The organism is Natronohydrobacter thiooxidans, assembly GCF_001884735.1.
In the GTDB taxonomy this organism is placed as follows: domain Bacteria; phylum Pseudomonadota; class Alphaproteobacteria; order Rhodobacterales; family Rhodobacteraceae; genus Roseinatronobacter; species Roseinatronobacter thiooxidans_A.
This window is the reverse complement of sequence record NZ_MJAP01000003.1, coordinates 629,303-677,368: the sequence shown is the minus strand read 5'-3', so window position 1 is coordinate 677,368 and position 48,066 is coordinate 629,303. Positions and strand designations below refer to the sequence as shown.

The 48,066-nt window shown below is 63.3% G+C and carries 43 protein-coding genes and 1 pseudogene (1 of these 44 running past the window's edge); 22 read left to right on the top strand and 22 right to left on the bottom strand.

What is annotated here, in order from left to right:
* Positions 1-26: 26 nt before the first annotated feature.
* The 4 genes and pseudogenes from BG457_RS19845 to hemC all read right to left on the bottom strand — a co-directional run.
* Positions 27-238, bottom strand: a pseudogene (locus BG457_RS19845) (TIGR01620 family protein); the annotation flags it as partial.
* Between the two features lie 47 nt (positions 239-285).
* On the bottom strand, positions 286-1,272 hold the full coding sequence (locus BG457_RS05740) for a YcjF family protein (protein WP_071796009.1): 987 nt from the start codon (positions 1,270-1,272) through the stop codon (positions 286-288).
* Positions 1,269-2,693, bottom strand: a complete 1,425-nt coding sequence (locus BG457_RS05735; protein WP_071796008.1) for a YcjX family GTP-binding protein — start codon at positions 2,691-2,693, stop codon at positions 1,269-1,271. The genes BG457_RS05740 and BG457_RS05735 overlap by 4 nt, the downstream gene beginning before the upstream one ends.
* A 236-nt stretch (positions 2,694-2,929) precedes the next feature.
* Positions 2,930-3,886 carry a hydroxymethylbilane synthase gene (gene hemC, locus BG457_RS05730; protein WP_071796007.1) on the bottom strand — a complete coding sequence of 319 codons (957 nt, stop codon included), beginning with the start codon at positions 3,884-3,886 and terminating at the stop codon, positions 2,930-2,932.
* An 850-nt stretch (positions 3,887-4,736) separates the two neighbouring features.
* Here hemC and BG457_RS05725 point away from each other — a divergent pair.
* Both BG457_RS05725 and hemE read left to right on the top strand, forming a co-directional pair.
* Positions 4,737-5,003 (top strand): hypothetical protein, encoded by a 267-nt coding sequence (locus BG457_RS05725; RefSeq protein WP_071796006.1) that lies wholly within the window; start codon positions 4,737-4,739, stop codon positions 5,001-5,003.
* 197 nt (positions 5,004-5,200) lie between these two features.
* Complete coding sequence (hemE, locus tag BG457_RS05720) at positions 5,201-6,238, top strand: uroporphyrinogen decarboxylase (protein WP_071796005.1); 1,038 nt, start codon at positions 5,201-5,203, stop codon at positions 6,236-6,238.
* 103 nt (positions 6,239-6,341) lie between these two features.
* Here hemE and kdsA read toward each other — a convergent pair whose 3' ends face one another.
* The 4 genes from kdsA to BG457_RS05700 are packed head-to-tail and all read right to left on the bottom strand — an operon-like array spanning position 6,342 to position 10,346.
* Positions 6,342-7,160: a 3-deoxy-8-phosphooctulonate synthase gene (gene kdsA, locus BG457_RS05715; RefSeq protein WP_084657478.1), complete on the bottom strand. Its 819-nt coding sequence runs from the start codon at positions 7,158-7,160 to the stop codon at positions 6,342-6,344.
* Positions 7,157-7,951, bottom strand: coding sequence for a 3-deoxy-manno-octulosonate cytidylyltransferase family protein (locus tag BG457_RS05710; protein WP_071796003.1), 795 nt, complete (start codon positions 7,949-7,951; stop codon positions 7,157-7,159). The genes kdsA and BG457_RS05710 overlap by 4 nt, the downstream gene beginning before the upstream one ends.
* Positions 7,951-8,904 (bottom strand): KpsF/GutQ family sugar-phosphate isomerase, encoded by a 954-nt coding sequence (locus BG457_RS05705; protein ID WP_245770934.1) that lies wholly within the window; start codon positions 8,902-8,904, stop codon positions 7,951-7,953. The genes BG457_RS05710 and BG457_RS05705 overlap by 1 nt, the downstream gene beginning before the upstream one ends.
* 59 nt (positions 8,905-8,963) lie before the next feature.
* The gene (locus BG457_RS05700; RefSeq protein WP_071796001.1) at positions 8,964-10,346 is read right to left on the bottom strand and encodes an aminotransferase family protein; all 1,383 of its coding nucleotides are present in this window, start codon (positions 10,344-10,346) and stop codon (positions 8,964-8,966) included.
* Positions 10,347-10,482: 136 nt separating this feature from the next.
* On the opposite strand from BG457_RS05700, the gene pdxR reads away from it, so the two are divergent.
* The 6 genes from pdxR to BG457_RS05670 all read left to right on the top strand — a co-directional run bounded on the left by pdxR (position 10,483) and on the right by BG457_RS05670 (position 16,366).
* Positions 10,483-11,955: a MocR-like pyridoxine biosynthesis transcription factor PdxR gene (gene pdxR / locus BG457_RS05695; protein WP_071796000.1), complete on the top strand. Its 1,473-nt coding sequence runs from the start codon at positions 10,483-10,485 to the stop codon at positions 11,953-11,955.
* Positions 11,956-12,054: 99 nt separating this feature from the next.
* Positions 12,055-13,830, top strand: a complete 1,776-nt coding sequence (gene xsc, locus BG457_RS05690; protein ID WP_071795999.1) for a sulfoacetaldehyde acetyltransferase — start codon at positions 12,055-12,057, stop codon at positions 13,828-13,830.
* A 7-nt stretch (positions 13,831-13,837) separates the two neighbouring features.
* Positions 13,838-14,017 carry a hypothetical protein gene (locus BG457_RS05685; RefSeq protein ID WP_071795998.1) on the top strand — a complete coding sequence of 60 codons (180 nt, stop codon included), beginning with the start codon at positions 13,838-13,840 and terminating at the stop codon, positions 14,015-14,017.
* A complete protein-coding gene (locus BG457_RS05680) occupies positions 13,999-15,135 on the top strand; it encodes an acetate/propionate family kinase (protein ID WP_071795997.1) in 1,137 nt (378 codons plus the stop codon). Before BG457_RS05685 ends, BG457_RS05680 begins: the two co-directional genes overlap by 19 nt.
* A gap of 578 nt (positions 15,136-15,713) precedes the next feature.
* On the top strand, positions 15,714-15,956 hold the full coding sequence (locus BG457_RS05675; RefSeq protein WP_071795996.1) for a type II toxin-antitoxin system Phd/YefM family antitoxin: 243 nt from the start codon (positions 15,714-15,716) through the stop codon (positions 15,954-15,956).
* Positions 15,956-16,366, top strand: a complete 411-nt coding sequence (locus BG457_RS05670; protein ID WP_071795995.1) for a type II toxin-antitoxin system VapC family toxin — start codon at positions 15,956-15,958, stop codon at positions 16,364-16,366. The genes BG457_RS05675 and BG457_RS05670 overlap by 1 nt, the downstream gene beginning before the upstream one ends.
* A 9-nt stretch (positions 16,367-16,375) precedes the next feature.
* On the opposite strand, the gene BG457_RS05665 is transcribed toward BG457_RS05670, so the two are convergent.
* A complete protein-coding gene (locus tag BG457_RS05665) occupies positions 16,376-17,488 on the bottom strand; it encodes a tyrosine-type recombinase/integrase (RefSeq protein ID WP_071795994.1) in 1,113 nt (370 codons plus the stop codon).
* A 338-nt stretch (positions 17,489-17,826) separates the two neighbouring features.
* Positions 17,827-18,855 (bottom strand): LacI family DNA-binding transcriptional regulator, encoded by a 1,029-nt coding sequence (locus tag BG457_RS05660; RefSeq protein WP_071795993.1) that lies wholly within the window; start codon positions 18,853-18,855, stop codon positions 17,827-17,829.
* 119 nt (positions 18,856-18,974) lie between these two features.
* Here BG457_RS05660 and BG457_RS05655 point away from each other — a divergent pair, with 119 nt between their 5' ends.
* From BG457_RS05655 to BG457_RS05635, 4 genes are all read left to right on the top strand, one after another.
* Complete coding sequence (locus BG457_RS05655; RefSeq protein WP_071795992.1) at positions 18,975-20,504, top strand: sugar ABC transporter ATP-binding protein; 1,530 nt, start codon at positions 18,975-18,977, stop codon at positions 20,502-20,504.
* Positions 20,491-21,513: an ABC transporter permease gene (locus tag BG457_RS05650; RefSeq protein WP_071795991.1), complete on the top strand. Its 1,023-nt coding sequence runs from the start codon at positions 20,491-20,493 to the stop codon at positions 21,511-21,513. The genes BG457_RS05655 and BG457_RS05650 overlap by 14 nt, the downstream gene beginning before the upstream one ends.
* A 53-nt stretch (positions 21,514-21,566) precedes the next feature.
* The gene (locus BG457_RS05645; protein ID WP_071796084.1) at positions 21,567-22,604 is read left to right on the top strand and encodes a substrate-binding domain-containing protein; all 1,038 of its coding nucleotides are present in this window, start codon (positions 21,567-21,569) and stop codon (positions 22,602-22,604) included.
* Between the two features lie 349 nt (positions 22,605-22,953).
* The gene (locus BG457_RS05635; protein WP_071795989.1) at positions 22,954-23,877 is read left to right on the top strand and encodes an SMP-30/gluconolactonase/LRE family protein; all 924 of its coding nucleotides are present in this window, start codon (positions 22,954-22,956) and stop codon (positions 23,875-23,877) included.
* Positions 23,878-24,558: 681 nt separating this feature from the next.
* Here the strand turns inward: BG457_RS05635 and BG457_RS05630 are convergent.
* The 10 genes from BG457_RS05630 to BG457_RS05585 all read right to left on the bottom strand — a co-directional run bounded on the left by BG457_RS05630 (position 24,559) and on the right by BG457_RS05585 (position 35,283).
* Entirely contained in the window at positions 24,559-25,608 is a 1,050-nt protein-coding gene (locus BG457_RS05630) for a cupin domain-containing protein (RefSeq protein WP_071795988.1), read from the bottom strand.
* Between the two features lie 23 nt (positions 25,609-25,631).
* On the bottom strand, positions 25,632-26,621 hold the full coding sequence (locus tag BG457_RS05625; protein ID WP_071795987.1) for a PDR/VanB family oxidoreductase: 990 nt from the start codon (positions 26,619-26,621) through the stop codon (positions 25,632-25,634).
* A 30-nt stretch (positions 26,622-26,651) separates the two neighbouring features.
* Positions 26,652-27,701: an aromatic ring-hydroxylating dioxygenase subunit alpha gene (locus tag BG457_RS05620; protein ID WP_071795986.1), complete on the bottom strand. Its 1,050-nt coding sequence runs from the start codon at positions 27,699-27,701 to the stop codon at positions 26,652-26,654.
* A 28-nt stretch (positions 27,702-27,729) separates the two neighbouring features.
* Positions 27,730-29,022 (bottom strand): TRAP transporter large permease, encoded by a 1,293-nt coding sequence (locus BG457_RS05615; protein ID WP_071795985.1) that lies wholly within the window; start codon positions 29,020-29,022, stop codon positions 27,730-27,732.
* Complete coding sequence (locus BG457_RS05610) at positions 29,019-29,492, bottom strand: TRAP transporter small permease (protein ID WP_175546726.1); 474 nt, start codon at positions 29,490-29,492, stop codon at positions 29,019-29,021. Before BG457_RS05610 ends, BG457_RS05615 begins: the two co-directional genes overlap by 4 nt.
* Positions 29,493-29,518: 26 nt before the next feature.
* A complete protein-coding gene (locus BG457_RS05605) occupies positions 29,519-30,529 on the bottom strand; it encodes a TRAP transporter substrate-binding protein (protein ID WP_071795983.1) in 1,011 nt (336 codons plus the stop codon).
* Positions 30,530-30,575: 46 nt separating this feature from the next.
* Positions 30,576-31,814, bottom strand: a complete 1,239-nt coding sequence (locus BG457_RS05600; RefSeq protein WP_071795982.1) for a 3-hydroxybenzoate 6-monooxygenase — start codon at positions 31,812-31,814, stop codon at positions 30,576-30,578.
* A 17-nt stretch (positions 31,815-31,831) separates the two neighbouring features.
* A complete protein-coding gene (locus BG457_RS05595; RefSeq protein ID WP_245770933.1) occupies positions 31,832-32,638 on the bottom strand; it encodes a fumarylacetoacetate hydrolase family protein in 807 nt (268 codons plus the stop codon).
* 547 nt (positions 32,639-33,185) lie between these two features.
* On the bottom strand, positions 33,186-33,860 hold the full coding sequence (locus BG457_RS05590; RefSeq protein WP_071795980.1) for a TetR/AcrR family transcriptional regulator: 675 nt from the start codon (positions 33,858-33,860) through the stop codon (positions 33,186-33,188).
* 7 nt (positions 33,861-33,867) lie between these two features.
* Positions 33,868-35,283, bottom strand: a complete 1,416-nt coding sequence (locus tag BG457_RS05585) for an amidase (RefSeq protein WP_139257556.1) — start codon at positions 35,281-35,283, stop codon at positions 33,868-33,870.
* A 148-nt stretch (positions 35,284-35,431) separates the two neighbouring features.
* Here BG457_RS05585 and BG457_RS05580 point away from each other — a divergent pair, with 148 nt between their 5' ends.
* The 10 genes from BG457_RS05580 to ligM all read left to right on the top strand — a co-directional run bounded on the left by BG457_RS05580 (position 35,432) and on the right by ligM (position 46,286).
* Positions 35,432-36,760 (top strand): ABC transporter substrate-binding protein, encoded by a 1,329-nt coding sequence (locus BG457_RS05580; RefSeq protein WP_071795978.1) that lies wholly within the window; start codon positions 35,432-35,434, stop codon positions 36,758-36,760.
* Positions 36,761-36,775: 15 nt separating this feature from the next.
* Positions 36,776-37,504, top strand: coding sequence for an ABC transporter ATP-binding protein (locus tag BG457_RS05575; protein WP_071795977.1), 729 nt, complete (start codon positions 36,776-36,778; stop codon positions 37,502-37,504).
* On the top strand, positions 37,485-38,192 hold the full coding sequence (locus tag BG457_RS05570) for an ABC transporter ATP-binding protein (protein ID WP_071795976.1): 708 nt from the start codon (positions 37,485-37,487) through the stop codon (positions 38,190-38,192). Before BG457_RS05575 ends, BG457_RS05570 begins: the two co-directional genes overlap by 20 nt.
* On the top strand, positions 38,189-39,061 hold the full coding sequence (locus BG457_RS05565; protein WP_071795975.1) for a branched-chain amino acid ABC transporter permease: 873 nt from the start codon (positions 38,189-38,191) through the stop codon (positions 39,059-39,061). Before BG457_RS05570 ends, BG457_RS05565 begins: the two co-directional genes overlap by 4 nt.
* Complete coding sequence (locus BG457_RS05560; protein WP_071795974.1) at positions 39,058-40,005, top strand: branched-chain amino acid ABC transporter permease; 948 nt, start codon at positions 39,058-39,060, stop codon at positions 40,003-40,005. Before BG457_RS05565 ends, BG457_RS05560 begins: the two co-directional genes overlap by 4 nt.
* 461 nt (positions 40,006-40,466) lie before the next feature.
* A complete protein-coding gene (locus tag BG457_RS05555; protein WP_071796083.1) occupies positions 40,467-41,000 on the top strand; it encodes a MarR family winged helix-turn-helix transcriptional regulator in 534 nt (177 codons plus the stop codon).
* Between the two features lie 185 nt (positions 41,001-41,185).
* Complete coding sequence (locus BG457_RS05550) at positions 41,186-42,151, top strand: oxygenase MpaB family protein (protein WP_071795973.1); 966 nt, start codon at positions 41,186-41,188, stop codon at positions 42,149-42,151.
* A 36-nt stretch (positions 42,152-42,187) separates the two neighbouring features.
* Positions 42,188-43,672 (top strand): aldehyde dehydrogenase family protein, encoded by a 1,485-nt coding sequence (locus BG457_RS05545; RefSeq protein ID WP_217649488.1) that lies wholly within the window; start codon positions 42,188-42,190, stop codon positions 43,670-43,672.
* A 145-nt stretch (positions 43,673-43,817) separates the two neighbouring features.
* Positions 43,818-44,747, top strand: a complete 930-nt coding sequence (locus BG457_RS05540) for a SphA family protein (RefSeq protein ID WP_139257555.1) — start codon at positions 43,818-43,820, stop codon at positions 44,745-44,747.
* A 135-nt stretch (positions 44,748-44,882) separates the two neighbouring features.
* Positions 44,883-46,286 carry a vanillate/3-O-methylgallate O-demethylase gene (ligM, locus tag BG457_RS05535; RefSeq protein ID WP_071795971.1) on the top strand — a complete coding sequence of 468 codons (1,404 nt, stop codon included), beginning with the start codon at positions 44,883-44,885 and terminating at the stop codon, positions 46,284-46,286.
* Positions 46,287-46,401: 115 nt separating this feature from the next.
* On the opposite strand, the gene BG457_RS05530 is transcribed toward ligM, so the two are convergent.
* On the bottom strand, positions 46,402-47,256 hold the full coding sequence (locus tag BG457_RS05530; protein WP_071795970.1) for a fumarylacetoacetate hydrolase family protein: 855 nt from the start codon (positions 47,254-47,256) through the stop codon (positions 46,402-46,404).
* 11 nt (positions 47,257-47,267) lie between these two features.
* Positions 47,268-48,066 carry the 3' portion of a VOC family protein gene (locus tag BG457_RS05525; protein WP_071795968.1) on the bottom strand. The gene runs 38 nt beyond the window's last position, so only the last 799 of its 837 coding nucleotides appear in the window; its start codon lies beyond the right edge, outside the window — the gene reads right to left on this strand; the stop codon is at positions 47,268-47,270.

Here is a 48,066-nt window from a genome sequence, read left to right as displayed (position 1 = left end):
CCGTGAGTATTTCGGGCAAGAAAATCTCAGCCCCTGTCGAACAGCCCGGTCAGGGCGCGGGTCATGATATTGCCGGTGCGCGGGCGGGGCAGCGCGTGGAAGGGCAGCGGGCGGCAGACCTCGATCGCGGCGATGCCAAGCCGCGCGGGAGTTTCGAGACGATCCCGCCCGAGGCGACCGAGCCGATCATATCCTCGCCCACCGCCACCGCGCCCGTGGCGAGAGGATGCGCGATCAATGGCGCGCTGCGGATACCCCCCGTTGAGTATTTGTGGCAAGATGACGTCAGCCCTTGTCGAAGAGCCCGGTCAGGGCGCGGGACATGATATTGCCGGTGCGCGGGCAGGGCAGAGCGTGGAAGGGCAGCGGGCGGCAGATCTCGATTGCGGCGATGCCAAGCCGCGCGGTCAGCGCGCCGTTGACGATCCCCTCGCCGAAGCGGCGCGAGAGTTTCGAGACGATCCCGCCCGAGGCGACCGAGCCGATCATATCCTCGCCCACCGCCACCGCGCCCGTGGCCAGAAGATGCGCGATCACCCCGCGCATCAGCCGCAATGATCCCAGCGTGCCCGCGCGACCGCCATAGATTTCGGCCACACGCCGGATCATGCGCAGATTGGTCACGAGGGCGGCCAGCACATCGACCAGCGCCAAGGGCAGCATCGCGGTCAGAAGCGCCACTTGCCGCGCCGCTGCTTCGACCTCGCGTCGGGCCAGATCATCGAGGGGCGTCATCAGCGTGACCTCGGTCAGATCCAGCAGACCCGCGCCGTCAAGCTGGTCGGGGGCGTGCTCGTCCAGCGATGCGCGCGCCCAGCGCATGTCGGGGCGCTGGGCATAGAGGGTGCTCAGATGCGCCATGACGCGGGCGCTGGACGCGCGCTCGGGATGCAGGCGGGCGGCATCGGCCTCGGCCCGCAGGCTGTCGATGCGCGCCAGCCGCCGGAAGCCCGCCCATTCGCGCAGCGCGAAGATCAGCGCGGCCAGCGTGACGAGCGCCAGCAGCCCCAGCGCCAGCCAGCCAAGGGCGGCGTTGCGCGCCACCAGCCCGGTGACGAAATCCCATGCCGCGACCGAGGCCGCGAGCGTCACGAAACCCGCCAGCGCCGCCCAGCCGAGCCGCGCCCAGAGCGGCAGACGCGCGCGGCCCAGCACCAGCGCTGTCTGCATGGCCTGCCCTTGGGGCATGTCTTCGGGCGGGGGCAGGGCGCTGCCGGGATCGGCGGGGCGCTGGTCGTCGAGTTCGAACAGGGTCGGTTTGCGCGCGCTCATTCCAGCCAGTCCCCCAACAGAAACTCCGCCGCCGCATCCAGCCTTATATGCGGCAGCCCGTCGCCGGGTTTGCGGGCGAGCGCGGCAGGGGCGAAGCGCATGATCTGATAATCCGCATCCAGCCAGCGCGCCGCGCCGTCGCGGGCCGGGCCGATCAGATGCATCGGATCCTCGGGCAATTCCCCTGCATAGAACGCCGCCTGCCGCCCTGTGTCCAGAAGCCGCCCGCGCACGCAATCAAGCGTCTCGCCATGGCGCTCATGCTGTTCCTCGACCGTCGCGCGGAGTGCCGCCAGCGCCATGGCCTGGGTGCGGGCCCCGGCGAAATCAGCGCGGTCTTTGGATTGGCGTAAGAGCGCGGTCATCAGCGCGGTCAGCCGCGCATGCTGGCTGTGATGCAGATGATCGGCCTTGGTCGCGGCGAAGAGAAGCCGCTCCACCCGTTTGCCGCCCAAAAGCCGGGTCAGCCAGGCATTGCGCCCCGGACGGAAGGCGGCGAGAAGCTCGGTCAGCGTGGCCCCCAGCCGGTCCACGGCCTCGGGCCCGGCATGGATCGCGCCCAAAAGATCCGCCAGCACCACCTGCCGGTCGATCCGCGCGAAATGGTCGCGGAAGAAGGGTTGGATCACCTGACGCTTATAGGCGTCATAGCGCCGCGCCATTTCGCGCGCCAGCGAGCCGCGACCGCCCATCTGCGGCAGCGGCACGAAACTCAGCACTGGCGAGCCTGCCAGATCGCCCGGCAGCAGGAAGCGCCCCGGCGTGATATCGGGCAGACCGGCGGCGCGGGCGGCAACCAGATAGGCGGTGAAACTCTCGGTCAGGTGGCGCGCAAGGGCTTCATCATGCGGGGCGCCGGGGTCAGCCGCCATGATCTGGGCCAGCGCCTCGCTCGCGAAAGCGCGCTGTTCCATCCGCGCCAGCACCTCGCGCGACCAGTCCGCGTAGCTTTTGTCCAGCAGCACCAGATCGAGCAGCCATTCGCCGGGATAGTCGATGATATCGACATGCAGGATCCGCGCCGCGCGCAGCCCCGCGAGCAGCCCGCCGGGGCGGATGCGGAAGGAGAGCCGCAATTGCGAGATTTGCCGCGTGCCCTCGGGCCAATGCGGGTCGGGGCCGGTGAGTGCCGCGAGATGGCGCTCATAATCGAAGCGCGGCAAGGTGTCATCGGGCTGGGGTTGCAGAAAGGCGGCTTCGATCCGGCCAGAGGCGACCGCGCCCATCCGCCCCATGCGGCCCCGGTCCAGGAGATTGGCCACCAGCGAGGTGATGAAGACGGTCTTGCCCGCGCCCGAGAGGCCGGTGACGCCCAGCCGCAGGGAAGGTTCAAAGAAGGTTTCGGAAATCCTGCCGGTCACGCCCGATGTCACGCGGTCCACGCCCCGCAACATGCCATCTGCCAGCCTGCCGATCACCATTCGCGCACTCCTTGCCGTCCTCCAAGATAGGGGGTGCCGGGCCGGGTGGGAAGGCTTGGGGATGATTTTGCGTCGGGCAGGGGGCTGCTGTGCCGCGTTGTGCGCGCCTGCACTGGCGAGAGCGCCCGCTCATGGCCCGCCCACCCGCCCCGATGCCATTCGCGGGCGCTGTCCGGCTGCGCCGGACGGGTCATCCGCTGAGGTTTGCAGGGAGCGCCAAGGCGTCGGTCCCGGCCTCAGCCCCAGGAAAAGAAACCGGCAGGCGCGCGGGCGCGCAGGCGCGCGGCCAGATCGCGGCCCAGAGCAGCCCCTTCGGCAATCGCGGCGCGGCCTTCGTCATAGAGCCGCTCCGATCCGTCCGGGCGCAGGATTTCACCGCGCAGCCAGATCTGCCCCCCCTCGATCACCGCAAGCCCGGCAATCGGGGTTTCGCAAGACCCGTCCAGCGCGGCCAGAAAGGCGCGTTCCGCCGCAAGGCGCTGCGTGGTGGGAGTGTCGTTCAGGGGCGCAAGCAGGGCGGCGCAACGGTCATCTGCCGTGCGCCGCTCGATCCCGATGGCGCCTTGGGCGATGGCGGGCAGCATATCCTCTGGTTCAATCGCGGATGAGGCCACATCGGCCATGTTCATCCGCCGCAACCCGGCCATGGCAAGGAAAGTGCAATCGGCGACGCCCTCGTCAAGTTTCTTCAGCCGGGTCTGCACATTGCCGCGAAATTCCACCACTTTCAGGTCGGGGCGACGCGCCAGCAATTGCGCGCGGCGGCGCAGGCTGGAGGTGCCCACCACCTGACCGGGGGCCAGATCGGCCAGGGTTTTCACATGGCGCGAAACGAAAGCATCGCGCGTATCCTCGCGTGGCAGGTAGCAATCGAGCACCAGCCCTTCGGGCTGCAGCGTCGGCATGTCCTTCATGGAATGGACCGCGATGTCGATGCGGCCTTCCAGCATCGCCTCTTCGATTTCCTTGGTGAAGAGACCCTTGTTGCCGATCTCTTTCAGCGGTCGGTCGGCGTCGATCAGGCTGCGGTCATCGCCGGTGGTTTTGATCACGCAGATCTCGAAAGCCGCCTCGGGCAGGTCATGGGCTTGCATCAGCCGCGCACGGGTCTCATGCGCCTGCGCCAGCGCCAACGGCGATCCGCGCGTGCCGATCTTGAGGGGGGAGGCGGGGGAGGGATGCAGGGTGCTCATGACCAATCTGATAGTCGTGGCACCGGGGCATGACAACAGCTGAGTTCGGCCTGCGCCGGATCGCCGCTGGGCGCCGCTCTGCGGCGCATTGGAGCAGGGGAAGCGGCAGAGGGTGTGTCGCGCTTTCGCGGGGACGAACGCTCTCGCCCTTGCGTGGCAGAGCGGGCCGGATGTGTCGCTGCGCGATCTCGCTCCGGCGAAGCGTCGCATGCTGGACGCGCAGGGTTCCGAGACGGGGGGGCGTGGGGCCAGTGATTGTGTCGCGTGTGGACGCATGGGCGACGACCGGGGGGGCGGTGTGCGTGGGGTGCGATCCGGCTGACAAGACGCCGCCCTGCAGTTTGCGCGGCCCAGCGGGGCGGGAGGTGTCGCGGCGCGATCTTGCCCGCTTTGAAACGCCGCGCTCTGGACGCGCAGGGATTCGAGACGGCGGTTTTCTTGCGGGGCAGTAACTGTGCCGGATGTGGGTGCATGGGCGACGGCCGGAGCGCCGCGCGGCGGGAAGGGGATGCGCTCGAATCGGGGCGCGGAGACTGTGCATGTTCCGGGCGGGCACGGGAATGTCTGTATGCCACAGCCGCCACAACGCCCCAGAGCATGCGCGCGGGGGGGATCCCCGATTGCTGACAACACGCGACAATCGGTAACGCGTTTGCCCTTCGTGTGCGCGGGGATGCCGCCGCTTGCGGAAAGGGTAATCTGCGCCAGCCAGAATTTCCTGCGCGCGCTGGGGGGGTCTGCTATGCTTTGCCGGACCTCCCCGCCTGCCCTGAATACCCTGCACGCGCGCGGGGATGCCATAGGCCGTGCCATCTCGGCATTCTTGCCTTGCCCGCGCGGTTGACCGGCCATGCCGAGGCATGCCGGTCCCGCCCTTCCCGTGGTCGAGGGCCTGTCGATGCGGGGCGGGGATGTGCGCGGCCCGCCGCTGGCCGAGGCGTCCGCAGTCGCGCAGGATGGCCGGGCGCGGCCCATGGCATTCCCGTTGCGTTCAGTTCCGACGCGCTTTCGGCCCGCGGCGCGCAACCAGAGTGCCGGACCTGGCGCGGTGATGCGCGGCAATCCCGCGCTGGAGGTGGTGATGATGGCGCATATCCGAGTCGCCCAGCGGGTATGACCATAATCCGGGTCTGTCGCTGCGCCGCGTGCGGACCGGACGCGCGCCGCCGGGGGCCGGGCTGGATCGCCCCTGCGGCAACGCACCGCAGCGACGCGGGCCGCGCGGGGCGTGCTGCGGGCCCTCCGCGCTGTCAGCTTTCCTTGACAACCCGCTCAAGGCTTGGGACGAGGGCGTGATCTGAAGGAGACAGCCGCATGACCGCCAAACCCATCCTGCGTGCCCTCGCGGGCGAGACCCTGCCGACCCCGCCGATCTGGATGATGCGGCAGGCCGGGCGCTATCTGCCGGAATATCGCGCGACGCGGGCGCAGGCCGGGGATTTCCTGTCGCTGTGCTACAATCCCGAACTGGCCGCCGAAGTGACCCTGCAGCCGATCCGGCGCTACGGGTTTGATGCGGCGATCCTGTTTGCCGATATCCTGCTGGTGCCGCAGGCGCTGGGGGCGGATCTGTGGTTTGTCACCGGCGAGGGGCCGCGGCTGTCGACCCTCACGGATATGCCGGGCGTGCAGGCGCTGAAACCCAGTGATGCGATCCATGACACGCTGGCGCCGGTCTATGAGACCGTGAAGATCCTGTCGCGGGAACTGCCCGCCGAGACGACGCTGATCGGTTTCGCCGGTGCCCCCTGGACCGTGGCCACCTATATGGTGGCCGGGCGCGGGACGCCCGATCAGGCCCCTGCCCATAAGATGCGGGTCGAGGCGCCCGAGGCGTTTGACGCGCTGATCGCGCGGATCACGGAGGCAACCATCGAATATCTGTCGATGCAGATCGCGGCAGGGGCCGAGGTCGTCAAGATTTTCGACAGCTGGGCCGGGTCGCTGAAGGGCGCGGCCTTCACGCGCTATGCGCTGGAGCCCGCGAAAGCGATCACGGCGGCACTCAAGGCGCGGCATCCCGGCATTCCCGTCATCGCTTTCCCGCGCGAGGCGGGCGAGGGCTATATCGGTTTCGGGCCTGCGACCGGGGCGGATTGCGTGGCGCTGGACAATTCGGTCAGCCCGGAATGGGCGGCAGAGCATGTGCAGAAAGATGGCTGCGTGCAGGGCAATCTGGCAGCCAGCCATATGGTGACGGGCGGGCAGGCGCTGGTCGATGAGACGGAGCGCGTGGTGCGGGCGTTCAGGAACGGGCCGCATATCTTCAATCTGGGCCATGGGATCACGCCGGATGCTGACCCCGAGAATGTGGCGCTGATGATCGAGACGGTGCGGAACTTTCGCGGCTGATATAGGGTGCGTGGGGACCACGCACCTTACCTGATCCTCGGGCGACAACATAATGTCGAGCGTCGCGGGCGTAGGGTGCGTGCTCTCGCACGCACCCTACCATTCACGCCCCTTTGGTCAGATCATCCAGCCGTTTCAGCCGCGCCAGAAGCGCCGCCATCTGCGCCAGCGGCACCATATTCGGCCCGTCCGATGGCGCGTTGTCCGGGTCTTCATGCGTCTCGATGAAGAGCCCCGCGCAGCCCACGGCCAGCGCTGCACGCGCAAGCGGTTCGACAAATTCCCGCTGCCCGCCCGAGCTTGTCCCCTGTCCGCCCGGTTGCTGCACCGAATGGGTGGCGTCAAAGATCACCGGATAGCCGGTCGCGGCCATCACCGGCAGGCCGCGGAAATCCGACACCAGCGTGTTATAGCCGAATGACGTGCCGCGCTCGCAGAGCATGATCTTCTCATTGCCGGTCGAGGCCACTTTCGCCGCCACATTGCCCATATCCCAGGGCGCCAGAAACTGGCCCTTCTTGACATTGATCACCCGCCCCGTGGCCCCTGCCGCCAGCAGAAGATCGGTCTGGCGGCACAGGAAGGCCGGGATCTGCAGCACATCGCAGACTTCCGCTGCCGGGGCGCAATGGCCCGGCTCATGCACATCGGTCAGCACCGGGCAGCCGAATTCCGCGCGGATCGCACCCAGCACAGCGAGCCCCTTTTCCATGCCCAGACCCCGCTGGCCCGAGAGGCTGGAGCGGTTGGCCTTGTCATAGCTCGCCTTGAAGATGAAGGGGATGTCCAGCCCCGCGCAGATCTCCATCAGCGCCCCGGCGATCCGGCGCGCATGGTCCAGCGATTCCATCTGGCAGGGGCCGGAGATCAGCGCGAAGGGCCGGTCATTGCCGATCTCGAAATTTCCAAGCGTGACAGTCATTCCCATCCCTCGCGCTGCAAGACGGCCTCGATCCGGGCCACATCTTCGGGGTTGTTGAGTTCCCAGAACTCGCGCCCTTCCGCCTCGACCTCGACGCAGGTCACGGGCAGGCCGTTATAGAGAAAGCGCAACTGTTCCAGCCCTTCCAGGTTCTCCAGCGCGCAGGGGCCAGCCGCCATATAGGCCGCCAGCGCATCCGGCGTATAGGCATAGACGCCGACATGGTGAAAGGCGGGCACCTGTTCCTCGGCACCATAGACGCGGCCGGTATAGGGCAGCACTTCCTTCGAGAAATAAAGCGCGCGGCCGCCCGCATCCATCACCGCCGTGGTGCCGCCGACGCGGCCCGCGCGGCGGTCTTCCATGAACCGCGCATGGGTGTCCGGGGTCAGCCGCAGCACCGGCGTTGCCATCTGCGCGCCGTTTTCCACCGCTTCGATCAGCGCGCTGACGAACCATGCGGGCGTCAGCGGCGCGTCGCCCTGCAGGTTCACCACCACCTTGGGCGCGATCCCCAGCCGGGCGATGGCATCGGCGCAGCGCTCGGTGCCATTGGCGCAGCTCTCCGAGGTCATCACCACCTGCGCCCCGAAGCCTTCCGCCGCCTCTGCGATCCGCGCGTCATCGGTCGCGACATAGACCGCATCGACCCCTTCAACCCCGCAGGCCGCGCGCCAGCTGCGCTCGATCAGCGAGCGCGTGACGCCGGAAGCCCCGCGCAGCCCCACCAGCGGCTTGCCCGGATAGCGTGTGGACGCATAGCGCGCCGGAATGAGGATCACCCGCTCCATCAGATCACCCCCGCGCGCAGGCAGTCATGCAGCCGGATCAGCCCGGTCAGCCTGTCACCCTCGACCACGCAAAGCGCGGTCACTTTCATTGTGTTCATCACCTGCACCGCTTCCGAAACCAGCGCCTCGCCTGCAATCGACTTGGGCGCGCGCGTCGCCACATCGCCCGCGCGCCGCGTCATCAGCCCGTCCATATGGCGGCGCAGATCGCCATCGGTGACGATCCCGCGCAGGGCGCCGCCTTCGGTCAGGATCGCCACACCATAGCCCGATCCGGTCATGCGCATCAGCACCTCGGGCATGGCGGTGTCCTCGGCCACCAGCGGCAGCGCATCGCCTGTGACCATCACTTCCTTCACCCGCAGGAATTGCGCGCCCAGCTTGCCGCCGGGGTGGAACTGGTGAAACCGCGCCGGGTCGAACCCTTTGGCGCGCATCACCGCCACGGCCAGCGCATCGCCCAGCGCCATGCTCATGGTGGTCGAGGTGGTCGGCGCCATGCCGATGGCGCAGACCTCGGGCACATCGGGCAGGATCAGCGCCATGTCAGAGGCGCGGGCAAGCGTGCTTTCCGCATTGGCGGAAATCGAGATCAGCGTGACGCCAAAGCGGCGCGTGTAGGAAATCAGATCGCCCAGTTCCTGTGTCTCGCCCGAGCGCGACAGCAGGAGGCAGATATCATCGGGCGTGATCATGCCCAGATCGCCGTGGCTGGCCTCGGCGGCATGGACGAAATGCGCGGGCGTGCCGGTCGAGGCGAAAGTGGCGGCGATCTTGCGGCCCACATGGCCGGATTTGCCGATGCCCGCGACGATCAGCCGACCCTTTGTGGTCAGGATCAGATCGACCGCGCGGGCGAAATCGCCGTCCAGCCTGTCGGCCAGCACTTCCAGCGCCCCGGCCTCGGCGCGCAGCACGTCCTGACCATAGCCTATGGCCTCTAAATCCGTCACCCGCGCCCCCATCCTTCTGCCTTGGCAGCTACAGGATGGGGGTGCGCAAAGTCAACTGATCAGGCGGCTGCCACCTCGGTCAGCGCGCCGTCAATCGCCGCTGTGATCGCGTCGATATCGGCTGCGGTCGCGATCAGCGCCGGGCTCAGGCAAAGCGTGTTGTTGAAGCCCGGCAGCGAGCGATTGGTGACACCGATCATCACGCCCCGCGCCAATGCGCCCGCCACCACGGCCCGCGCGGTCGCTTCCGGCACCGGGTCGCGGCTGTCGCGGTCTGCCACCAGTTCCACCCCCCAGAACAGCCCCTTGCCCCGCACATCGCCGATCATCGGGTGCTTCTCTTTCAGCGCCTCCAGATTGGCCTGCAGCCGCGCGCCCATCGCAAGGGTGTTTTCCAGCAGCCCCTCTTCCTCGATGATCCGCATATTCTCGATGGCCGCAGCAGGCCCCGCCGTGCAGCCGCCGAAGGTCGAGATATCGCGGAAATAGCCCAAGGGATCGGCGGCATCATCCTTGAACATCTCGAAGACGGCCTCGGACGTGACGGTGCAGGAAATCGCGGCATAGCCAGAGGCTACGCCCTTGGCCATGGTGACAATATCCGGCTGAATGTCGAAATTCTGATAGCCAAACCACGTGCCCGTGCGGCCCAGACCACAGACCACCTCGTCAATATGCAAGAGCACGTCATATTTGCGACAGATCTCCTGCACGCGCGGCCAGTAGCCTTCGGGGGGTACAATCACCCCGCCGCCTGCGGTGATCGGCTCCAGCACGATGGCGCCCACGGTTTCCGGGCCTTCGCGCAGGATCACTTCCTCAATCGCGTCGGCGGCGCGGCGGCCATAGTCCGGGCCGGGCCATTGCGCGCGATATTCCAGACAATGCGGGACGGGCACGAACCCGTCAGGGAAGGGGCCATATTGCGCTGCGCGTTCGGGCTGGCCACCCGAGGCGAGAGCCGCAATCGTGGTGCCGTGATAGTCGCGCTCGCGGAACAGGATCTTCCACTTGCCGCCGCCATGCCTGCGCTGGGCGATCTGGCGGACCATCTTATAGGCTTTCTCATTCGCTTCCGACCCCGAATTCGAGTAATAGACGCGGCTCATGCCCGGCATTTTCTCGATCAGCATCTGCGCGAAGACCGCACCGGGGACCGTGCCCATGGCGCCTGCAAAGAAGTTCAGTTTCACCAACTGGTCGCGCACCGCATTGGCGATGCTCTCGCGCCCATAGCCTATATTCACCGTCCAGACGCCCCCCGACACAGCGTCGATGAACTCGCGCCCCGTCGCATCCCAGACGCGCAGACCGCGGCCCTCGACGATCACGCGCGGATCGGTGGTTTCAAACGCTTTGTGCTGGGTCAGGTGGTGCCAGACATGTGCGCGGTCTGCCGCGACAATGGCGCTCAGATCATTCTGGAAGGACAGGTCATTCATGGGAGACTCCGCGAAACTGAGGGGATGCTCCCTTGTCGCTGAACCGGAGTGCCGGGGATAGGGCCAGAACGGCATTTCATTAAGGCCAGATTTCGCCTATGCTGCACGCCAATCTCAGGGTGAACAGGCGCAACGCATGGCCATTGCTGTCGAATCCTTCCTGCTCGATCCGCTCTCCGAGGGGTCGTTGCAGCACCGAATCCGGCAGATGGTGGCCGAAGGCATCCTGTCGGGGCGGTTGCGCGCGGGCGAGCGCATGCCGTCGAGCCGCAAGCTGGCCGCGTATCTGGGCGTCAGTCGAATCACTGTGACGCTGGCCTATTCCGAACTCGTGGCCGATGATTTTCTTTATGCCGAGGGGCGTTCGGGCTATTTCGTCTCGCCCACAGCCCCCCGGCCTGTCGCGCCGCAGCCCCGGTCGGGCCAGCCCGAAATCGACTGGCCGCGCATTCTGGGGCATCGCCCGGCAGCCGAGGATCTGAACCGGGGCAAGCCGCGCAACTGGCGCGATTACCGCTTTCCTTTCATCTACGGGCAGGCGGATCCGGCGCTGTTTGACCATGCCAATTGGCGGCTGTGCATGATCCAGTCGCTGGGGTTGCGCGATTTCGACCGCATGACCGATGACCAGTTTGAACAGGATGATCCGGGGCTGGTGGAATATATCGCCCGCCATTCGCTGCCGCGTCGGGGGATACTGGCGCGGCCCGAGGAAATCCTTGTCACGCTGGGCGCGCAGAATGCGCTCTGGCTGGCGGCGCAACTGCTGCTGAACCAGCGCCGCGCGGCGGTGATCGAAGAACCGGGCTATCCCGGCCTGCGCGCGATCCTGACCCAGACGCGCTGTCGGCTGGTGCCGGTGCCGGTGGGGGCGCAGGGGCTGGCGGCGGGCGATCTGCCGCGCGATCTGGATGTGCTCTTCTGCACGCCAAGCCATCATTGCCCGACCGGGGCCACCATGCCGCTGGAGGAACGTCAGGCGCTTCTGGATGCGGCACAGGCGCAGGATTTCCTGATCGTCGAGGATGATTACGAATTTGAAATCGCGCAAGGGCGCGCGCCCTTGCCCGCGCTGAAGTCACTGGACCGCTCGGGCCGCGTGATCCATATCGGCAGTTTCTCGAAATCGCTGTTTCCGGGGTTGCGGCTGGGCTTCATGGTGGGGCCTGCGCCCTTTATCGCCGAGGCGCGGGGCCTGCGCGGCACGATCCTGCGCCATCCGCCGGGGCTGTTGCAGCGCGCGGCGGCGCGGTTTCTCTCGCTCGGGCATTATGATGTGATGCTGCGCCGCCTTGCGCGCAGTTTTGCCGCCCGGCGCGAGGTGATGCTGGCCGCGATCCGGGCTGAGGGGCTGATCATCGCGGGCGCGCTGGAAGATGGCGGCTCCAGCCTGTGGATGCGCACGCCCGAAGGGGTCAGCGCGGCGGCACTGGCCGAACAGTTGCGCGCTGAGAGTGTGCTGATCGAACTGGGCCAGTCCTTTTTTGGTCTGCCCGACCCGCCCGACAGCTATTACCGCATCGCCTATAGCTCGATTGCCTCGGAGCGTATCCCCGAAGGGATCGCCCGGATCGCCCGCGCCTGCCAGACGCTCGCGCGCGCGGCCTGAACTGGCGCTAAATCTCGCGCGCATCTGGCCCTAATGCCCCGCAGTGATTTGGTGTTTGCTCAGGCCAAGTCAAAGCCCTGCCGTTCAAGGAGCCGCCCCATGCGCATGACCACCGAGGAAGCCTTCATCAAGACCCTGCAACGCCATGGCATCGAACATGCGTTCGGCATTATCGGATCGGCGATGATGCCGATTTCCGATCTCTTCGCGCGCGCGGGCATCACCTTCTGGGATTGCGCGCATGAGGGCTCGGGCGGGTTCATGGCGGACGGCTATACCCGCGCGACCGGCAAGGTCAGCATGATGATCGCGCAGAACGGCCCCGGCATCACCAATTTCGTGACCGCCGTGAAAACCGCCTATTGGAACCACACGCCGCTGTTGCTGGTCACACCGCAGGCCGCGAACAAGACCATCGGGCAGGGCGGTTTTCAGGAAGTCGAGCAGATGAGACTTTTCGCGGATATGGTCGCCTATCAGGAGGAAGTCCGCGACCCGTCGCGCGTGGCCGAAGTGCTGAACCGGGTGATCTGTCAGGCCAGGCGCCATTCCGCGCCCGCGCAGATCAATATGCCGCGCGATTTCTGGACGCAGGTGATTGATATCGAGATCCCCGATCCGGTCACGTTCGAGCGCCCCGCAGGTGGCGAGGCCGCGCTTGCCGAGGCCGCGAAACTGCTGTCAGAGGCGCGTTTTCCCGTCATCCTGAACGGCGCGGGCGTGGTGATCGGGGGGGCGATTGAGGCATCCAAGGCGCTGGCCGAGCGGCTCGATGCGCCCGTTTGTGTGGGTTATCAGCATAATGACGCCTTCCCCGGCACCCATCCGCTTTTCGCCGGGCCTCTGGGCTATAACGGCTCCAAGGCCGCGATGGAGCTGATCGCGCAGGCCGATGTGGTGCTGTGTCTTGGCACGCGGCTGAACCCGTTCAGTACGCTGCCGGGCTACGGGATCGACTACTGGCCCACGGGCGCCAAGATCATTCAGGTCGATATCAACCCCGACCGGATCGGCCTGACCAAGAAAGTCACGGTGGGCATTGTCGGTGATGCGAAGAAAACTGCCGAAGGGATTTTGGCGCGGCTCTCGGACAGCGCAGGCGATGCGGGCCGCGAGGCGCGCAAGGATGAGATCGCGCGCCGCAAATCGGCATGGGCGCAGCAATTGTCCTCGATGGACCATGAAGAGGACGATCCCGGCACCACATGGAATGAGCGCGCCCGCGCGGCCAAGCCCGACTGGATGAGCCCCCGCATGGCATGGCGTGCGATCCAGAGCGCGCTGCCGAAAGAGGCGATCATTTCCAGCGATATCGGCAATAATTGCGCCATCGGCAATGCCTATCCGAGTTTTGAGGCGGGCCGCAAATATCTGGCCCCCGGCCTGTTCGGGCCGTGCGGCTATGGTCTGCCCTCGATTATCGGTGCCAAGATCGGCTGCCCCAATGTGCCGGTGGTGGGCTTCGCAGGCGATGGCGCTTTCGGGATTGCGGTGACGGAACTGACCGCGATTGGCCGCCCGGAATGGCCTGCGATCACCATGATCGTCTTCCGCAACTACCAGTGGGGCGCGGAAAAGCGCAACTCGACGCTGTGGTATGATGATAATTTTGTGGGCACGGAACTGGATGAACAGGTGAGCTACGCAGGCATCGCGCAGGCTTGCGGCTTGCAGGGCGTGCAGGCGCGGAGCATGGAGGAGCTGACCGCCGCGCTGCATAAGGCCATCGAGGATCAGATGAAACACGGCAAGACCACGCTGATCGAGGCCATGATCAATCAGGAACTGGGCGATCCGTTCCGCCGCGATGCGATGAAAACCCCGGTCGCTGTGGCCGGTGTCAGCCGCGACGACATGCGCCCGCAGGTCGTCTGAGGCGCGGGTGGCCGCGCCGCTGGGGCTGGGGCTTTGGCAGATGGGCTATCTCGCCCTTGGCATCCTTGGCGTGGCCTGGATGCGCGGCTATTTGGGCTTCGGCTTCTCGGCGCTGGTGATCACTTCTACGGCGCCGGGACTGATCCGCAGCCTCTGGGGGGCTCTGAGATGGACAAACCGATCCTGATCCTCAATGCCGGGTCGTCCTCGATCAAGCTCACGCTGTTTGACCCCGATCTGCGCCGGATCCTGACCGGCGCGGCCGATGCCATCGGCGGGGCTGCGACCCTGCGTCTGGGGGACAGGCGCAGCACCACACCCATGCCCGACCATGCAAGCGCGCTGAAAGCGATCCTTGAGGCGCTGGCCGGTCAGGGCGTCACGCTGGATGCGCTTGGCGCGGTCGGACACCGTGTCGTGCATGGCGGTACAGATCTGACCCGGCCAACCCGCATCACGCCTGCGACCCGCGACGCGATCAAAGCCTGCATCCCGCTCGCCCCTTTGCACAACCCGCATAATCTGGCGGCCATCGACGCGATCACTGAACTTGCCCCCGACCTGCCGCAAGTCGCCTGTTTCGACACGGCCTTTCACGCGACAAACCCGGATCTGGCGACCCGTTACGCCCTGCCGCCCGAGATCACCGCCCAGGGCATCCGCCGCTACGGGTTTCACGGTCTCAGCTACGCCGCCCTGACCCGCCGCCTGCCGCAACTCGCGGGCCATCTGCCCCGCCGCCTGCTGGCTTGTCATCTGGGCAATGGCGCCTCGCTGTGTGCTATCCGGGGCGGGCAGTCGGTCGCGACCACCATGGGCTATTCGCCGCTCGAAGGGCTGACCATGGGCACGCGCAGCGGCAGTATTGACGGCAATGCCGTGCTGCACCTGGCCGAGGAGCGCGGGATCGCCGAGACCCGCCAGTTACTGAACCATCAATCGGGGCTTTTGGGCCTGTCGGGGTTGAGTGCCGATATGCGAAGCCTGTCTGAGGCCGGAACCGACAGCGCCCGTTTCGCGATCGACCATTTCTGCTACTGGGCCGCGCGCCACGCTGGCAGCCTGATCGCGGCGATGGGGGGGCTCGATGCCATCGTCTTTACCGGCGGCATCGGCGAGAATGCCCGCGAGGTGCGGGCGGGCATCGTGGCGCATCTTGGCTGGCTGGGCGCGGAACTGGACCCCGCACGCAACGCGGAGAACGGTCCGCGCCTGCATGCCGAGGGGGCGCGGGTGGCGCTCTGGGTCATCCCGGCGGATGAGGAAGGCGAGATCGCGCGGGGGGTGTTGGGGGTGTTGGGATAGGGGGAGACTTGAGCCCGTTGCGGACCGCCCCTTGGCCTGCCCCGCGCGGTGAGAAGGCCGCAGGCCGCCGCGCAGCGCCCGGCCGCCCCGTCACGCCGGAGGCGTGCCTTCGGCACGACGGCGGGCGCTATTCACCCTCGCATGTCGCGCGACCGTCGGAGGTGGCCGTAACATAAACTGCCCAGCCCAGACCGGCAGGAGCGCCCGCCCGCGACCGGGCGCTGCGCGGCTTTCTCCCACTGTCAACTGTCCGCTTGCGTCCCGCAAACCCCGCCTCACCCCAGCCCGCGGACCATCGCCCGCAGACCTGCCATCGCCGCCAGCGCGGGGCGTGGTCGGCGTGTTGGGGCAGGTCACCGGGATGACTACGATCCGCTCACGCGGTATCTCGCGGGCTTCTTCAGCGTCTACAATTATGGTCGACGGTTGAAGGCCCTCAAGGGGCTCTCGCCCGACGAGCTTATCTGCAAATGCTGGACATCAGAGCCAGCAAGACGCGTCTTCAATCCGATCCATCCTTGACAGTACGCAAGTCAAGCCCTATCTGTCTAGCTAGGTAGCTAGATGGATTTGAGCAGATGTGGACTGTGCAGGACGCAAAGAACAAATTCAGCGCGGTTGTGGATGCGGCCCTTGCCGGCACCCCACAGGAGGTCAGTCGCCGCGGCAAGCCAGCGGTGGTTGTGCTGTCTGCCGATGAGTATCACCGCCTTCTGAAAGGCGCTGTCGAGGCCAGAGAGAGCTTTGCCGATCACTTGATGGCATTTCCCGGAGGCGATGTGCCGCGCGCCCAGGCTGCGCCGCGCGATGTCAGCTTCTGATGTATATTCTGGATGCCAATGTCATCTCGGCAGTGCGCCGTCCCGACCGGGCGCCGCGCGTGGAAGCCTGGTTGCGCGGAAAAGTGGAGCAGGATCTTTTCTTGAGCGTGATTACGCTCGGGGAAATCGAGCGTGGTATCCGGCACCAAGATGCCCGCGATCCGGCTTTCGCCCGTGACCTTCGCGCTTGGCTCGATCGCACGATGCTGTTGTTTTCGGACAGGCTGCTGGCTTTCGGGGCAGAGGATGCGCGGATCTGGGGGCGCCTGTCGTCAGAGATCGGGCATACTGGCGCAGATCTGATGATTGCCGCGACGGCGCTGCATCATGGCGCAACTGTTGTAACGGGCAATGTCAGTGATTTCAGCCCGACCGGTGTTGCTATCGAGAATCCTTTCGCGCCACGATAGGGCAAGGGGTCACAACCCTGCCGCCTTGGTCAGATTCACACGGAACCTGTCGCGCCTGCGCTGATAGCGGCGGGTCATCTCGGCGCTGGCATGGCCGAGCTGTTTCTGGACATAGCGTTCATCGACTTCGGCGCTGCTGGCGAGACCCGCACGCAAGCTGTGGCCGGAATAGAGCTTGACGCGTTCCGCATCGGGCAGGTCGGGGCGCAGGCCCGCGGCCAGCACGCAGGACTTGATCAGCCGCGCGACATGCTTGTCATTGAGCCGATGCTCGCGCACGCGTTTGCCGTCGCGTGTGACGCTGGTAAAAACCGGCCCGAAATCGATGCGCGCGAAATGCAGCCATTGTTCCAGCGCGTGGACCGGGCAGGTCTGATCCGACGATCCGCGCCCGATCTCGACCTCGCGCCAGCCGGTCTTGCCGCGCAGGGTGATCAGTGCGCCGCCGTCCAGAATGTCAATCCAGCCACCGCTGTCTATGGTGTCATCCTTGTGCCGGTCCAGACTGACAATCTCGGAGCGTCGCAAACCGCCCGCAAAGCCGATCAGCAGCATGGCGCGGTCACGCAGCCCGCGCAGGTCATGGGGCAAGGTGGCGACCATCGCGCGGATATCCTCGGCCAGAATCGCCTCTTTCTGCACCGGCGGGCGGGCATGTTGGCGCCGGATACCGGCCAGCACAGACGCAATATGGCGGTTCTTGCGATCCAGCGAAAAGCCGCGCTGCTGATAATTCCAGCCCAGGCCCGACAGGCGGCGCTCGATCGAGGCCACGGACAGGGCAGGGGGCTTGCGCGTGCCCATGGGTTGGGGCGCGGCCAGATCGGCGATATAGAGGCCAATGAGTTCGGGCGAGGGGGGCAGGGGATCGGCCGCCCGCATCCGGCACCAACGCGCGAAATGCGCCCAGTCCTTGGCATAGGCTTTGAGCGTGTTGTCAGACGCGGCCGCGCGCGCATAGTCGCGGGCCGTGTCGACCAGCCGATCCAGCCTGCCGGACCCGGCCAGATGCGCGGGCAGCGCGATGGCATCACGGCTTTCCTGCCCGCCCTCGTCGCGTAAAGGATCATCGGGCGCGCCAGTACCCGTTACCCCCGATTTTGCATCCTGTCCCGGCGCCATATCCTCGAAACTCCCTTCATTCTGGACCTGTCTTTCAGGCTATCCAAGTGCGCCCGATAATGCAAACTTACTGGACATCCAGGCGTTGAGCGGAGGGCGGCGGTTATTGTCAACAGAACCGTATAAAGCGTTGCGACAGGGCATACTGAATGCCATAGCGGGCACGCTGCAACATGACCCCCAACCCTGCGCAACGCCGACGCCGCCTGCTGGCGTGAATGGTGCCTTCTCTATCTGAAGCAACTGAGAATAGAGGATTTTCCCGCGGATGCGGCAGCGGAAGTTCTGGATTTCGGGCAACAGGGCCCGCTTGACCTTTGATACTCAGGTCAGCGACGTTACAGTTCTCGAACTGTCTGGCCGGGTACGAGGCTGAAGCCGATATCGCGGCTGTCGATAACAGCCTCCCCCTTCAATCGTGAGACCATCGCTTCGGCGGCAGCTTGTCCAAGCTTGAGGTGCGGAACGTGGATCGACGTCAAGCGTTTCCGAAGGACTGACGAGATCGGCATATCGCCCCAGCCTGCGATCCCGATGTCTCGCGGAATGCTCAAGCCGATACGCTCGCAGTATTGAAATCCGCCAAACGCCATGGAGTCGTTCTGGAAGTAGATGCATTCGACCTTTGCACCGGAAGCAAGCAGTTGCTCGGTTCCGTAGAATCCCGGGTAGAAATTAGCAGTGTCATGCAGGCAAAACTGCCGGACCAGAGTGCCTCCGCCGTCGCTGACGGCCTTGCTGAACCCTTCCAGTCGTCGTGACGCTGCATTTGCCGTGTCGTGGGACGTGCCAACATATCCAAAGGCCTTGTAGCCGAGCCTGACGAGATATCGCCCCATCTCATAGCCACTGTCGAAATGGGCGAGGCCGACATTCATGTCCAGGGGGCTGGAATTGAGGTCCCAGATCTCGACGATGGGAAGGCCCGCATTCATCAGCAGGTCGAGCGCCCGCCGGGAGTGGGACCTGCCGGTAAGGATCAGTCCGGCGGGTTGCCAGGACAGGACGGTTTCGATCCAGCTTTCTTCCTTTTCAAGGGTATGCTGAGTCAGGCCAAGAACGGTCTGGTAGCCATGCGACCCAAGTTTCTGGTCTATGCCTTCCAACACCTGCGCGAAAACTTCGTTTCCGAGATCGGGGATGGACACACCCACGAAAGTTGATGTTGTGTCGCCTGCAAGAAGGGGTGCAAGCCGATTCGGCAGATAGCCCAACGCGTCGACCTGAGCCATGACCTTTTCGCGTGTTTTTTCGGAATAGCCGCCTTCGCCGCGCATGACGCGGCTGGCTGTCATCTTCGACACACCGGCTGCCTCGGCAACAATCGAGAGGCTTACCTTATTGGTTTTACTTACATTATTGTCCATGAGCGCGGAGTCACGTTACCGGTAACTTTTTCCTTGACTGTTTGCTGATGCCGTTCAAGACTTGCGTTACGTTACGGGTAAAGCACCGTGTTTGCAATGCTCGTTCCGGGGGAGGGACAATGGACGATCTGCGCCGCAGCGGGCTGTTCTTCGACAGCATCGACAAACACTTCGGGGGCACATATGCCCTTCGCGACGTCTCTCTGGCCGTGGGTCGGGGAGAGATCGTCGCCCTCTTGGGAGAAAACGGCGCGGGCAAGTCCACGCTGATCAAGGTTCTGGGGGGTATCCACAGGCCGGATTCGGGACAGGTCCTGATCAATGGCAAGCCATACGAACATCGCCCGGCGGGATTTGGTGAACGACAGAAGGTTGCCTTCATCCACCAGGATCTCGGGTTGATCGAATGGATGACCGTGGCAGAAAACATCGCGCTCGCGCTGGGGTTCAAGCGCAGGAAGGGGCTGATCCAATGGTCCGAGGTCGGGAAGTTCGCCGCCGAGGCGCTTGCCCGCGTTGACTGCGACTTTGATCCGACAACCCGGGTCGAGGACCTGTCGCGCACCGAAAAGTCATTGGTTGCGATTGCGCGCGCCCTGGCTGTGGACAGCGAATTCCTTGTTCTGGACGAACCGACAGCATCCTTGCCCGCCGACGAGGTGGAGCGGCTCTTCGCGGCGATTCGTCCGCTGCGCGAGAAGGGCGTCGGGATGATCTACGTCAGCCACCGCCTGGACGAAATCTTTCGGATCGCGGATCGGGTCGCGGTCCTGCGCGATGGCGAAATGGTGGGCATCCGCGCCATCGAACACACCACGCCCGAGGAACTGGTCCTCAAGATCGTCGGGAGAAAGACGCGGGCCACGATCAAGTCGGACCAGCCGCCGGGCGATACCGTACTGACGCTGAAGGGCTTTTCCGCAGGCAGCGTCGGTCCGCTGGATGTCAACCTGCGCAAGGGAGAGATCGTCGGTCTTGTCGGTCTGAGAGGCGCAGGGCACGAGGCCCTGTCGAGGGCGCTGTTCGGTGCTCATCCGCATACGGGCGAGGTCCGGTTGAATGGGAGGACGCCGGATCTCCGGTCGCAACAAACCGCCATGAGGTCGGGCATCGGACTGGTCGCCAAGGACCGGACAGAGGAATCCGTGGCGATGAGCCTGTCGATCCGCGAGAACACCTTCCTCAATCCCGAGGGGATCGGACGAAGCCTTCTGAACCTGTTGTCCCAGTCGCGCGAAGCCGATCAGGCGGCAGCCATCGGTCGGGAACTGGGTCTGTCGCCCAACGATCCCACCCTTGCCATCGAGGCGTTGTCGGGGGGCAACCAGCAAAAGGTGGTGATCGGGCGCTGGTTGGCAACGAACCGGGAGCTACTGATCTGCGAGGATCCAACGGCGGGTGTCGATGTCGGCGCCAAGGCCGAGATCTACGCGCTTCTGAACAAGGCCCTGGAGCAGGGTGTTGGCATTCTCGTCGTGTCCACGGATTTCGAAGAGATTGCCACAATCTGCCATCGTGCCATCGTTTTCAGTCAGGGGGCCATCGTCGAGGAACTCACGGGCACCCGGCTGTCGCCGGAAAACCTCATTCAATCTGCATCGGCAAGCAATGCCGGGCCTGGCAAGGGACACGATTATGCAATCGCTTAGAAGCAGCGCGCTTGAACCGACCAAGGCAGAGTTGAAGGGCCTGTCTTTCGGAAAAAGACTGATGCGGTTTTTGCCGGTCTACGGTCTGGTCATCCTGACGGTGTTTCTGATCGGGCTCTTCTCGGTGCTCCTGCCCAACACCTTCCCGACGATGCTGAACCTGCGGGCCATCGTCAGCGACAAGGCGATCATTGCGCTGCTGTCGCTTGGCGCGATGATCCCGATGGCGGCGGGGCGGATCGATCTGACCGTGGGCTATGGGATCGTGCTCTGGCACATCCTTGCAATCAGCCTGCAGACGATGATGGGCCTGCCCTGGCCGATTGCCGTGGCGGTGGTGCTGATGCTAGGCGCATTCACCGGTTTTCTGAACGGGATGCTGGTTGAAGTCGCCAAGATCGACAGCTTCATCGCCACGCTTGGCACGGGCACCGTGCTTTACGCGCTGGCCCTGTGGCACACCGGCGGACGCCAGATGGTCGGAACCCTGCCCGAAGGCTTCTATGACATCTCGACGACCTTCGTTTTCGGACTGCCGATCACCGGCTACTACCTGCTCGCCATCACTTTGGTGTTGTGGATCGTCCTAGAATATACGCCCGTCGGCCGCTACCTCTATGCCATCGGCGCGAACCAGCGTGCGGCGCAGCTCAATGGCATTCCCACACGCAAATATGTGATCGGTGCCTTTATGGCCTCGGGGGCTTTCACGGCGCTCGCCGGGGTGATCCTCGCGTCAAAGTTGCGGATCGGTCAGGCCTCGGTCGGGCTGGAATTTCTGCTCCCCGCACTTGTCGGTGCCTTCCTCGGCTCCACCACGATCAAGCCAGGCCGGGTCAACGTCTGGGGCACCATCGTCGGTGTCGCCATCCTGGCTGTGGGTATCTCGGGCATCCAGCAATTCGGTGGCTCCTTCTGGGTCGAGCCGCTGTTCAACGGGGTAACACTGCTGATCGCCATCGGCATAGCAGGCTACGCTCAACGTCGAAAAGGCGCAGTGAAACGTTGAGAACAACCGCACCGCATCTCATGCGGGCGGATATCATGCAAAGGGAGGACACCATGCAAAAACGCACTTTCATATCAAGTCTGTTTGCCACGACCATACTTGCCGCCCCCGTGCTGGCCGAAATGACCTGGGACGGGCCTGTAACCGGTCCCGCGGGCACAGCGGGCAAGTCCATCGTCGTGCTGGCTGGCGATCTGAAAAACGGCGGCATTCTGGGCGTGACCAGCGGCGTCCAAGAGGCTGCAGCGGCAATCGGCTGGCAGGTTCGGGTGCTGGACGGTGCCGGGTCGATTCAGGGTCGGACTGCCGCAATCGGCCAGGCACGCGCCCTGCAGCCGGACGGCATCATCATCAACGGCTTCGATGCTGTCGAACAACAGGCAGCCCTGGAAGGCGTGACCGGCGCAGGCATCCCGATGGTCGCCTGGCATTCCGGTCCCGTGATCGGCTGCGACGCCCCTGGCGGTCTGTTTGCCAATGTCTCGACCGACGCGATGACCGTTTCCGAAGTGGCGGCACAATGGGCGCTGGCCGATGGCGGCACCGATATCGGCGTGGTCATCTTCACCGACTCGACCTATCAGATCGCCATCGACAAGGCCGACCGCCTCAAGGAAGTGATCGAAGCGGGTGGCGGGACGGTCCTTGAATATGTGGACACGCCCATCGCAGACACCTCGTCCCGCATGGGGCCGCTGACCACGTCGCTGTTGCAGAAATATGGCGCCAGCTGGACGCATGCGCTTGCAATCAATGACCTCTATTTCGACTTCATGGGCCCGGCTCTGGCTGCCGCCGGCATCCGCAGTGAAAACGGGCCGCAGGCCGGTTCCGCCGGAGATGGCTCCGAGGCATCTTTCCAGCGGATCCGTTCGGGCAACTATCAGACGATCACCGTGGCCGAGCCGCTGAACCTTCAGGGCTGGCAACTGGTGGATGAGTTGAACCGCGCGATCCAGGGAGAGCCTTGTTCGGGTTACATCACATCGCCGGCGCTGGTGACGCAGGAAGGCCTGTCGAGGATCGAAGGCAACTCCTTCGACCCTGATATTCCCTACCGCGAAGCCTATTCGGCGATCTGGAGGCAGTAGGCCTTGCTGCCGGTCCCGGTCCTTCGGGGCCGGGGCTGGTCAGGTTGGGCGCAAATCGAACCGAACGCCTGCACCGGCGAGATGCCGAGTATCTCGACGCCCCGGCCAACATGTTTCCGGGCGATGAACCGACCCGCAGAAAAGGTAGCAGACGCCCCTGGCAGATCGAAGCGGTCAAGCGCTGCGTCGGGCCGGATGTGGATCGTGATGCTGGATTGGTGACTATGCAAAACAAGGCGTTGCATTCTCGACACCGGTCAGGCGATCTGGGGGCGGAGCCGAAAGATTCCTGCTCATCGCCGCGTTCTGATCAGATACGGCATTCAGGATACGAATGAGGAAAAGAGATATGTTCGGAGAGATCGAAGGCACGGGTTTCGAGGTGCTTGAGCCGGAATTTTCCGGGTGTATTATCGGTCATGCGCGCGTCGAGCGGCTCTGGACCGGGGCGCGGTGGTCGGAGGGGCCGGCATGGTTCGCCGCCGGGCGCTATCTGCTGTGGTCGGACATCCCCAACAACCGGATCCTGCGTTGGGATGAAACCGACGGCAGGGTTTCGACCTTCCGGCAGCCCTCCAACAACGCGAACGGGCACACGGTTGACCGACAGGGGCGGCTGGTCAGTTGCGAGCATCTGACCCGCCGGGTGACACGGACCGAGCATGACGGCAGTGTGACGGTCATTGCGGACAACTGGCAGGGCAAGAGGCTCAATTCGCCCAATGATGTGGTGGTCAAATCCGATGGCTCCGTCTGGTTCACCGATCCCAGCTATGGCATCCTGATGGATTATGAAGGCGACCGCGCGGAACCCGAGATCGGGGCCTGCCATGTCTACCGGGTGGCACCTGACGGACAGGTGAGCGCGATCGCCACAGATTATGTCAAACCGAACGGCCTGGCCTTTTCGCCGGGTGAGAGCCTGCTCTACATCGCAGATACCGGCGTGACTCATTTGCCGGGAGGACCAAAACACATCCGTCGCCATAGGGTGAACCCAGATGACACGCTTTCGGGCGGCGAGGTTTTTGCCGAATGCACCAACGGTCTTTTCGACGGGTTCCGGCTGGACCGCGACGGGCGCATCTGGACGTCGGCGGCCGATGGCGTCCATTGCTACGCGCCGGACGGGCGGATGATTGGGAAGATCCTGATCCCGGAGCTTGTGGCCAATGTCTGCTTTGGCGGCGCCAAGCTGAACCGCCTGTTCATCTGCGGAACGACGTCGCTATATGCCGTGTATCTGAACGTGAACGGTGTTTCATCCGTCTAGCACTGCTTTAGCAGATTATCGCTGATCGGATAATCTCCGGATTGAACGAGCCGCTGGCGCGGGATGGGCGTCGCTATTGGCGGGAATGGCTTCCTGATGGGAAGGTTTGGCTGATGAGACCAACCTTTGAACAGGGGACCATCCCATGGCAAATGCCAAGACTGCGGTAAGTCCGCTGCGCCGCCGTATGATCAACGATATGACGCTTCTCAACCTGTCGCCAGCCACACGACGATCCTATCTGCATGCTGCTGCCACGCTCAGCCGGTAATCTGACTGGTCACAAGATCAGTTCGGATTAGAAGCTGTCCGGACCTTTCAGGTCTACTTTTCGCGCAGGGTATTTCGTGGCCGGGGCGCAATCAGACAGTTTGTGCGTTGCGCTTTTTCTATCGCGTCACGTTGAACCGGGCAGAGACCCCTGAGCGGAGAGCTGTGTCATGCGCGCCGCCCTGTTTGCGCTAGGTGGCAACCGTCCTGATGTTGATGCGCAGCTCCCGGCTCAGCGCCGCGTTCGAAGCTTCCGGTCACTGTTTGGGAGCGGGGACCGCCTGCGTGGTCGTGGCGCTCCCGTGAAGTATTTGTCCCACAGTGCTTCCTTCTGGTAGTCACAAAACTGCAGACCACCACACGCTGGAACCAACACCGAGCTGGCGGTTTGCTACACTCAACGATCACACGCTACCAGATCGGGTCGGCCCTACCGCGCTGGCGCCGCCAAATCCCAAGTTTCTCCTGCGCGCTGCGGTCCGAGAAGTGAAACAGGATTGTGTCCTCTGACGCGCTCATGGTCCGCCAAGTCCAGCCCGGTACGGCCATCACGTCGTTCAGCCCAAGCTCGTAACGCGTGCCATCCAGATCGAGCGTCAGATGCCCCTGGGCCACAACAATTCCCATGTTTTCCGTCGCGCGCGAGGGCAGGCCTGTGAAACCTGCAGGCAGATAAGTCAGCCAGGAACTGATCGTCGGCATGATCCAGCCGCCATCAAGCGGGTTGGCGTAACGCAAGGCGTAGCCATCATGCGGATCGGCCGGGCTGGACTTGGCCAAGGTCACTAGTGCGGCGCGGGCGCGCTCGTAAGAATAGGCGAAGATCGGCGAGGTCTTTCCGAACGGCGAATAGGGCTGCATCGGCAGCATGCCCGAGCCGAATTCCGCCCGCGCATGCCCCGTTTCCCGCGTGATTTTCTGTGCGGCATCGCCCAGTTCCTCGGAAAAGCTGCATTCGAAGATATTGACAAGCGGCGCGTCCAGCACATCGATCCAGATGCAGGGCCCTTTACCCCCATGGCCGTGGTCATGCCAGGCCCCTCCCGGCGTGATCACGAGATCGCCACGCGCCATTTCGGCACGTTCACCGTTCACAGTGGTATAGCCGCCATCGCTTTCGAGAATGAAACGCATCGCGCCCGCCGCATGGCGGTGCGCCGGTGCGGTTTCTCCAGGAAGGATCAACTGCATCCCGGCATAGAGCGTCGAATTGATCCGCGACGTTTCAGGAAAGGCGGGGTTTTCGAAGATGAGGACGCGCCGCTCCGCCTCGGCCGCTGTCAGCAGGTCGCCTGCCTCAAGCAGCAGCGGCTTGACTTCATCGTATCGCCAGACATGGGCATGGGTCTTGTTGGTCGGCTCCGGCGGAACAAGCCCCTTCATCCGCTCCCAGAGCGGGACAAGTGAACCGGGCTCAATCCTGTCGTAGAAATCCTGTCGCCGCGCATTGTCAGTTGTCACTGCTCTGTTCTCCTCTTGGTGTTTCAGCCTGAGCGTCCGTGTTGGATACCATCGATATGGACAGTGATGTGTCCGCCACTCAGTCGGGACACGCAGGCGCAAAGGCAGTCGTTCCGCGCCCTTTCCGACGGGCTCAGGAACACGTCACGGTGGTCGATATTCGTGCAAGGCTCGGTCGCCTGTAGCTTGCAAAGTCCGCATTCCCCACGTCGGCAATCAAAGAGTACGTCGTGCCCACTTGCGATCAGCACGTCGAGCAGGTTCTCGTCTGCGCCGATCCGGAGCTTGCGGCCGGTTTCGGCGACGGTGACCTGAAAGGCGCGCGTCGGGAAATTGCCGGAGTTCGCGAAAGTCTCATAGCGCAGGTTCTGCACCGGCAGACCGCGCTCTTGCCAACCGGTTCTGACCGATTCCATCAACCCCTGCGGGCCACACATGAAGAGTACCGTCTGAGGCCCGATACTGTCGAGAAGCCTAAGCAGGTCCAGCTTCTGGCCCGCGCTGTCGCACAGTAATTCCAACCCCTCGCCCAGCACCTGGTCAAGCACCTCGGCAAAAGCCGCCTCGTCAGAGGTCCGGACGCAGTAGATCATGCGGACAGTCTTGCCTGTCCGGATTAGGGTTCGTGCCATGCCCGTCATCGGCGTAACGCCGATTCCACCGGCCAGAAGAATGTAATCCGAGGCCGAAAATGTCGGTGGCATGGCGTTCCCGTTGGCCGAGACATGGATCTCGTCTCCGGCGCGCAGTGACCACATGTAGCGCGACCCGCCTTTGCTGGCAGGCTCAAGCTTGACCGCGATCGAGAGCATTTCGGGATATTTGCCATCATCGACAACGGAATAGGACCGCGTCATTTTCCCGTCACCCTTCGGGATATCGAAGGTGACATGCGCGCCCGCCTCAAGGTTCAGCACGCCCTGCGGTACAGCGAAGCGGATCATCCGGATATTCGGGGTCAGATCGACTGTCTCGGCCACGGTGGCGGTCAGGTCAAGATGGTCGGCTTTCATGGCTTTGTCCTTTCCCTTGCGGGGATGTCCTCATAGCGCGCGGCGCAGGCTCCTGCTTTCCGCCGCGATCATCGCTGCAACCTTGCGACGCGCCCAGTTGCCGCCAGCATCGATATTGAGGTCGTAGAAAACCTTGTCGGGATTGGCGTCCATCGCGGTCTGCTGCGCTTCGAGAATGGCCTCGTCCTGCGCGAAGATCTTGCGCACACCTTCGCGCCAGATCGTCGTCCGGCTCATGTTTCTGATGTCGAAGTTGCGGTTTGCGGCCCAGAAATAATGCGTGGTTTTCTCGGTTTCCGGGGTGATGGCGAAGGTGATGAAGCCATTGACCCCCTGCGACCTGTCGCCCTCGGGGGCGCCAGTGCCCGCAACGGCCACCCCGACATCGAGCGCGATGGTAGAGGGCGCCGTGAAGTGGATGATCTGCCAGCGATCCACCGGACCGGGCTTCCCGAGTTGCGCGCCCCAGAAGCCCGGCGGCTCCTGGTTCAGGATCCAGCGGGTCACGTTCACCCTATCTCTGTCATGCGAAACCCTGAACGGGGCCTCGGCCACCGCCTCATTGCCGATGGAGCCCGCGTGTACGAAGGTTTCATGTGTCAGATCCATCAGGTTGTCCACGGCCAGCAGGTAATTGGCCTTCAGGTGCAGCGTGCCGCCGTCGCCGGTCCATTCCGGGTCGTCGTTCCAGTGCAAATCCGGCACCCGACCGGGATCGGCCGATGCCGGATCACCGATCCAGATCCAGGTCAGCCGGTGACGATCAATGATCGGATAGGTGCGCACACAAGCGGAGGGATTGATGGTTTCCTGTGACGGCATGTGCACGCAGCGCCCGCCCGGTTCGAATTCGAGGCCGTGATAGGGACACACAACATTGTCGCCGCGCAACTGCCCCTTGGACAGAGGTGCGAGACGGTGCCAGCATGCATCGTCCATGGCCACGGGGGTGCCGTCGGCCCTGCGGTAAAATACGACAGGCTGGTTGCAGATTGTGCGGGCCAGCATGCGGCCCCTGACGATCTCATAATCCCAGCCGACCGCGTACCATGTGTTCAACGGATAGGATCTGTCTGTCATGGATGGCTTCTCCTTTTGCCGTTGGTGATCAGCGGATGAGGCCGGGCAGCCACAGCGACAGGATCGGAAATGCAATCAGAAGGGCGGCCCGGACGATGTCTGCCGCGACGAAGGGAATCACACCCCGAAACACTGTGAGCGTCGGAATTCCGGGGAGTACGCTGCGCAGAACGAAAATATTCATGCCCACCGGCGGCGTGATGAGCGCGATCTCGATCACGACAATCACGATGATGCCGAACCAGATCAGGTCAAAGCCCAACCCATAAACGATCGGATAGAAGATCGGCACGGTCAGCAGCATCATGGAGATGGACTCCAGGAAACAGCCCAGGACGATGTAGATCAGGACGATGGCCAGGATCACCGTGAGCGGCGCCACATTCAGGCTTTCGACCCAGCCGCCCAGATCCTGGGGAACGCGCGCCACGTTCATGAAATTCGCGAAGAGAAGCGCGCCGATCAGGATCGCCAGTAGCGAGACCGACGTGCGCGTGGAATCGTAAAGCGTCTCGAACAGGTTCGCGACGGTAAGTCTTCTGCGCGCGAGGGCGATCAGCAGCGCCCCGCCCGATCCGATACCGGCGGCTTCGGTCGGGGTGAACCAGCCGATATAGAGCCCGCCCATCACCAGTAAGAAGAGAAAGAGCATCCCCAGAACCCCGCGCAGACTGCGGAGTTTTTCGCCCCAGGACACCGAGACCGCTGCGGCTGCATCACCGGGCCGGAACTTGGCCCACAAGCAGATTGCGGCCATGTAGAGCAGGATCCCCAGCAGCCCCGGAACCACGCCTGCTGCGAAAAGCGCTGCGATGTCGGTTTCGGTCATGATGCCATAAAGTACCAATGCGATGCTGGGCGGTATCAGGATACCCAGCGTGCCGCCCGCCGCCACTGCGCCCGATGCAAGCGCATCGGAATAGCCGAAACGCTGCATCGGTGGTACGGCAACGCGGGACATGGTGGCCGCAGTGGCAAGGCTTGACCCACAAACCGCACTGAAGCCGCCGCAAGAGGCGATCGTGGCAAGCGCAAGCCCGCCCGGCATTCCGCCCAACCAGGCCTGCGAGGCCGCGTAGAGATCATCCGAGATGCCGGATCGTGCCACCAGATTTCCCATCAGGATAAACATCGGGATGACGGCGAAATTGTAGCTCATCACCGTATCAGAGGCCGTCGTTCCCACCGACCGCAGCGCCGGGCCCATGCCGACGATCAGGCCGAAGCCGATCGTCCCGACGATGCCCAGTGCAAAAGCAATCGGGACCCGGAGCAGCATCAGGACGAACAAGAGAATGAAACCGCCGATGACGAGCGTCATGCCTTCGCCTCGTATTCTCGGGTGTCACCGCGAAACCGCAGCAGGGCGAGAGCAAGACAGATCGGGGCAGTGAAGCCGCACAGGATCGCCATCCCCCTGACGATTGGTGCCGTCGGCAGGCCGAGGAACATCGTGAGCGAATTGAACATGGCCAGCGTGTCCGCCTGCATCCAAAGCTGCCGGGCCGCGAAGGCGACGGCAGCGGCGGAGAGAAGATCAACCACGAAGCCAAGGCCGCGCCCGATGCTGTGATCGGGATTGATCGGCACGATGTCGACGATGACGTGTTCCCGCCTTAGCGTGACGAAGGGGAGTGCGACGTAGAACATCGCTCCCACCAGAATCTGCGTCAACTCGAAGGCTGCCGCCAAGGGAGCGCCGAACTGGCGGCCGATCACGTCAACAAACGTGATTACCACCAGCCCTGCGATCAGAAGGCTCGAAACGACCTTGAACAGACGTTCCGTCAAGACCACTGCGTGCGATTGCACATGCATCACTCCACTGCCCCGGAAGCTTCGCGATAGGCCGACAACACCGCCTCTGCGTCGAGCCCGGCGGCAGCGGCCTTTTCAATCCATGCGGCCTCCTGAAAGGCGAGCTTGCCACGGATATGATCCAGCAGCGCACCGCTTGCCTCGGACATCTCGATTCCGGCGTTCTTCGCAAGTTCGAAGCCTGCGTCCTGTTCATCCTGCCACATCCGGCCCAGACGGCGGGCCAAAGCCTCGCCCGATATCTCCATGATCGCAGCCTGATCCTCGGGAGAGATGCGCGCCCATGTCGCCGGGTTCACGACAAGAAACATTGAGGCGTTGTAGAGGCCGCCCGGTACGATGGTCTCGTATTTTACGAAGTCTTCGATGCGGAAGTTGAACAATGCCTCATCCGTCAATGACACGCCGTCCACGATGCCTTTTTCCAGCGCGTCACGCATTTCCGTTACCGGCAGGCCGATCGGCGTGGCCCCAAGAGCCTGAAGCGAGGCCGCCACCCCGGCATTGGTCGAACGGATCTTGAGCCCGGTGAAATCCCCCGGTGCCTTGATGGGGCGGAGTTTGTTGAAAATCTGTCCGGGCGGTTGGGTATGGACTGTCAGCGTGACAACGCCCGGGTGCATGCCTGCCGGTTCAAGATATTCCTCGAACACTTTCCAATAGGCGACCGAGTTGGCCTCGGCATTGGTCGAGTAGAACGGCAGTTCGACCATTTCGCTCAGGGGGAACGTGCCGGGCGTGTAGCCGTGCAACCCCCAGGCCATGTCGGCGATGCCGTCCAGTACAAGTTGGTAGTTGCGCGGCGGCGGGCCCAGCGGTGCCGCGGATTTTTCAACCACAACGCGGCCCTCGGTCACGCGGGCGATATCCTCGAAATACGGATAGAGACCGTTTTCATTGGCGAAATAGGTTGGTGGCAGCCATTCGGTGTATCTCAGTTTCACGTCCTGAGCGTTTGCCGAAGCGCCGATTGCTGACGCCACCAAAAAGCCGATTGTCATTGCCTTCATTGTGTTCTCCTCCCTGGAACCATTGATTTGTTTTCCGCATCTCCCCTCAGGCGGCAGATCCCATCTGCGCGGGGCCCAGTGGCCTTGAACAGCCATCGTCCCGCCAAGTCGGTTCGATCCCGTAGAGCCATGCCATGCCCTGGTAGTGTTTCTCGATCGGCCAGGATGACAGTTCCGCGTTGCGGAAATCGCGAGTTGCGCCGCTGGCGTGGTAGATTTCACCATAGAGCCGGGCACTCAGCTGAACCCGGGTGGTGCGCAGATAGCGGGCGTCGCGGTAACGCCGGAAGGCGCGGTCCCAGTCCCCTTGTTCATTGACCAGCATATCGGCAAGGCAGACCGCGTCTTCGATTGCCATGTTGGCGCCCTGAGCAAGATATTGCAGCATCGGATGGGCCGCGTCGCCCAGTAGCGCGATGCGTCCCTTGACCCAGTCGCGGGTCGGCTCGCGATCACGCAGCACCCACATCCGCCAGCTTTCGATTTTTCCCAGCAGGGTGCGGACCTGATCGCATTTGTCGGCGAATTTCGCATGAAGCTCGTCGGGATCGCCGGCCGCGTCCCAGCCCTCGGTAAGGCGGTCCGAATGGAACACCGCCACCAGATTGAACAATTCGCCACCGCGCAGCGGGTATTGCACCAGATGGGTCTTTTCGCCCGCCCAGAGCGTCATCGTGTTGCTGCGCAACTCTTCGGGTATCTCTGCGGTCGGCAGCACGGCCCGGTATGCGATGTGGCCTGCGGTCCTGGCCTCACCGTCATTTGCCACGATGGCCCGTGTCATTGACCAGATGCCGTCCGCACCGATCAGGGCCGCTGCGGACAGCTTTGCACCACCCTCAGTCATAACCTCGACACCGGCCCCGTTCTGACGGATCTCGACAACCTTCGCATTTGTGACAAGGCGCACGCTGCCATGCGCCTCGCAACGCTTCAGCAGAGCGGTATGGAGGTCCGCTCTGTGGATGACAGCGTAAGGGAAGCCGAAGAGCTTGCGGAACGCCTCTCCGGCAGGCAGTTTCACCACATGCTCGGCAGTAATGGAATCGCGCATCGCAAGGTAGTCGGGAAACGCAGAGAGCGCATTGACCTCGTCGACGATGCCCAGTCTCTGGAACATCTTGTAGCTGTTCGGACCAAGCTGGATACCTGCGCCCACTTCGGCAAAGACCTCGGCTTGCTCCAGCACTGTCACGCTGCAGCCCACACGCGCCAGCGCATAGGCTGCCGAGAGCCCGCCGATCCCGCCGCCCACAACAATTACTTCCTGTTCTCTGCTCGACATGGTTTGCTCCCTGTTCCTCAACCGATCACCGGAACGGTCATCGTGCCGATCCGTTCAATCGTCGCCTGCATCACGTCGCCGGGTTCGACCGGGGCCACACCCTCCGGCGTCCCGGTCAGGATCAGATCGCCCGGGTGCAGCGTGTAGAAGGACGATGCCATGGCGATCAGTTCGGGCACCGAGAGCACGAGGTCGCGCGTGTTCGCCTTCTGGCGCATCTCCCCATTCACGGTCAGAACGAGGTCCAGCGCGGAGGGATCGGGCAGTTCCTCCGCCGTGACCATCCAGGGACCAAGCACTGTGTAGGTATCCAGGGATTTTCGGAAACTGCGATCCTCCGGGCCGCGCACGGTCATGTCCAAACCGATGGCATAGCCCGCAACGTAGGATAGAGCTTCCTCGGGCTCGATATCCTTGCCCGCTTTGCCGATCACGACAGCCAGCTCTATTTCGTGGTCATTGCGCCGGTCAGGCCGCCCGATCCGAACCGCCTCTGACGGGCCAATCAAGGATGAGTTGGCTTTCAGAAACAGGCCGATCTCGCGGATATGGCGCATATGGGACTCGTTGCCGTGATTGAGATCGGCCTGATCACGCACCTCGTCGAGATGTTTGGAATAGTTCACTGGCGCGGCGATGATCTTCCCCGGATTGACCACTGGCAGGTCGAGGCGAACCTGATCTAATGGTTTGGTCACGCCGGTCGCCGCCGCCGCGACAATCTTCGGCATCAGATCGGGAAGCCGCGCTATGAACTGGTCGTGCTGCGGGAAGGGATAGCGCATTGACGGCAGGTCTTCGAGACAGCGTGTCACGTCATGCATGACATCGCCCTGCACTACGCCAACCCGGTCACCGTCGTATCGACAAAGCTTCACGATCCTCTCCCCTCATATCGTCAGCATACTGTCGTTATGGATAGGCGAACCGGCGGTATGCTGTCAATATTGGATCATCGGCACTGTGCAGAAGCATCTGGCCGACAAGACGCGCGATGACCCGCAAGCATCTGAATCGACTAGATGTTCAGGACGGAAAAATGTGACTCAAAAAAATCAGATATGCTTTTGCTCCACGCAGCCGACGCCCTTGATGAAGGGCGCAATCTTCGCCGAAGTCGAGAATTCTATACCTGAAACTGGCCATTGTTCGGAGCGTGGTGATGTTGCACTCCTTCAGGGAGTTCGCCTTAGCGATCGGTCCGAAGACCTTCGCAGATGTGCGGGCGACCAGATGGGCTGCACCGTCATTCGGGAGTAAACAGCAAATGGGGGTCATACAGCGCGCCCGCTGTTTGTGCCTCTCAGGCGCACATCAAGGATAGCGGCCCTTGTGACGGCGCCGCGGCATCTGTGCTGACGCATTGAGCGGTCAGTGCGGTTCAGATTTTGAACCGGAACCCGCAATGGCGTCGCGGGCGAACCGCTGCGCGCCGCGCACCAGGTCACCAGCCGTCTGGTCGAGCAGCGCATCGTCGCCGGTGGCCAGCCATTGATTGAACATGCCGACAAGGTTCGTATAGATCAGGTTGGCCAGCCGCGCGACCTGAGGTGCGTCAGCGGGTGACAGGCCCCGCACCTTGGTCAGCGCCTCGGCATAAAGCGCTTGAAAATGCATGTCCTTGGCCCGTGCCAGAGCCTCCAGCTCGGGGTGTCGGAGCATGTAGACTGTCATTTCCTGCAACAGCAGTTGCTCGGCGGGGCGCTTGCGGATCTGCCCGCAGATGAAGGGGATCATGGCGGCAATCCGCTGCTCCAGGGTCTGGTCCGGCGGGAACTGGTCGGCCAGCGCGGCGCGGTAGGTCTGCACGAAGCGCTCCATCACCGATAGCAGGATCTCGTCCTTGTCGCGGAAATGGTAGTGCAGTGTGGCGACACTGACGCCCGCGGCCTCGGCGATCTTGCGGGTGGTGGAGTTGAAGACCCCCTCGGCCAGCAATACGCGCAGGGCGGCAGCGGCGATCTGCTCGCGCTTGCCATCGCTGTTGGGACGCGCGAGGCCACGCACCGGTGCGGGTTGATCTGCGCGTCCCATTTCGCGTCCCATTGCGCTGTCAGCCCTTTTGCGGATCGACGGGCAGCACCGGCCCGATCCGGGTTTCCAGGATTTCCGCCGCCGACAGGCAGCGGTCGTCATCGAACCATCGGCCGATGATTTGCACGCCGACAGGGTGGTGCCCCGCCTTGCCTGCCGGAACCGAAATCGCTGGCAGGCCCAGCCCGGCGACAGCAGGCAACGGCCGATAGGCCCGGATGATCTCTGCCATCGTATTGCCGCTTTGCAGATCATGGTCAATGGGAAAGGGGGGCTGGCAGGCGGTCGGGGTCAGCACCAGCGGGAAATGCTGGAAGAACCCGGCCCAGGCGCGCTGGATCGCGCGCCGCCGCTGCCAGGCGGCCTGATAGGCCGCGCCGTCCAGCACCGGCAGCGCGGCGGCGGTTGCCTGGAACGACTGCCGGAACGCGTCATCCGCCATGCCGAACAGCATATCGCGCACCGGGCCGGTGCATTCGGCATAAAGCATCGCCATCCACAATTCGGTCATTTCCGCCAGATCAGGCGGCGCGGCCTCCTCGATCACATAGCCCGCATCCGCCAGCCAGTCGGCGGCCTGTCTGGTGATGGCGGCGACGGCAGGATCGACAGGTGTGTCGGCATCGCCCAGCCACAGCGCGACGCGGCAGGGCATCCGCTGGTCGGGCCGGGGCAGGGGGGCGGGCACCTGGCTCGGATCGCGCGGATCGGACCCCCCGAGAACCTGCATCCCCAGCCGGATGTCGCGGACGGACCGGGCAATCACCCCTTCGGACCCGCCAGTTTGCAGACCGAGCGAATGTTCGCCGGGTTGCGACGGGTTCCAGGACGGGATCAGCCCCATGGTGCCCTTCATGCCATAAACCCCGCAGACCGAGGCTGGCAGCCGCAGTGAGCCCGCCACGTCATTGCCATGCGCCAGCGTGCCGATCCCTGCCGCCACCGCCGCCGCCGCCCCACCGCTGGAGCCGCCGGGCGAGAGTGACAGGTCATGCGGGTTGCGCGTGGTGCCGTGCAGCGCGTTCGAGGTGAACCAGCGATAGCAAAAGGCCGGAACATTGGTCTGCCCGAGGATGACCGCGCCCGCCCGTTTCAGCGCGGCGACGGGAATGCTGTCCTGCGCGGCGATCGCATCCTTCAGCGGGATCAGTCCGTTGGTGGTGGCCTGTCCCTCCAGATCCACGTTGATCTTGACGGTGATCGGTACGCCATGCAGCGGGCCGGGCACGGCACCCGCCGCCAGCGCCGAATCAGCCGCATCGGCGGCGGCCAGCGCCTGCTCCTCCAAAGTGTTCACAACGGCGTTGATTGCGGGGTTCACTGCGGCCAATCGCGCCAGCGCGGCCTCGGTCGCCTGACGGCTTGTCAGAGAGCCCGCGCGGATCGCGGCGGCGGTTCCGGCGGCATCCATCGATAAAGTTTCTAGCGTTTTCAAAGCGTTCCTCCCTTTTCCTTCGAGAACTGATCGGAATCAATCAAATGATCGGAACAGTTGATTGACAAAAGCTCTATTCCAATCATATGATTTGGTCAACTGATCGAATTCAACCGATCGCCCCTCGTGTTTCTTTTGGGAGGAGAACATGAAATCCACCGATCTGACCCCGCCCCGTGCCAGCGCCCTGTCGCGCAGACGGCTTTTGCAAACCTCGGTCGCTGCTGGCGCCACCGCACTGACATTGCGATTCCCCGCCGCGCATGCCTCGGCCGCCACCACCCTGAGGATCGGCTGGGTCGCCGCCACCTCGGGCCCCGGCGCCCTCTTCGGCGAGGCAGTCGGCTTTGTCCGCGCCCAGCTGGAACACCTGTTCGGCGGTGGCCTGACCATCGGTGACACGACCTATTCGGTGGAAATCCTGCTGCGCGACAGCGGCAGCGGGGTCAATGCCGCAGCGCAGGTCACGGCCGAGCTGATGACCCGCGACCGGGTGGATCTGATCGTCACCACGGAAGCGCTGGCCGCAGTCACCGGCGGGCAACTGGCGGTCATCAACCGCACGCCCATTGTCTCGACCCTGCTGCCCTCGGATGCGTTGATCGGGCTGCGCGGCGGGCCTCAGGCCTATAGCAACAATGGCCAGCCCTGGACTTTCCATTTCCTGTTCGACACTGCCGATATCGGCGCCGCCTATCTTGGCCTCTGGGCGCCGGTGCGCGACCGCCTGAATGACACGGTCGGCACCTTCTATGTCGATCAGCCCGCCGCGCAGGGTTTTGCCCATCCGCAATACGGCCTGCCGCCCATCCTGCAAGGGGCGGGCTATACGCTTGCCGATGCCGGGATGTTCAATGTCGAGGCCGACGATTTTTCCAATCAGGTGGCAACCTTCCGGGCAGCAGACGCGCAGATCCTCAGCGGCTTCATGTTCGCCAACCACTTCGCCTCGTTCTGGCGTTCGGCGGCGCAGGGCGGCTATCGGCCCGAAGTGGCGACCATCGCAGGCGCCTTTCTGTTCCCCGGCGGCATGGATGCGCTGGGGGATCGCGGCGCGGGCCTGTCCACCGAAATCTGGTGGTCGCCGAAACTGCCCTATGCCTCAAGTCTTACCGGGCAAACGGCGGGCGAACTGGCGGCGGAATGGGAGGCCGACCGTGGCAGCCAGTGGACGCCCGTGCTGGGCTATACCCATGCGGCCTGGGAGGCGGCGGTGGCCGCATTGAAGGCATCGGGCGATCCGAAAGACCGCGAGGCAGTGCGCGCCGCGCTGGCGGCCCTGACGCTGGACACTGTGGTCGGCCCGATCGATTTCGCAGGCAGCCCGGTGCCCGGTATCGCCAAGACGCCGCTGGTCGCGGGACAGTGGCGGCGCGCGAGCGAAGGGCCCTACAACTATGATCTGGTTGTGACCTGGGCGGGCGAGGATTCGGCATTCGTGGTCGAGGAAGAGTTCAAGCTGCTCTCCGAACTCTGACGCCGGGGCGCGACAATGCTTGAAGTTGCCGGGGTCTCGAAGCTCTATGCCAGACGCGCAGTGGTGCGCGAGGTCAGCCTGAAAGTGGCACCCGGCGAATGCCTGGGTGTCATCGGGCCCAATGGCGCGGGCAAAACCACGCTGTTCAACCTGCTCGACGGCACGGCGCGGCTGGACGGCGGGGCAATCTTGCTGGATGGCAACGATATCGGACGTCTTCCGCAGCACCGGCGCGCGCAAGCGGGGATCGGGCGGGCCTATCAGGTGCCGCGCCCCTTCTCGGGTCTCAGCGTTCATGAAAACGTCCTTGCCGGGGTGATGCACGGCCCGCGCCTGCATGGCGCTGCCGCGCGCGCACGGGTGGCTGAGATACTGGAGACCGTCGGCCTGAGCGACCGGCGCGCGACTCTGGCCGGTGCGCTGCCGCTGATGGACCGCAAGCGGTTGGAACTGGCCCGCGCGATCAGCGTCGGGTCGCGGGTGTTGCTGCTGGACGAAATCGCGGGCGGGCTGACCGAAGGCGAGGTGCTGCAACTGATCGAGGTGGTGAAACGGCTGAAACCGGGGCGCGCGGTCTTGTGGATCGAGCATATTGCCCATGCGCTGATGGCCGCCGCCGACCGGCTGGCCGTGCTGCATTTCGGGGAGTTGGTGGCCGAGGGCGCGCCGGAACCGGTGATGCACTCGGCATTGGTGCAGGAAATCTATCTGGGGATTGCGGTCGATGACGCTCTTGACAGTTGAGGGGCTCGATGTGTTCCACGGCGATTTGCAGGCGACATTCGGTGTCGATCTGCAGGTCGCGGCGGGCGAGGCAGTGGCGATCATCGGCGCCAACGGCGCAGGGAAATCCACCCTGCTGCGCGCCATTATCGGCCTGACCCCGGCGCGGCACGGCACGATCCGGCTGGAGGGCGAAGACATCACCCGGCTGTCCTGTGACATGATCGCGCGGCGCGGCATTGCTCTGGTGCCCGAGGGGCGACGGCTGTTCCCCTCGCTCACGGTCGAAGAGAATCTGCGTCTGGGCTCTGCGCGTGCCCGGCCCGGTCCCTGGAATCTGGAAGCGGCCTATGACCTGTTTCCCGCAATGACCGATTTTCGTCACCGCCCGGCTGGCATGTTGTCGGGCGGCCAGCAACAGATGGTCGCCATCGCCCGCGCCCTGATGATGAACCCGCGCTTGCTGCTTTGCGACGAGGTATCACTGGGTCTGGCCCCCGCGATCATCGGCGATATCTACGCCTGTTTCCGCCGCATCCGGGACAGTAGCGTGTCGCTGGTGCTGGTCGAGCAGGACATCCTGCGCGCCAGAGCGGCCTCGGACCGGGTCTATTGCCTGCTCAAGGGGCGGGTCACCTTGCAGGGCGCCTCGGGAGAGGTTGCGCTGGACGCGATCCGCGCGGCCTATTTCGGCGAGGCGGCGGCATGACCCTGCTTGCGGCTGTCCTGAACGGGCTGATGGTGGGCGGGCTTTACGGCCTGTTCGGACTGGGGCTGGCACTGGCCTTTGGCATCATGCGGGTGGTCAATATCGCGCATGGCGAATTCATCGTGCTGGGCGCTTTTCTGGGCGCAACGGTGCTGGCGGTGACGCCGCTGCCTCTGCCCGTGGTGGTTCTGGTAGTGGCCATCAGCGCCTTTGCCATGGGCTGGCTGATGCAGGCGACGATGCTGAACCGGCTGGTCGGCCCCAATCCGATCCCGGCGATGATCGCGACGATGGGGTTGTCGATCATCATCCGCAACGCGCTGGTGGCGGTCTACGGCAATAACATCCGCGCCATCGATATCGGCCCGGTGCAGAATCTGGGCATCGAGGTGGCGGGCGTCGCCCTGGGCGTGCTGCCGCTGGCGATCTTTGCGCTGTCGGTCGCGATGTTTCTGGCGGTGGGGCTGCTTCTGCGGCACTCCACCACCGGCCGCGCCTTCCGCGCCGCAGCGGATGATTTCGAGATCCTCGAAACGCTGGGCTTCAACCGCCGCCGCGTCTATGCGCTGGCGATGGGGCTGGCGGTGACGCTTGCTGCGGTTGCGGGCCTCTTGCTGGCTGTGCGCAGTTCCTTCACGCCGTTTTCGGGTATCGAACGGCTGCTGATTGCCTTTCAGGTGGTGATTATCGGCGGATTAGGGTCGCTGCGCGGGTCGTTTCTGGCCGGGCTGTTCCTGGGTGTGGTGCATGTCGTGGGCCTCAGCCTGAACCCGAATGTCGGGCCGTTGTTCGGGCATCTCGCCTTCATCCTGATCCTGATCCTGCGGCAGGCCGATTTGCCCGCCATTCTGACCCGGAGGGGCCGATGACCCGCTTACGCGACCTTTTACCCGGTGCTGCGCTGCTGCTGGCGCTGACCATGGGGATGATCTGGCTTCCCTCCGACACAAGGCTGCCGATGGAGATCCTGCTGGTCTTTGCCATGGCGCAGGCATGGAACCTGCTATGCGGCTATGCCGGGCTTTTGTCCTTTGGCCATCAGGCTTTTGTCGGTCTGGGCGGCTATGCGCTGTTCCTGACCGTGAATACCAGCGGCCTGCCGCTGGCCGCCGCGCTGGGGGCCAGTGTGTTGGTGGGGGTGCTGGCGGCGGCGGTGATGGCGCTCTTGTTGCGCAATCTGCGCGACGCCTATTTCTCGATCGGTATCTGGGTGCTCGCCGAGGTGATCCGTCTGTCCTTCGGCCAATGGCCGCTGGTCGGATCGTCGCGCGGGATGATGCTGGACGCCAGCCGCCTTGATCTCGCGAGTTTCGCCGAGATGGTGTTCTGGCTGGCTCTCGCTCTGGCACTCGCCACTCAGATTGCCGTCTTTGCCCTGCTGCGCAGTCGCTTTGGTCTGGGCCTGATGGCAACGCGCGACAATGATGTCGCGGCGGCCAGCATCGGGGTCGATGCCCGCGCCAGCCGCTTCGTGGCCTTTGTGTTCTCGGCGGTGGTCTGTGCGCTGGCGGGGGGGATCTATTACCTCTCGGTTCTTTATATCGATCCGACCGGCGCCTTTGATCTGGACTGGCAGATCCGCATCCTGTTCATCGTCATCATCGGCGGCGTCGGCACGCTGGAAGGGCCGATTCTGGGCACGCTGATCTATTTCGCCCTGCGCGAGCTGTTTCAGGGGCAGGGGGAAATGTTCCTGATCACGCAGGGAGCCCTTGCGCTGGCGGTCATGCTGATCGCGCCGCGCGGTATCTGGGGCTGGGTGCAGGACCGCACCGGCTGGCAGATATTTCCGACACGCTGGCGGGTCGGCTGAGGCGATCCCTTGACCGCGCAGCTGCCCCATGACTTCTGAACGGCTTGCTCCGGCGGGCAGGACCAGCCATATGTTGAACGCCTGTGCTGCTTTCACCCCATTCGCGGAGATGGCGCGGAAAGGCCGGGAAACCATTCACCTGATCCGCTGATCGGGCATCTGCGCGCCTCTTCGGTTATCGCGGAGGGCGGTTCTGCATTTTGTCGGTTCAGGCGGCGTCCCTGATCAACATCCCTCCGATCCGTTTGATGCGCTCTTAGGCGGGGCCTCAGTGAAGTCTGCGTGGTTGGGCGCGATGGCCGAGGAACAAACGCTTCTTCATCCCCTTCCGGGTGTCGAATTGACAGTGAGCATACTTTTGCCCCAGATGTCTGGCAAAGACCGTCAACAACGGCATTGGACTCTTCCTGCCCCACAAGAGTATGACGTTGATGGTGCCCAAGGAGAGACGGAAAGCGGATATGGCGTTCTGGGAAAATGACTCGGCCCCGGCGGGGGCCCCGACAATCAGCGACATGTATCGATCGCCGGGACACCTGATTCGACGGTGCCAGCAGATTTCAGTCTCGCTCTTTGCTGACGAACTGGGCGAATTCGATCTGACGCCCATCCAGTACGCGGCCCTTCTGGCGATCCGGGACGAGCCGGATATCGATCAGCGCAGCCTGAGCCGTATCATTGCCATCGACCGCTCGACCGTGGGGACGGTATTGAAGACCCTTGAAAAGAAGGGGTTGATTGTGCGCGAGATCCCCGATGACAACCAGCGCATCAAGACCGCCCGTGTGACCGATGCAAGCATCGAGCTTCTTGATGGGACTTTTGCCGCCGTGTCCAGGGTTCAGCGCCGCTTGCTTGAGCCACTGTCGCCGGAAGAGCAGACGATATTCCTTGAACTGCTCTCGAAGCTGGTGGATCTCAACAACACCGCCAGCCGCGCTCCGCTCGATCTGAGCAAACGCAAGGAGTTGGGCGGCGGACAGCCCTCGACCTGAACCATTTACCCGCGCTGTGACTGCCGCGTTCGCAGATTTCTGCGACGCGTTTAATTACGCATATCTTGCGAATATTTTTGACAGTATGCGTTCGAATCGCTATAAACCGTCAGAATACTGTCGATAATGGCAATCCGGTTCCGATGCGACTCGCGCTTGGACACTGGACAGACGGGAGGGATCAGATGGTTGACATGTCAGGTCGCAAATGGATTGCGCGTGAGATAGAAAAGCTTGATCCATACACGGATTATGCAGAGATCATCCGGCTCGCTGCGACCTACAGGTCGAATGATGCGTTTATGGATCTGATCTATTCGGTGACGTTCCCAAATTTCATCACCGGCAATCATGGGTCGCGCTCCATCGTTCGAAACGGCAAAGGCAAGGTTGTGCGCCATATGGAACGGCGCATGGATGACACCTCGCGGCATATCCTGATCTGGACGGAGTACGGCCCGGACCACGAGTATACGAAACGCTCCATCGACTCGCTCAATCAACTGCACAAGTTCTGGTCCAAGCATTACCCCGAAGGCTTCGAGCCAGTGGAAGATTGGCAATATGTGATCGCCTATGAGGTCACGCTGTTCCACCGCCTGCTGCGACGGGTCGGCGCGAAGGGATTCTCCGAGAAGGAGAAAATCGCCTCCTATGAGTTCTACAAGCGCATCGCACCGCAATTCCGTCGGGTGCTGACCGACGAACCCATCCCGATCACGTTCCAGAACTTCGATGACTGTATGGAGTTCGTCGAGCGCTACGAGAACACCCGGCGCGCCGAAAACCCCGACAAGCATCTGGTCCAGAAATATGTAATCGACGCTTTCGCGACGCGGAACTTTCCGCGTTTCCTTCAGCCTGCCATGCGCCAGTTGATCTATGCGCTGATGCCCGAGGGCACGATGAAGAACTGGCGGATCAGGCAGAACCCGATCGCGCGTTTTCTGGCGCGCCGGGCATTCCGTGCCTTTCTGTGGATCGGTGAAAACATCGCGCCGGACCCCAAGATCTCGCATCCCGAAAGGATCCGGCAGCGCGATGGCCTGACCGAGGAGGAATATGTCGCTCAGGTCGCGCGGGGCATGAAATCGCAGCCGACACCGGAAAGCGACCGGATTGATGACACCGCAGCGATTCCTGCTGCCTAGGGAAATCCAAGCAAGAAACTCTGGGAGGAGACCAAGATGCTCGACTGGGCGAAACATACTGACACGACAACCTGGGAAATGCTGATTGATGGCGAATGGAAAGGCGCGACCGACGGCAGGACATTCGAGACACGCAATCCCGCCACGGGCGAAGTGATCGCACTGATCCCCGATGCGTCACAGGCCGATATCGACGCGGCCATCGCTGCCGCATCCGCCGCACAGCCCGGATGGGAGGCGACACCGATCGCCGCCAAACAGGCGATGTTCATGAAGGCCGCCGCGCTTTTTGAAGAGCGCAAGGAGATGTTCGCCCAGGCGCTGATGGAGGAGACCGGCTCGGGTTTTGGCAAGTCGATGTTCGAAGTTTCGCTGATCGCGCCTTACATGCTTGAGGCTGCAGCGCTGACCACCCGGGAAACGGGTGAAATCTATCCCAGCCATGTGCCGGGCAAGATCAACCGCATCGTGCGCAGACCCTGCGGCGTTGTGGGTGCAATCTCACCCTGGAATTTCCCTGTGCTCCTGTCGTTCCGCGCCTATGCGCTGGCCATCGCGCTTGGCAACACTGCCGTGCTGAAGCCTTCGGAAAACAGCCCGCTCGTCGGCGGGCTGATGCTGGGCAAGCTCTTCAACGATGCAGGCTTCCCGCCAGGTGTCTTCAACGTGATCACCACTTCGCGCGACGGCGCGGCCATGGTCGGTGATACTTTCGTTGCCGACAAGCGCATCGGCGCCATCAGCTTTACCGGCTCGACCAAGGTTGGCAGAATGCTCGCAACCGCGGCGGCGGCTGTCTTCAAACCCACGATGATGGAACTGGGCGGCAAGAACGCCTCGATCATCCTTGAAGATGCGGATGTGGCCCGGGCCGTCGATCTGACTTTCATGGGGGCTTTCCTGCATCAGGGCCAGATCTGCATGTCGACGGACAAGGTTTTCGTCCACCGCTCGCTTTACGACGAGTACCTGCAAAAACTGGTGGCCAAGGTCGGTTTCATCCCGCCCACCGCGCCGCAAGAGCATACCTGTGTTGTCGGCCCGCTCATCAACACGGGCCAGCTGCGTCGGCTGGAAAAGATTGTCAACGATGCGGTCGCGGGCGGGGCGACGGTTCATTGTGGCGGGGCCGCAGAAGACCCGTATTACCTGCCGACCGTCCTGACGGGCGTGACCCGCGACATGGATGCCTGGAAGGAAGAATTCTTTGGCCCCGTGATCAGTGTCTTCCCCTTCGATACCGAAGAAGAAGCGCTGGAAATGGCAAATGACAGTGAGTACGGTCTGACCGGTTCGATCATTACAGGCAATACATTGCGCGGTGAATTGCTGGCCGAACGCTATGAGGCCGGCATGATCCATGTGAATGACTCAACGGTCCATGACGATCCGCATTGCCCGTTCTCAGGTCATGGTGCCTCGGGCGGCAGCGGCAAATGGGGGCCAAAAGGCGCGATAGAGGCTTTCACCAAGCAGCGCTGGATCTCGACGCAACGCGTGCCGCACCAACTTCCATTCTGACATTCCTGCCCCGGGCCTGATCCGGCCCGGGGCACTGTATTGCTGAACATAGCAAACGCCGCGTCTGCGGCGCAGGCGGATGTGTGCCTGTCGAACCCTGGGCAACTGTACCGGGGGCGACCATGACCAACTAGGAGACGAATAAGTGATCAATTCCATCAATAAAATAAAGAGGTTGGCGTGCGCGCTCTGCCTGCTTTCGGCAGCAGGTTCTCCCGCTATGGCGGTCGAGCCGAACGCGCCCTTTGCCATGCCCGGCGGTGCCACAATCGGCATTCCGGTCGGCGCGAACCCGCCTCCCGGCCACTACCTCAGTTTCAGGTCGCAGTTTTCGCGCGGCAATGTCGTGGACAACAGTGGAAATGCAATTCCGGTGTCGCCGGATATCAATTCGCTGTTTCTCAGCTATTCGTATGTCCCCGGGATTGAGATACTGGGTGGGACCTATCGCTTTTCAGCCGGTATTCCGCTTCTGTTCAATAGCCAGACTGCCTTTGGCCTGAAAACCACGGCCAAAGGCATCGGCGACATCACCATTTCGCCGATCAACGTTTCGTGGGTTCTGTCGCCGGGGATATTCGCGTCGGCAGGCATGTCCTTCAGCTTGGCGACAGGGAGCTTCAAACCCGATGGGGTCTCGATGAACCTCGGCTCTGGCAAGAATTCCGCGTCGCTTTTGTTTGGGCTCAGCTATCTGCGCGACGGCTGGAACCTGAGTACCGGATCTGCCCTTACAGTCTATGCCGAGAACCCGAAAACGCGCTACAGGAGCGGCGCAGAGCTATTGATAGACGTCACGGCGATGAAGGCGGTCAGCGACAGCTTCAGCATTGGCCCCGTCGGATACTGGCGCAAACAGATCAGCGACGATGCCAATAATGGTACTGTTCTGCTTGGCGGAGGAACGCTTGATCGGGCCGAGCAACTGGGCATTGGAATCGGTGTTGAGAAGCGGTTTGGCCGAGGTTCCCTGAATGTGAATCTCATCAAGAACCTCAGAACCCGCAACACATATGACGCCCCCGTGCTGGCTGTGAACTACTCAATCCCGATTGGTGGCCAGCGGCCCCGATAACCTGTTCCCCGCGGATGCGCGGGGACCATTCCACCTGATAGAGCAATGGAAATGCCCAAAGCTCGTCACTCCGCCCAAAATGCTCGGACCGGTAGAACATCGGTCGGGAAAGCGTCTCATTTTCGGAAGAACGACATGACTGAATCAAACCTCGAAGCCTTGCTGAATGCGCGCGGAAACCCCGTGACCATGCTACGCAATTCACCTACCGACGCTTTTGTCTATCCGGTGGTCGCCACCGAGTTCAGCAACTGGCGGGATGAACAATATGCATGGCGCCACAATGTCGTGCTCTTCGATCAGTCGCATCACATGTGCGACCTGATGGTGGAAGGACCGGACGCTGCGCAGTTGCTTTGCGGCCTTGCTGTCAACAGCTTCGCCGGGTTCAGGCCGGGCAAGGCCAAGCAGTTTGTCGCCTGTAGTCCCTCGGGACATGTGATCGGCGACAACATCATGTTCTATCTCGCCGAGAACCAGATTCTGCTCGTAGGCCGCGCGCCCTCGATCAACTGGGTCGAGTATCGTGCCCAGATCAGCGGGCTCAACGTGACCACGCGCAAGGACATGTCCTCGCCCAATCGTCCCAATGGCCATCCGGTGCTGCGCGAGCGGTATCGATATCAGATTCAGGGGCCCTTTGCCCCGCTACTGCTGGAAAAGCTGAATGGCGGGCCGATACAGGAGATCAAGTTTTTCAATCTTGGTCACTTCAGGATCGACGGGCAGGAGGTCCATGCCCTGCGCCATGGTATGGGCGGAGTTCCCGGTCTGGAATTTTGGGGGCCCTATGAGGACCGGGACCGGATCAAGGCGATCATCATGGAGGCTGGCGAGGAATTCGGCATCCGGGCGGTGGGAAGCCGGGCCTATTCGACCAGCGCGGTCGAATCGGGGTGGATCCCGTCACCCTTGCCAGCGATCTATACGGATCCCGAATTGCAGGGCTATCGCGAATGGTTGCCTGCCACCGGCTATGAGGCGACCGCGCCCATCGGCGGCAGCTTTGTCTCGGACAATATCGAGGATTACTACGTCACGCCTTACCAGATCGGTTATGGGCCTTTCGTAAAGTTCGATCACGACTTCGTCGGTCGCAAAGCACTTGAGGCGATTGCCGAAGCTCCGCAGCGTCGCAAGGTGTCGCTGGTCTGGAACGCAGAGGATGTTGGCAGGGTCCAGAACTCGCTGCTGCGCCCCACGGGGCCAAACTACAAGTATATCGAGATGCCGCTCGCCAATTATGCGGCGTCGAACTACGACCGGGTCGAGCGGCACGGTCGGCTTGTCGGTTTCTCGATGTTCTCGGGCTATCTTTTCAACGAACGCAGCTTCGTGTCATTGGCGACGGTCGATGGCGATCTTGAGGAGGGTGACGAGGTGGTCATCACCTGGGGCGAAGAAAATGGCGGCACGGCCAAGTCCACGGTGGAGATGCATACACAGACCACCATCCGCGCCACGGTCGGCCCCGTGCCGATCTCGAAACTGGCGCGCGAAGATTATGCAAGCGGCTGGCGCAACAGGGCAGCCGGTTAATCCCGGTCACAAGTAACCGGCCGCGCGGATCGTCCGCGCGGCCGGTTATTTATCTTCTGCCAGGATGCTGACAAAGGCAGCCTGGGCCAAGCGCGCCCACCTATATCTGCGCCGTTCAGAGAATCTCTTTGACCACGGGGTTGCGCAGGAGTCCCAAGGGGCCGATCTCGACCTCGACCACATCACCTTCGCGCATGTAGACCGGCGGCTCTCGCTTGTCACCAACGCCGCCAGGGGTCCCGGTGATGATCACGTCGCCGGGCGACAGCGGCGTGTAGCTGGAAATGTATTCGATGAGCGAGGGGAGCGGAAAGATCAGGTCGGACAGTTTCGCATCCTGCATCACCTCGCCATTCAAACGGGTCTGGATGGGGAAGGCCGTGTAATCCGGCACCTCGTCGGCGGTCAGCATATAGGGGCCGAACGCGCCGGTGCCGGGAAAGGTCTTGCCGGGGCCGAACTGGTGGGTATGGCGCTGCCAGTCGCGCACTGAGCCATCGTTGTAGCAGGCATAACCCGCGACATGATCCATCGCGTCAGCTTCCTTGATATAGCGCCCGCCCCGCCCGATGATGACCGCCATCTCGCCTTCGTAATCCAACCGGTCCGACACCGCCGGCACGATCATCGGCTGCCCGTGGGCGACCTGACTGTCCGCATAGCGCGCGAACATTGTCGGCTGCCTGTTGTCCGGCCGCCCGGTTTCCTTGCGGTGGGCCTCATAGTTGAGCCCGACGCACTGGATCTTGCCCGGGTCCGGAATGACGGGCAGCAGAGTGACGTCCGACATCTTCAGAGCGGGTCTGGATGCCGCAACCAGCGTCGCCGCCCGGTCCATCGCATCGGCCTCCAGCAACCGTTTGATCGAGGTGATTTCCGGCGCGATCTTGCTGGTGAGGTCGATGATTCCATCCTCGGTCAGGGCCCCGAATTCGATGCGGCCGACACGGGTGAAGCTTATGAGTTTCATGGATTTTCCTCCTATGAACGCAGGATTGCCTTACCCCATTTGTTGAGGCTGCGAGGTTCTTGCGGCCAGTCCATCACCTCGCGGTCATATATGGTTTCCAGCTCGCCTGATATCTCGATCCAGTTGCCGTCCGGATCGTCATAGAACACGAACAGGTTGTTGCCCGGCCCGTGACGACCCGGGCCCCAGCTGACCAGATTGCCATTGGCAGCGAAGCGGTCGCAGAACAGTTTGATGTTCTCAAACGTCCCGGCCTCGTAGGAGTGATGATCGACGCCGGTCCGGTCGGATTTGAACGCCGCAATCGTGTGGTGCTCGTGGTTGGTGGTGGTGAATATGGTCGCCGGGTCGCCATCGGGATGCAGCACGCGATCGGCGAGGAAGAAGCCCAGCTTGTCGACATAGAAATCCTTGAACCCCGGCAGATCCTGGGTCGCGAAGGTCAGGTGCTGCGTCGGCGCGTGCAGACCGGGCCGCGCAGCCCGATACGACACAGTCTGCGCCTTCGCCATGCCAAAGCAGATCAGGTGCCCGTCATTGTCGCGCAGGGCAAAGGCCTTGTCGTCAAAATAGGGCGAGGGGCTGTCCAGAATGTCGATCCCATGCGACAGCGCACGCGCGCGCATGGCGTCCACGACATCCTGAGTGCGGCAGGCCAGCCCGGCATAGGCAAGTTTCTTGTCGGTTCCCTTCACCGCCACAAGACGCCGCATCGGACCTTCGGCGCGAAACTCGGTATCCGAGATGCGTATGACGTCCATATCCATGTTCTTGGAATAGAATGTCGCGAGCCGTTCAGGCTGCGCGCTC

Coding starts and splice junctions, on each gene's coding strand:
- BG457_RS05670 (WP_071795995.1), top strand. CDS start 15,956: ATGTATATTCTGGATGCCAATGTCATCTCGGCAGTGCGCCGTCCCGAC.
- BG457_RS05595 (WP_245770933.1), bottom strand. CDS start 32,638: ATGCATGACGTGACACGCTGTCTCGAAGACCTGCCGTCAATGCGCTAT.
- BG457_RS05565 (WP_071795975.1), top strand. CDS start 38,189: ATGACCCTGCTTGCGGCTGTCCTGAACGGGCTGATGGTGGGCGGGCTT.
- hemC (WP_071796007.1), bottom strand. CDS start 3,886: ATGAGCACCCTGCATCCCTCCCCCGCCTCCCCCCTCAAGATCGGCACG.
- BG457_RS05660 (WP_071795993.1), bottom strand. CDS start 18,855: ATGGACAATAATGTAAGTAAAACCAATAAGGTAAGCCTCTCGATTGTT.
- BG457_RS05650 (WP_071795991.1), top strand. CDS start 20,491: ATGCAATCGCTTAGAAGCAGCGCGCTTGAACCGACCAAGGCAGAGTTG.
- BG457_RS05550 (WP_071795973.1), top strand. CDS start 41,186: ATGGTTGACATGTCAGGTCGCAAATGGATTGCGCGTGAGATAGAAAAG.
- BG457_RS05600 (WP_071795982.1), bottom strand. CDS start 31,814: ATGTCGAGCAGAGAACAGGAAGTAATTGTTGTGGGCGGCGGGATCGGC.
- BG457_RS05560 (WP_071795974.1), top strand. CDS start 39,058: ATGACCCGCTTACGCGACCTTTTACCCGGTGCTGCGCTGCTGCTGGCG.
- BG457_RS05575 (WP_071795977.1), top strand. CDS start 36,776: ATGCTTGAAGTTGCCGGGGTCTCGAAGCTCTATGCCAGACGCGCAGTG.
- BG457_RS05680 (WP_071795997.1), top strand. CDS start 13,999: ATGGACAAACCGATCCTGATCCTCAATGCCGGGTCGTCCTCGATCAAG.
- BG457_RS05580 (WP_071795978.1), top strand. CDS start 35,432: ATGAAATCCACCGATCTGACCCCGCCCCGTGCCAGCGCCCTGTCGCGC.
- BG457_RS05740 (WP_071796009.1), bottom strand. CDS start 1,272: ATGAGCGCGCGCAAACCGACCCTGTTCGAACTCGACGACCAGCGCCCC.
- BG457_RS05590 (WP_071795980.1), bottom strand. CDS start 33,860: ATGGGACGCGAAATGGGACGCGCAGATCAACCCGCACCGGTGCGTGGC.
- BG457_RS05605 (WP_071795983.1), bottom strand. CDS start 30,529: ATGAAGGCAATGACAATCGGCTTTTTGGTGGCGTCAGCAATCGGCGCT.
- hemE (WP_071796005.1), top strand. CDS start 5,201: ATGACCGCCAAACCCATCCTGCGTGCCCTCGCGGGCGAGACCCTGCCG.
- BG457_RS05530 (WP_071795970.1), bottom strand. CDS start 47,256: ATGAAACTCATAAGCTTCACCCGTGTCGGCCGCATCGAATTCGGGGCC.
- BG457_RS05625 (WP_071795987.1), bottom strand. CDS start 26,621: ATGAAAGCCGACCATCTTGACCTGACCGCCACCGTGGCCGAGACAGTC.
- BG457_RS05545 (WP_217649488.1), top strand. CDS start 42,188: ATGCTCGACTGGGCGAAACATACTGACACGACAACCTGGGAAATGCTG.
- BG457_RS05635 (WP_071795989.1), top strand. CDS start 22,954: ATGTTCGGAGAGATCGAAGGCACGGGTTTCGAGGTGCTTGAGCCGGAA.
- kdsA (WP_084657478.1), bottom strand. CDS start 7,160: ATGACTGTCACGCTTGGAAATTTCGAGATCGGCAATGACCGGCCCTTC.
- BG457_RS05655 (WP_071795992.1), top strand. CDS start 18,975: ATGGACGATCTGCGCCGCAGCGGGCTGTTCTTCGACAGCATCGACAAA.
- BG457_RS05710 (WP_071796003.1), bottom strand. CDS start 7,951: ATGGAGCGGGTGATCCTCATTCCGGCGCGCTATGCGTCCACACGCTAT.
- pdxR (WP_071796000.1), top strand. CDS start 10,483: ATGGCCATTGCTGTCGAATCCTTCCTGCTCGATCCGCTCTCCGAGGGG.
- xsc (WP_071795999.1), top strand. CDS start 12,055: ATGCGCATGACCACCGAGGAAGCCTTCATCAAGACCCTGCAACGCCAT.
- BG457_RS05570 (WP_071795976.1), top strand. CDS start 37,485: ATGACGCTCTTGACAGTTGAGGGGCTCGATGTGTTCCACGGCGATTTG.
- BG457_RS05735 (WP_071796008.1), bottom strand. CDS start 2,693: ATGGTGATCGGCAGGCTGGCAGATGGCATGTTGCGGGGCGTGGACCGC.
- BG457_RS05555 (WP_071796083.1), top strand. CDS start 40,467: ATGGCGTTCTGGGAAAATGACTCGGCCCCGGCGGGGGCCCCGACAATC.
- ligM (WP_071795971.1), top strand. CDS start 44,883: ATGACTGAATCAAACCTCGAAGCCTTGCTGAATGCGCGCGGAAACCCC.
- BG457_RS05700 (WP_071796001.1), bottom strand. CDS start 10,346: ATGAATGACCTGTCCTTCCAGAATGATCTGAGCGCCATTGTCGCGGCA.
- BG457_RS05665 (WP_071795994.1), bottom strand. CDS start 17,488: ATGGCGCCGGGACAGGATGCAAAATCGGGGGTAACGGGTACTGGCGCG.
- BG457_RS05725 (WP_071796006.1), top strand. CDS start 4,737: ATGCCGAGGCATGCCGGTCCCGCCCTTCCCGTGGTCGAGGGCCTGTCG.
- BG457_RS05645 (WP_071796084.1), top strand. CDS start 21,567: ATGCAAAAACGCACTTTCATATCAAGTCTGTTTGCCACGACCATACTT.
- BG457_RS05620 (WP_071795986.1), bottom strand. CDS start 27,701: ATGACAGACAGATCCTATCCGTTGAACACATGGTACGCGGTCGGCTGG.
- BG457_RS05675 (WP_071795996.1), top strand. CDS start 15,714: ATGTGGACTGTGCAGGACGCAAAGAACAAATTCAGCGCGGTTGTGGAT.
- BG457_RS05615 (WP_071795985.1), bottom strand. CDS start 29,022: ATGACGCTCGTCATCGGCGGTTTCATTCTCTTGTTCGTCCTGATGCTG.